50 protein-coding genes and 1 riboswitch (2 of these 51 cut by a window edge) are annotated in these 56,576 nt (G+C 72.5%); of the genes, 29 read left to right on the forward strand and 21 right to left on the reverse strand.

Annotated features, from left to right (window positions below):
• The 7 genes from ACGFRF_RS13335 to sucD form a co-directional block, all read left to right on the forward strand.
• On the forward strand, window positions 1-766 hold the 3' portion of the coding sequence (locus ACGFRF_RS13335; protein WP_393739219.1) for an AAA family ATPase. It extends 365 nt beyond the left edge of the window; 766 of the gene's 1,131 nt are visible here — the last part of the coding sequence; its start codon lies off the left edge, out of view; the stop codon is at window positions 764-766.
• Window positions 763-3,408, forward strand: coding sequence for a DUF5682 family protein (locus ACGFRF_RS13340; RefSeq protein ID WP_393739221.1), 2,646 nt, complete (start codon window positions 763-765; stop codon window positions 3,406-3,408). The genes ACGFRF_RS13335 and ACGFRF_RS13340 overlap by 4 nt, the downstream gene beginning before the upstream one ends.
• Window positions 3,405-4,583 (forward strand): VWA domain-containing protein, encoded by a 1,179-nt coding sequence (locus ACGFRF_RS13345; RefSeq protein ID WP_393739223.1) that lies wholly within the window; start codon window positions 3,405-3,407, stop codon window positions 4,581-4,583. Before ACGFRF_RS13340 ends, ACGFRF_RS13345 begins: the two co-directional genes overlap by 4 nt.
• 125 nt (window positions 4,584-4,708) lie before the next feature.
• A complete protein-coding gene (locus ACGFRF_RS13350) occupies window positions 4,709-5,575 on the forward strand; it encodes a hypothetical protein (protein WP_393739225.1) in 867 nt (288 codons plus the stop codon).
• 138 nt (window positions 5,576-5,713) lie between these two features.
• Window positions 5,714-7,369: a hypothetical protein gene (locus ACGFRF_RS13355; RefSeq protein WP_393739227.1), complete on the forward strand. Its 1,656-nt coding sequence runs from the start codon at window positions 5,714-5,716 to the stop codon at window positions 7,367-7,369.
• Window positions 7,370-7,805: 436 nt separating this feature from the next.
• Window positions 7,806-8,984, forward strand: a complete 1,179-nt coding sequence (gene sucC, locus ACGFRF_RS13360; protein ID WP_393739229.1) for an ADP-forming succinate--CoA ligase subunit beta — start codon at window positions 7,806-7,808, stop codon at window positions 8,982-8,984.
• A gap of 27 nt (window positions 8,985-9,011) precedes the next feature.
• Window positions 9,012-9,896, forward strand: a complete 885-nt coding sequence (gene sucD, locus ACGFRF_RS13365; protein ID WP_393739231.1) for a succinate--CoA ligase subunit alpha — start codon at window positions 9,012-9,014, stop codon at window positions 9,894-9,896.
• Between the two features lie 250 nt (window positions 9,897-10,146).
• Here sucD and ACGFRF_RS13370 read toward each other — a convergent pair whose 3' ends face one another.
• On the reverse strand, window positions 10,147-11,217 hold the full coding sequence (locus tag ACGFRF_RS13370) for a sigma factor-like helix-turn-helix DNA-binding protein (protein WP_393739233.1): 1,071 nt from the start codon (window positions 11,215-11,217) through the stop codon (window positions 10,147-10,149).
• A 117-nt stretch (window positions 11,218-11,334) separates the two neighbouring features.
• Between ACGFRF_RS13370 and ACGFRF_RS13375 the strand changes: the two genes are divergently transcribed.
• The gene (locus ACGFRF_RS13375) at window positions 11,335-13,389 is read left to right on the forward strand and encodes a DUF6350 family protein (protein ID WP_393739375.1); all 2,055 of its coding nucleotides are present in this window, start codon (window positions 11,335-11,337) and stop codon (window positions 13,387-13,389) included.
• 30 nt (window positions 13,390-13,419) lie between these two features.
• Here ACGFRF_RS13375 and ACGFRF_RS13380 read toward each other — a convergent pair whose 3' ends face one another.
• Window positions 13,420-14,280, reverse strand: coding sequence for a hypothetical protein (locus ACGFRF_RS13380; protein WP_393739235.1), 861 nt, complete (start codon window positions 14,278-14,280; stop codon window positions 13,420-13,422).
• Window positions 14,281-14,563: 283 nt separating this feature from the next.
• On the opposite strand from ACGFRF_RS13380, the gene purN reads away from it, so the two are divergent.
• The gene (purN, locus tag ACGFRF_RS13385) at window positions 14,564-15,202 is read left to right on the forward strand and encodes a phosphoribosylglycinamide formyltransferase (RefSeq protein WP_393739377.1); all 639 of its coding nucleotides are present in this window, start codon (window positions 14,564-14,566) and stop codon (window positions 15,200-15,202) included.
• Entirely contained in the window at window positions 15,199-16,761 is a 1,563-nt protein-coding gene (purH, locus tag ACGFRF_RS13390) for a bifunctional phosphoribosylaminoimidazolecarboxamide formyltransferase/IMP cyclohydrolase (RefSeq protein ID WP_393739237.1), read from the forward strand. The genes purN and purH overlap by 4 nt, the downstream gene beginning before the upstream one ends.
• A 294-nt stretch (window positions 16,762-17,055) precedes the next feature.
• Here the strand turns inward: purH and ACGFRF_RS13395 are convergent, their stop codons facing one another.
• Window positions 17,056-17,670: a hypothetical protein gene (locus ACGFRF_RS13395; protein WP_393739239.1), complete on the reverse strand. Its 615-nt coding sequence runs from the start codon at window positions 17,668-17,670 to the stop codon at window positions 17,056-17,058.
• 281 nt (window positions 17,671-17,951) lie between these two features.
• Here ACGFRF_RS13395 and ACGFRF_RS13400 point away from each other — a divergent pair, with 281 nt between their 5' ends.
• The 4 genes from ACGFRF_RS13400 (at window position 17,952) to ACGFRF_RS13415 (ending at window position 22,841) form a co-directional block, all read left to right on the forward strand.
• A complete protein-coding gene (locus tag ACGFRF_RS13400; protein WP_393739241.1) occupies window positions 17,952-18,806 on the forward strand; it encodes a bifunctional methylenetetrahydrofolate dehydrogenase/methenyltetrahydrofolate cyclohydrolase in 855 nt (284 codons plus the stop codon).
• Window positions 18,796-19,269 carry a DUF3017 domain-containing protein gene (locus ACGFRF_RS13405; RefSeq protein ID WP_393739243.1) on the forward strand — a complete coding sequence of 158 codons (474 nt, stop codon included), beginning with the start codon at window positions 18,796-18,798 and terminating at the stop codon, window positions 19,267-19,269. The genes ACGFRF_RS13400 and ACGFRF_RS13405 overlap by 11 nt, the downstream gene beginning before the upstream one ends.
• Window positions 19,270-19,941: 672 nt before the next feature.
• A complete protein-coding gene (locus ACGFRF_RS13410; protein WP_393739245.1) occupies window positions 19,942-21,303 on the forward strand; it encodes a DUF2690 domain-containing protein in 1,362 nt (453 codons plus the stop codon).
• Between the two features lie 548 nt (window positions 21,304-21,851).
• Window positions 21,852-22,841 (forward strand): malate dehydrogenase, encoded by a 990-nt coding sequence (locus tag ACGFRF_RS13415; protein ID WP_393739247.1) that lies wholly within the window; start codon window positions 21,852-21,854, stop codon window positions 22,839-22,841.
• A gap of 87 nt (window positions 22,842-22,928) precedes the next feature.
• Here the strand turns inward: ACGFRF_RS13415 and ACGFRF_RS13420 are convergent, their stop codons facing one another.
• The gene (locus ACGFRF_RS13420; RefSeq protein WP_393739249.1) at window positions 22,929-23,165 is read right to left on the reverse strand and encodes a hypothetical protein; all 237 of its coding nucleotides are present in this window, start codon (window positions 23,163-23,165) and stop codon (window positions 22,929-22,931) included.
• Window positions 23,166-23,193: 28 nt separating this feature from the next.
• Window positions 23,194-23,952, reverse strand: a complete 759-nt coding sequence (locus ACGFRF_RS13425) for a hypothetical protein (protein WP_393739251.1) — start codon at window positions 23,950-23,952, stop codon at window positions 23,194-23,196.
• Between the two features lie 189 nt (window positions 23,953-24,141).
• Here ACGFRF_RS13425 and ACGFRF_RS13430 point away from each other — a divergent pair, with 189 nt between their 5' ends.
• From ACGFRF_RS13430 to ACGFRF_RS13450, 5 genes are read left to right on the forward strand one after another with little or no spacing between them, the layout of a single operon-like run.
• Complete coding sequence (locus ACGFRF_RS13430) at window positions 24,142-25,662, forward strand: aldehyde dehydrogenase family protein (RefSeq protein WP_393739252.1); 1,521 nt, start codon at window positions 24,142-24,144, stop codon at window positions 25,660-25,662.
• A gap of 48 nt (window positions 25,663-25,710) precedes the next feature.
• Window positions 25,711-27,240 (forward strand): GMC family oxidoreductase, encoded by a 1,530-nt coding sequence (locus ACGFRF_RS13435; RefSeq protein WP_393739254.1) that lies wholly within the window; start codon window positions 25,711-25,713, stop codon window positions 27,238-27,240.
• Window positions 27,237-28,418, forward strand: coding sequence for a glycine betaine/L-proline ABC transporter ATP-binding protein (locus ACGFRF_RS13440; RefSeq protein ID WP_393739256.1), 1,182 nt, complete (start codon window positions 27,237-27,239; stop codon window positions 28,416-28,418). Before ACGFRF_RS13435 ends, ACGFRF_RS13440 begins: the two co-directional genes overlap by 4 nt.
• Window positions 28,418-30,364 (forward strand): ABC transporter permease, encoded by a 1,947-nt coding sequence (locus tag ACGFRF_RS13445; protein WP_393739258.1) that lies wholly within the window; start codon window positions 28,418-28,420, stop codon window positions 30,362-30,364. The genes ACGFRF_RS13440 and ACGFRF_RS13445 overlap by 1 nt, the downstream gene beginning before the upstream one ends.
• Window position 30,365: 1 nt before the next feature.
• Window positions 30,366-31,319, forward strand: a complete 954-nt coding sequence (locus tag ACGFRF_RS13450) for an ABC transporter substrate-binding protein (protein WP_393739260.1) — start codon at window positions 30,366-30,368, stop codon at window positions 31,317-31,319.
• A 13-nt stretch (window positions 31,320-31,332) separates the two neighbouring features.
• On the opposite strand, the gene ACGFRF_RS13455 is transcribed toward ACGFRF_RS13450, so the two are convergent.
• The 3 genes from ACGFRF_RS13455 to ACGFRF_RS13465 are packed head-to-tail and all read right to left on the reverse strand — an operon-like array spanning window position 31,333 to window position 32,995.
• Window positions 31,333-32,058: an isocitrate lyase/phosphoenolpyruvate mutase family protein gene (locus tag ACGFRF_RS13455; RefSeq protein ID WP_393739262.1), complete on the reverse strand. Its 726-nt coding sequence runs from the start codon at window positions 32,056-32,058 to the stop codon at window positions 31,333-31,335.
• On the reverse strand, window positions 32,055-32,498 hold the full coding sequence (locus ACGFRF_RS13460) for a carboxymuconolactone decarboxylase family protein (RefSeq protein ID WP_393739264.1): 444 nt from the start codon (window positions 32,496-32,498) through the stop codon (window positions 32,055-32,057). Before ACGFRF_RS13460 ends, ACGFRF_RS13455 begins: the two co-directional genes overlap by 4 nt.
• Entirely contained in the window at window positions 32,495-32,995 is a 501-nt protein-coding gene (locus tag ACGFRF_RS13465; RefSeq protein ID WP_393739266.1) for a carboxymuconolactone decarboxylase family protein, read from the reverse strand. The genes ACGFRF_RS13460 and ACGFRF_RS13465 overlap by 4 nt, the downstream gene beginning before the upstream one ends.
• Before the next feature lie 47 nt (window positions 32,996-33,042).
• Here ACGFRF_RS13465 and ACGFRF_RS13470 point away from each other — a divergent pair, with 47 nt between their 5' ends.
• On the forward strand, window positions 33,043-34,473 hold the full coding sequence (locus ACGFRF_RS13470) for a PLP-dependent aminotransferase family protein (protein WP_393739268.1): 1,431 nt from the start codon (window positions 33,043-33,045) through the stop codon (window positions 34,471-34,473).
• 245 nt (window positions 34,474-34,718) lie between these two features.
• Here the strand turns inward: ACGFRF_RS13470 and ACGFRF_RS13475 are convergent, their stop codons facing one another.
• On the reverse strand, window positions 34,719-35,585 hold the full coding sequence (locus ACGFRF_RS13475) for a hypothetical protein (RefSeq protein ID WP_393739379.1): 867 nt from the start codon (window positions 35,583-35,585) through the stop codon (window positions 34,719-34,721).
• Window positions 35,586-35,712: 127 nt separating this feature from the next.
• On the opposite strand from ACGFRF_RS13475, the gene ACGFRF_RS13480 reads away from it, so the two are divergent.
• Together ACGFRF_RS13480 and ACGFRF_RS13485 are read left to right on the forward strand one after the other, a co-directional pair.
• On the forward strand, window positions 35,713-36,078 hold the full coding sequence (locus ACGFRF_RS13480) for a hypothetical protein (protein WP_393739270.1): 366 nt from the start codon (window positions 35,713-35,715) through the stop codon (window positions 36,076-36,078).
• Window positions 36,079-36,092: 14 nt separating this feature from the next.
• Window positions 36,093-37,277: a glutathionylspermidine synthase family protein gene (locus tag ACGFRF_RS13485; RefSeq protein WP_393739272.1), complete on the forward strand. Its 1,185-nt coding sequence runs from the start codon at window positions 36,093-36,095 to the stop codon at window positions 37,275-37,277.
• Here ACGFRF_RS13485 and rocD read toward each other — a convergent pair.
• Window positions 37,274-38,479: an ornithine--oxo-acid transaminase gene (gene rocD, locus ACGFRF_RS13490; protein WP_393739274.1), complete on the reverse strand. Its 1,206-nt coding sequence runs from the start codon at window positions 38,477-38,479 to the stop codon at window positions 37,274-37,276. The two genes, ACGFRF_RS13485 and rocD, sit on opposite strands and share 4 nt — an antisense overlap.
• Before the next feature lie 92 nt (window positions 38,480-38,571).
• Window positions 38,572-38,662: riboswitch (ZMP/ZTP riboswitch) on the forward strand.
• Window positions 38,663-38,694: 32 nt separating this feature from the next.
• Between rocD and ACGFRF_RS13495 the strand changes: the two genes are divergently transcribed.
• Window positions 38,695-40,146: a glycine hydroxymethyltransferase gene (locus ACGFRF_RS13495; protein WP_393739276.1), complete on the forward strand. Its 1,452-nt coding sequence runs from the start codon at window positions 38,695-38,697 to the stop codon at window positions 40,144-40,146.
• 24 nt (window positions 40,147-40,170) lie between these two features.
• On the opposite strand, the gene ACGFRF_RS13500 is transcribed toward ACGFRF_RS13495, so the two are convergent.
• From ACGFRF_RS13500 to ACGFRF_RS13510, 3 genes are all read right to left on the reverse strand, one after another.
• Window positions 40,171-40,911 (reverse strand): hypothetical protein, encoded by a 741-nt coding sequence (locus tag ACGFRF_RS13500; RefSeq protein WP_393739278.1) that lies wholly within the window; start codon window positions 40,909-40,911, stop codon window positions 40,171-40,173.
• Window positions 40,912-41,022: 111 nt separating this feature from the next.
• On the reverse strand, window positions 41,023-42,072 hold the full coding sequence (locus ACGFRF_RS13505; RefSeq protein ID WP_393739280.1) for a hypothetical protein: 1,050 nt from the start codon (window positions 42,070-42,072) through the stop codon (window positions 41,023-41,025).
• Window positions 42,065-42,625: an RNA polymerase sigma factor gene (locus ACGFRF_RS13510; protein WP_393739282.1), complete on the reverse strand. Its 561-nt coding sequence runs from the start codon at window positions 42,623-42,625 to the stop codon at window positions 42,065-42,067. Before ACGFRF_RS13510 ends, ACGFRF_RS13505 begins: the two co-directional genes overlap by 8 nt.
• Window positions 42,626-42,756: 131 nt before the next feature.
• On the opposite strand from ACGFRF_RS13510, the gene trpS reads away from it, so the two are divergent.
• Window positions 42,757-43,770, forward strand: a complete 1,014-nt coding sequence (trpS, locus tag ACGFRF_RS13515; RefSeq protein ID WP_393739284.1) for a tryptophan--tRNA ligase — start codon at window positions 42,757-42,759, stop codon at window positions 43,768-43,770.
• A 136-nt stretch (window positions 43,771-43,906) separates the two neighbouring features.
• Window positions 43,907-44,491 carry a 2'-5' RNA ligase family protein gene (locus ACGFRF_RS13520; protein WP_393739286.1) on the forward strand — a complete coding sequence of 195 codons (585 nt, stop codon included), beginning with the start codon at window positions 43,907-43,909 and terminating at the stop codon, window positions 44,489-44,491.
• An 11-nt stretch (window positions 44,492-44,502) separates the two neighbouring features.
• On the opposite strand, the gene ACGFRF_RS13525 is transcribed toward ACGFRF_RS13520, so the two are convergent.
• A complete protein-coding gene (locus tag ACGFRF_RS13525) occupies window positions 44,503-45,258 on the reverse strand; it encodes a decaprenylphospho-beta-D-erythro-pentofuranosid-2-ulose 2-reductase (RefSeq protein WP_393739288.1) in 756 nt (251 codons plus the stop codon).
• A 16-nt stretch (window positions 45,259-45,274) separates the two neighbouring features.
• The gene (locus ACGFRF_RS13530) at window positions 45,275-46,630 is read right to left on the reverse strand and encodes an FAD-binding protein (RefSeq protein ID WP_393739290.1); all 1,356 of its coding nucleotides are present in this window, start codon (window positions 46,628-46,630) and stop codon (window positions 45,275-45,277) included.
• A gap of 143 nt (window positions 46,631-46,773) precedes the next feature.
• On the opposite strand from ACGFRF_RS13530, the gene ACGFRF_RS13535 reads away from it, so the two are divergent.
• Window positions 46,774-47,682: a YihY/virulence factor BrkB family protein gene (locus ACGFRF_RS13535; RefSeq protein WP_393739292.1), complete on the forward strand. Its 909-nt coding sequence runs from the start codon at window positions 46,774-46,776 to the stop codon at window positions 47,680-47,682.
• Here ACGFRF_RS13535 and ACGFRF_RS13540 read toward each other — a convergent pair.
• A complete protein-coding gene (locus tag ACGFRF_RS13540) occupies window positions 47,630-48,865 on the reverse strand; it encodes a D-alanyl-D-alanine carboxypeptidase family protein (RefSeq protein WP_393739294.1) in 1,236 nt (411 codons plus the stop codon). The two genes, ACGFRF_RS13535 and ACGFRF_RS13540, sit on opposite strands and share 53 nt — an antisense overlap.
• 91 nt (window positions 48,866-48,956) lie before the next feature.
• Between ACGFRF_RS13540 and ACGFRF_RS13545 the strand changes: the two genes are divergently transcribed.
• The 3 genes from ACGFRF_RS13545 (at window position 48,957) to ACGFRF_RS13555 (ending at window position 52,284) form a co-directional block, all read left to right on the forward strand.
• On the forward strand, window positions 48,957-49,196 hold the full coding sequence (locus ACGFRF_RS13545) for an SCO4848 family membrane protein (RefSeq protein WP_393739296.1): 240 nt from the start codon (window positions 48,957-48,959) through the stop codon (window positions 49,194-49,196).
• 16 nt (window positions 49,197-49,212) lie between these two features.
• The gene (locus ACGFRF_RS13550) at window positions 49,213-50,532 is read left to right on the forward strand and encodes a metallophosphoesterase (protein ID WP_393739298.1); all 1,320 of its coding nucleotides are present in this window, start codon (window positions 49,213-49,215) and stop codon (window positions 50,530-50,532) included.
• Window positions 50,533-50,742: 210 nt separating this feature from the next.
• Entirely contained in the window at window positions 50,743-52,284 is a 1,542-nt protein-coding gene (locus tag ACGFRF_RS13555) for an ABC transporter substrate-binding protein (RefSeq protein ID WP_393739300.1), read from the forward strand.
• Here the strand turns inward: ACGFRF_RS13555 and ACGFRF_RS13560 are convergent, their stop codons facing one another.
• The 5 genes from ACGFRF_RS13560 to sdhA all read right to left on the reverse strand — a co-directional run.
• Window positions 52,285-52,902, reverse strand: coding sequence for a Uma2 family endonuclease (locus ACGFRF_RS13560; RefSeq protein ID WP_393739302.1), 618 nt, complete (start codon window positions 52,900-52,902; stop codon window positions 52,285-52,287).
• A gap of 90 nt (window positions 52,903-52,992) precedes the next feature.
• Window positions 52,993-53,733 carry a TetR/AcrR family transcriptional regulator gene (locus ACGFRF_RS13565; protein WP_393739304.1) on the reverse strand — a complete coding sequence of 247 codons (741 nt, stop codon included), beginning with the start codon at window positions 53,731-53,733 and terminating at the stop codon, window positions 52,993-52,995.
• Window positions 53,734-53,906: 173 nt separating this feature from the next.
• Window positions 53,907-54,317 (reverse strand): VOC family protein, encoded by a 411-nt coding sequence (locus ACGFRF_RS13570; RefSeq protein WP_393739306.1) that lies wholly within the window; start codon window positions 54,315-54,317, stop codon window positions 53,907-53,909.
• A gap of 223 nt (window positions 54,318-54,540) precedes the next feature.
• A complete protein-coding gene (locus tag ACGFRF_RS13575; protein WP_393739308.1) occupies window positions 54,541-55,320 on the reverse strand; it encodes a succinate dehydrogenase iron-sulfur subunit in 780 nt (259 codons plus the stop codon).
• Window positions 55,320-56,576, reverse strand: partial view of a succinate dehydrogenase flavoprotein subunit gene (gene sdhA, locus ACGFRF_RS13580; protein ID WP_393739310.1) — the 3' portion only. The gene runs 498 nt beyond the window's last position; the window shows 1,257 of its 1,755 coding nt (coding positions 499-1,755); the start codon falls outside the window, past its right edge; its stop codon occupies window positions 55,320-55,322. The genes ACGFRF_RS13575 and sdhA overlap by 1 nt, the downstream gene beginning before the upstream one ends.

Consider the following 56,576-nt stretch of genomic DNA (forward strand, 5'->3'; position numbering starts at 1 on the left):
GGTGCAGGGCACCGCCGGCACCCCTGAGGAAGCGATCCGGTACGGCTGGAACTACGCCCAGCTGCTCGCGCACGGGCCCAGCCGAGACGCCCTCGTCCCCAGCCCCGTCATGCGCGCCATGGCCGAGGGCATGACGGCCCGCGTGGAGGAACTGACCCGCATCCCGGCCGATGTGCAGGACACGCTGATCACGATCCTGTCCGAGAAGACCCTGCCCATCCCGGAGCTGGGAGAGGAGGTGCAGGCGGTCCGCGGCTTCAACCTCATCGCCACGGCCAACGACCGCGACCGGGGTGTCAACGACCTCTCCAGCGCGCTGCGCCGCCGCTTCAACACCGTGGTGCTGCCGCTGCCGGAGAGCCCTGACGCCGAGGTCGACATCGTTACGCGCCGCGTCGAGCAGATCGGCCGCTCCCTCGACCTGCCGGCCGCGCCCGACGGCATCGAGGAGATCCGCCGGGTCGTGACCGTCTTCCGCGAGCTGCGGGACGGCATCACGGCCGACGGGCGTACGAAGGTGAAGTCGCCCAGCGGCACACTGTCCACGGCCGAGGCGATCTCCGTCGTGACCAACGGCCTCGCTCTCGCCGCGCACTTCGGGGACGGGGTGCTGCGGCCGGGCGATGTCGCCGCCGGCATCCTCGGCGCCGTCGTCCGTGACCCGGCGGCCGATCGGGTCGTCTGGCAGGAGTACCTGGAGACCGTCGTCCGCGAACGCGAGGGGTGGACGGACTTCTACCGTGCCTGCCGGGAGGTGAGCGTATGACCGACTCCGGCCGGAGCGCGGTCTACGACTCCGGGCCGCTGCTGCTCGGTGTGCGGCACCACGGGCCCGGTTCCGCGCGCGCGGTACGGGCCGCGCTGGACGCCGCCCGCCCCGCCGCCGTTCTGATCGAGGGTCCGCCCGAGGCCGACGCGCTGATCCCGCTGGCCGCCGACCCGGACCTGCGGCCCCCGGTCGCCCTGCTCGCTCATGCCGTGGACGAGCCGGGCCGCTCGGCTTTCTGGCCGTTCGCCGAGTTCAGCCCCGAATGGGTGGCCATCCGCTGGGCCCTCGAGCACGGCGTCCCGGCCCGCTTCATCGACCTGCCGGCCACGCACACACTGGCGTGGGCGGAGAAGGAACTCACGGGAGAGGAGACGGCAGAGGGCCCCGCCACCGGTGACCGAGCCGCTGCCGGGCCTGGTCCCGCCGCCGGGGAGCGGGTTGGTGTCGAGGCTGCTCCCGCTGCCGAGGACCGTGTTCGGGCCGAGCATGCTCCCGCCACCAAGGGCCGAGCCGTTGCCGGGCCTGGTCCCGCTGCCGGGGAGCGGGTCGGTGTCGAGGCTGCTCCCGCCACCGGTGACCGAGCCGCTGCCGAGCCTGGTCCCGCCGCCGGGGAGCGGGTTGGTGTCGAGGCTGCTCCCGCTGCCGGGGGCCGGGTTCGTGTCGATCCGCTCGGCGCGCTTGCGGAGGCCGCCGGATATGACGATCCCGAGCGGTGGTGGGAGGACGTCGTCGAGCACCGGGGGCCGGGTGAACGCGATCCGTTCGCTCCGTTCGCCGCGCTGGCGGAGGCCATGGGGGTGCTGCGCGAGCGGTTCGGCGGAGGCGGAGATGCCCGGGACACCGTGCGGGAGGCGCACATGCGGCTCCGGCTGCGCGACGCGCGCAAGGAGTTCGGGGACACGGTGGCCGTGGTGTGCGGGGCCTGGCACGTGCCGGCGCTGCGCGAGAGGACGACCGTCGCCGCCGACCGGGCGCTGCTCAAGGGGCTGCCCAAGGTCAAGGCGGACCTGACCTGGGTGCCGTGGACGCACCGCCGGCTGGCCCGGTCCAGCGGATACGGCGCGGGCATCGACTCGCCGGGCTGGTACGGGCACCTGTTCCGGGCCCCGGACCGGCCGGTCGAGCGCTGGTTGACCAAGGTGGCCGGGCTGCTCCGCGAGGAGGACCGCATCGTGTCCTCCGCGCACGTCATCGAGGCCGTACGGCTCGCCGAGACGCTGGCGGCGATGCGCGGACGCCCGCTGCCCGGCCTGGGTGAGACCACCGACGCGGTGCGCGCGGTGATGTGCGACGGCTCGGACGTGCCGCTGACGCTGGTGCACGACCGGCTGGTGGTCGGGGACGTGCTGGGCGAGGTCCCGGAGTCGGCCCCCGCGGTGCCGTTGCAGCGTGACCTGGCCCGGCAGCAGCGCTCGCTGCGGCTCAAGCCGGAGGCGCTGCAGCGGGACTTGGAGCTGGACCTGCGCGGTGACACGGACGCGGGCCGCAGCAGGCTGCTGCACCGGCTGCGGCTGCTCGGCGTCGACTGGGGGGAGCCCGCCGAGTCCCGGGGGAGTACGGGCACGTTCCGGGAAACCTGGCGGCTGCGTTGGGAGCCGGAGCTGTCGGTACGGGTCGCCGAGGCGGGGGTGTGGGGGACGACCGTGCTCGCCGCGGCGCAGGCCAAGGCCGAGGCGGACGCGACCGCCGCGCGCGCCCTGGCCGAGGTCACCGCGCTCGCCGAGCAGTGCCTGCTGGCCGGGCTGCCGGACGCCCTGCCCGTGGTCATGCGGGTGCTCGCCGACCGGGCGGCCCTGGACACGGACGTCGGCCACCTGGCGCAGGCCCTGCCGGCGCTGGTCCGCTCCCTGCGCTACGGCGACGTGCGCGGCACCGACACCGGCGCGCTGACCGGGGTCGCGGCGGGCCTCGCCGAGCGGATCTTCGTCGGCCTGCCTCCGGCCTGCGCCGGGCTGGACGCGGACGCGGCGGAGGAGATGCGCGGCCATGTGGACGCCGTGCACACAGCGGTGGGACTGCTGTCGGAAACCCTGACCAGCGCCTCCGCCGCAGAGCCCGGCGAGAGCGGGGTCCCCTCTGCGGGGCGTGGTGGGTTGCGTGGCCGTTGGCGGGGTGTGCTGCGGAGGTTGTCTCTGCGCGACACGGCGCCCGGTGTCATCCGGGGCCGGGCCGTGCGGTTGCTGCTGGACGACGGGGAGCTGGACGCCGAGGAAGCGGCGCGGCTGATGGGGCTCGCGTTGTCGCCGGGGACACCGCCGGCCGACGCGGCCGCCTGGATCGAGGGCTTCGTCGGCGGCGGGGGAGGCCTGCTGCTGGTGCACGACGAACGGCTTCTCGGCCTGGTCGACAGCTGGCTGACCGGCGTGCCGACGGAGGCGTTCACGGACGTCCTGCCGCTGCTGCGGCGCACGTTCGCGGCCTACGAGCCGGGGGTGCGCAGAACCCTCGGCGAACTGGTGCGGCGCGGACCGGGAGATCGTGCCGGACGAGACGGCCGGGAGGCCGTGACACCCGGCTTCGCCGCCGAACCGGAGACCGAGCGGGCCGACGCCGTGCTGCCGGTGCTGCGGCTGCTGCTCGGTCTCGCGGCCGAGCACGACACGACCGACGACCACAGCCTTGCGGGGGTGGGCACATGACGACCGAGTCACCGCTGACGGACGTGCACGATCCGGCCCGGGAGCGGCTGCGACGCTGGCGGCTGGTGCTCGGCGGCGACCAGGCCGACGGCACCGGATGCGCGCTGTCCGGCCGGGACGCGGCGATGGACGGCACGCTGACCGCGCTCTACGGCAAGGGGGACAAACCGCAGGCGGGGCGGGACCGTTCGGCCGGGCTCGGCGCCTCGGCGCCGTCCGTGGCGCGCTGGCTCGGGGACATCCGCACCTACTTCCCGTCCTCCGTCGTCCAGGTCATGCAGCGCGACGCCATCGACCGGCTCGGGCTCTCCTCCCTGCTGCTGGAGCCGGAGATGCTGGAGGCGGTCGAGGCCGACGTGCACCTGGTGGGCACCCTCCTCTCGCTCAACAAGGCGATGCCGGAGACGACGAAGGAGACGGCACGGGCGGTCGTGCGCAAGGTCGTCGAGGACCTGGAGAAGCGGCTGGCGACCCGCACCCGGGCCACCCTCACCGGCGCTCTCGACCGCAGCGCCCGCGTCAGCCGGCCCCGCCACCACGACATCGACTGGAACCGCACGATCGCGGCCAACCTCAAGCACTACCTGCCCGAGTACCGCACGGTCGTACCGGAACGGCTCATCGGATACGGGCGGGCCGCGCAGTCGGTGAAGAAGGAGGTCGTCCTCTGCATCGACCAGTCCGGGTCGATGGCCGCGTCCGTGGTCTACGCGTCCGTCTTCGGGGCGGTCCTCGCCTCCTTGCGGTCGATCAGCACCCGGCTGGTCGTCTTCGACACCGCGGTGGCCGACCTCACCGACCAACTGGACGACCCCGTCGACGTGCTCTTCGGCACCCAGCTCGGCGGTGGCACGGACATCAACCGGGCGCTCGCCTACTGCCAGTCGCAGATCACCCGGCCCGCCGAGACCGTGGTCGTGCTGATCAGCGATCTCTACGAGGGCGGTATCCGCGACGAGATGCTCAAGCGGGTGGCGGCGATGAAGGCGTCCGGGGTGCAGTTCGTGGCGCTGCTCGCCCTGTCGGACGAAGGAGCGCCCGCGTACGACCGGGAACACGCGGCGGCGCTCGCCGCGCTCGGCGCACCGGCCTTCGCCTGCACGCCCGATCTCTTCCCGGAGGTGATGGCGGCGGCACTCGAGAAGCGGCCCCTGCCGATACCGGACACCGCGTGACGTCGGGCAGGAAAGGAACAGGAACAGGGACATGACTACCCATCGGTAACAGGGGGCTTGCGCTACCTCCGGCCGACCGTGCGAGGATCGTCGCCGCCCGCGCCGACCTGAGGAAGCTCCGTCCCTTGACCTTGCCTGCCGCTCTGTTCGGTACCGCTGTGCGCGTACTGCGTACGGCGGCCGGGCGGCGTGCGCTGCACCTCGCCCTGCTGGTCGGCGGGTTGTTCATGGCCGGGTTCCTGTGCGGGGAAAAGGCGCACGCGGCTGAGGGGACGCCGGTGGCACCGGCGCGTCCGGTGAGTTCCGTGGCCGGGCACGCGGACCCGGTGAGGACTGCGGGAACCGCGGGAACCGTGCGAACGGTCACCGAACGGGTCGTCACCCCCGTGCGGGAGGTCGTGCAGAGGGCATCCGGCAGCCTCGAGGAAGCGCGGGCCGAGGTGCCGGCGCTGCCCGCCGTGCCTTCCGCGCCCGCCCCGCCCTCGATGCCCTCGGTGCCCGCCCCGCCCTCCGTGCCCTCCGTTCCTCTGCCGGAACTCCCCGGAGTCTCCGAGCAACTGCCCGTGCCTCCGCCGCCCGCACCGTCCACGCCGGAACCCCGGCCGCGCCGGCAGGACGGCACGGCACCGGCGGCGGGCGGCACGGACGACCGGGCCCGCACCGAGGCGCGTACCGCAGTATCCGCACCGCCGTCGGCCACCGCGTACGGACCGGGCCGCGCGATCCCGGTCGCGTCGCGGGCGCCGGTGCACCCGAACGCCCACCACACCACCGCACCCTTCGACGCCCCCGAACAGCCCGCGCCCACCGGAGACCCTGACAGCGTCCTCGGCAAGCAGGCGGCCGACGGCACCGCGTCCCGTCACGGTGACGCGCATGCCGTCACGACCGACGGCCGGGCGCCCCTGCGGCTCCTGCCCGGCACCGCCGCGCGCGTCGACGCGCCAGGGACCCGGGAACGGCACCGGGACATCCCCGTCTTCCCCGGCTAGGCCACAGGGCCGACCTCCCCGCCACAGACCTGTCGCGCGGGGGCGGAACAGGTCTGCCCGCTCCGCCGGACCCGCCGGCCTCTCCGGCGCTTCCCGGACGGAACCCCCTAGCCGTTCTCCGAAGGACTTGACGCACGCATGAACAAGAACATCCGCCGCTCGATCGTGATAGCCGCCGGTGTCACCGGCGCCTGGGCGCTCGGCTCGGCCGCGGCCGGCGCCGAAGAGCTGTCCACCCCGGCGCTCTCCGTACCGGACGCCGACAGTGGCGCCGGCCTCGGCATCCTCACCGACACCGTCTCCGGCCTGACCGACACCGTGGACGGCACCCTCACCGACGTCCACGACACCGTCTCCGGCCTGACCGGCACGGCCGCGTCGGCCCCCTCGAACGTCACCTCCACCGTCGCGGACCCGGCGGCCGAGGCACAGCAGCAGGGCAGGACCGTCACCGGCACGGCCGACCAGGTCAGCCGCCACGCCGGTGCGAAGACCCCGGCCGCCGCGAAGATGCGGGGTGGCCAGGCCATCCAGGGTGCCCGCGCCGCCCGTGCCGCCCAGCCCGGGACCGAGGTGCCCACGCGGCACGCGCGGGCAGCGGGCGACGGCCTCCCCGGCGGGACCACGGCCAGGGCCGGCCGGGCCGTCGGGGCGACCCACACGGCAGCTCACCTTTCCGCTTCCGCCGCCCAGGACCAGATCGACTACCTCTTCGGCCCCCTCTCCTCCTTCGCCCCCGAGGTGGAGGAGGCCCTGGCCGCAGCCCAGAGCAAGCTGCAGGCCACCCAGTCGGCCACGCGCCGGCGGGCCGCGGGCGTCCAGGGCGCCGCGCGCACGACGGCACAGCAGACCGTGGCCGGGGTGCAGGACCGGACCGCCGGTGCGGCCGCCCTCGCCCACGGTGCGGCGGCCCAGGCGACCGGCGCCGCCGAGGCCACCGTCGCCGATGTGCCCGCGCACGTCACCGGCACGGCCGCCGGTGTCGAGCAGCGGCTCGTCGGTACGGTGCGCACCGTGCCGGGCACGGTCACGCCGGTCGTCGGCGAGACGGCCGAAGCGGTCGCCCCGCCGGTGGTGTCCGCCGCCGTGGACGGTGCCCTGCCGGTGGCCGGGCATGCGGTGGCGGGCGTGCAGGGGGTCGCCACCGGTGCCCTCGCCGATGTGCAGGCCTACGCCACCGGCCTGGCCGGGCAGGTGGCCCCCGACGCCGTGCACGCCGTGCTGCCGCCCGTCGCCGGTACGGCCGTGCACGGGGTGGTGCCGGTCGCCGGGCAGGCCGTGGCGGACGCGGGGACGCTCGCGTACGGCGTCGTCGGCGACGTGCGGCCCTTCGCGGGCGGTGCCGTGGGCGCCGTACCGCCGCTCGCCCACGGGGTGACCGGGCAGACCGACGCCTTCGCGGAAGGGGTGACCGGGCAGGTGCCGCCGTTCGCGGCCGGAGTCACCGGTACGGTGCCGCCGGTCGTGGACGCGGTCACCGGCACCGTGCGGCCGGTCGTGGACGCGGTCACCGGGGCCGTGCGGCCGGTCGTGGACGGTGTCGGCGCCAGCGCGAGCGGGCTGGCCTACGGCGTGGCCGGCGATGCGCAGCACTACGCGGGCGGGGCCGTCGGCGAGACCGGGCCCCTCACACGGCAGACCGGGACGTTCGCGCAGGACCTCGGCGGGACCGCGCGGGCCACCGGCGGCCCGCTGGCCGGGCACGCGGTCGCCGGAGCGCAGGGAGCCGCCCGGTCCCTCGTCCCGGGCCACGTCCAGGACCTGGCGTACACCCACGGCGTGCGGCAGGTCTGAGGGCCCGCGACCGGCTCCGCGGGGGAGACCGGATCCGGACGGCCGAATACCGTCGGCGCGTCCGGCCGGACCCCCGCGGGAAGGGGCGGGTGGTCCCCATTGGGGTGGGGATCAACCGCCTCGGGTCCTTCGGGGCCCCGTTCAGAGGCCTCACCGGGTCGACCCCAGCCCGGTGAGGCCTCGCACTTCGCCCCTACGCCACCCATATGTCGGCACTCCGTGCCAGAGAACCCGGCATCATGTGACAGGTATCACCGCTCAGGTGTGACCCTCGATTTAGGGCGCTCCGGGAAGCGGCGATAACCTGCGAGACGGACATGCCGCGCGCTCGGACACCGTGTGCGCTTCCCTTGTGACACAGCGGACGTCACGTTGCCCTTCGCGGCACGCCCACGCATCCAACGAACCGCGAGATCACTGATAGGGACGGAAGCGCGTGGACCTGTTCGAGTACCAGGCGAGGGACCTCTTCGCCAAGCACGATGTACCGGTGCTGGCCGGTGAAGTCATCGACACGCCTGAGGCGGCGCGCGAGATCACCGAGCGGCTGGGCGGCAAGTCCGTCGTCAAGGCGCAGGTGAAGGTCGGTGGTCGCGGCAAGGCCGGTGGCGTCAAGCTGGCCGCCTCCGCGGACGAGGCCGTCGCCCGCGCGACGGACATCCTCGGCATGGACATCAAGGGCCACACGGTCCACAAGGTCATGATCGCCGAGACCGCTCCGGAGATCCTCGAGGAGTACTACGTCTCCTTCCTCCTCGACCGTGCGAACCGCACCTTCCTGTCCATCGCCTCCGTCGAGGGCGGCATGGAGATCGAGGAGGTGGCGGCCACCCGTCCGGAGGCCGTCGCCAAGACGCCGATCGACCCGATCGACGGTGTGGACGAGGCCAAGGCCCGCGAGATCGTCGCCGCCGCCAAGTTCCCGGCGGAGGTCGCGGACAAGGTCGCGAACGTCCTCGTCAAGCTGTGGGACACCTTCATCAAGTCGGACGCCCTCCTCGTCGAGGTCAATCCGCTCGCGAAGGTCGCCTCCGGCGAGGTCATCGCCCTCGACGGCAAGGTGTCGCTCGACGACAACGCCGAGTTCCGCCACCCCGAGTACGAGGAGCTCCACGACAAGGCCGCGGCCAACCCGCTCGAGGCCGCCGCCAAGGAGAAGAACCTCAACTACGTCAAGCTCGAGGGCGAGGTCGGCATCATCGGCAACGGCGCGGGTCTCGTCATGAGCACCCTGGACGTCGTCGCGTACGCCGGTGAGAAGCACGGTGGCGTCAAGCCCGCCAACTTCCTGGACATCGGCGGTGGCGCCTCCGCCCAGGTGATGGCGAACGGCCTGGAGATCATCCTGGGCGACCCGGACGTCAAGTCCGTCTTCGTGAACGTCTTCGGTGGCATCACCGCCTGCGACGAGGTCGCCAACGGCATCGTGCAGGCCCTGAAGCTCCTTGAGGACCGCGGCGAGAAGGTCGAGAAGCCGCTCGTCGTCCGTCTCGACGGCAACAACGCCGAGCTGGGCCGGAAGATCCTCACCGACGCCAACCACCCGCTGGTGCAGCGCGTCGACACCATGGACGGCGCGGCCGACAAGGCCGCCGAGCTGGCCGCCGCCAAGTAAGCACGAGGACGAGGACACCAAGACACCATGGCTATCTGGCTCAACAAGGACAGCAAGGTCATCGTCCAGGGCATGACCGGCGCCACCGGCATGAAGCACACCAAGCTGATGCTCGGTGACGGCACCAACGTCGTGGGCGGCGTGAACCCGCGCAAGGCGGGTCAGACCGTGGACTTCGACGGCACCGAGGTACCCGTCTTCGGCACCGTCAAGGAGGCCATCGAGAAGACCGGCGCCAACGTCTCCGTCATCTTCGTGCCGGAGAAGTTCACCAAGGACGCGGTCGTCGAGGCCATCGACGCCGAGATCCCGCTGGCCGTCGTGATCACCGAGGGCATCGCCGTGCACGACACGGCCGCCTTCTGGGCGTACGCCGGCAAGAAGGGCAACAAGACCCGGATCATCGGCCCGAACTGCCCCGGCATCATCACCCCGGGTCAGTCGAACGTCGGCATCATCCCGGGCGACATCACCAAGCCGGGCCGCATCGGCCTGGTGTCGAAGTCCGGCACGCTGACGTACCAGATGATGTACGAGCTGCGTGACATCGGCTTCTCCACCGCCGTCGGCATCGGTGGTGACCCGATCATCGGCACCACGCACATCGACGCCCTGGCCGCCTTCCAGGCCGACCCCGACACCGACCTGATCGTGATGATCGGTGAGATCGGCGGCGACGCCGAGGAGCGGGCCGCGGCGTTCATCAAGGAGAACGTGACCAAGCCGGTCGTCGGCTACGTCGCGGGCTTCACCGCGCCCGAGGGCAAGACGATGGGCCACGCGGGTGCCATCGTCTCCGGCTCCTCCGGCACCGCCCAGGCCAAGAAGGAGGCCCTCGAGGCCGCGGGCGTCAAGGTCGGCAAGACCCCGACCGAGACCGCCAAGCTGGCCCGGGAGATCCTGAGCGCCTGAGCCTCTCGGCTGGTCGGTGGGCCCGTTCCCTGCGCAGGGGCCGGGCCCACCGGCGTTTGCGACCACCCGCGCCGACGAGGTGCCGCTCTCCTCGGGACGGGCGCGCGCCCGCGGCACGACTGCCTTGGGCCGGGTAGCCGTACGACTGCCCGCGGCCGAGCGCTCAGAGGGTTGCGCGGGGAACGGCGCGACCAGCCCGAGCGGACCGGCAGTCGGGGAACGGCCGTTGCCCGACGGCGTGCCCTGGGCGTCACCGCGGTTCCGGCACCACCCGTTCGGGACCGTTCGACGCCTCTTTGTGCAGCTTCGCCCGCAGCGACAGTTCCTCCTTCGACAGCGGTCCCATGGCTGCCGGCGGTGGAACCCCCTGTACCGCCTGTGCCGGAGCGATCGGCGGCTCGTAGTGCGTGGGCGCCGTCTGCAGCGTCAGTGCCGTCGAGCCGATGATCGCGACGGTGAAGGCGATGGCCGCGCGGGTCCAGAACACGTTCCGGCGTTCGCCACAGGTACGCACCGCTGTCGGCTTGGCGGCGAGCAGCCGTTCGGAGGAGGCCAGTTCCGTCAGCCGCCGGTGCAGTACGGCGGGGTCGGCCAGCGCCGGGATCTGCGCGGCCACGGCCTGACGGGCGTGGGTCAGCCGATTGGCGGCCGCCGGAGTGCTGGCCTCCGTCTCCGCCGCCGTCTCCGGCAGGTCGAGGCCCACACCGTCGTAGAGGACGAGCGTGCGCCGGTATGTCGGCGGCAGCTCGAGCAGGGCATGCAACAGGGCACGGTCGGCCGGGTCGGCCGGCGGGGGCTCCGGGTGCCGGTACCGGGGGCGGAAGCGGTGCCAGGGGGAGAGCGCGCAGTCGTACGCCACCGCACGCACCCATCCGGCCGGGTCCCGGTCGCGGGCCACCTCGGGCCAGCGTTGCCAGGCCAGTTGGAAAGCCTGCTCCACGACCTCGCGGGCCAGCTCACGGCGCCCGGTGAGCAGATAGGTCTGCCGCACGAGGGCCGGGGCGCAGAAGGCGTACAGCGCGTCGAAGGCCTGATCCGGTGTCAGTGGATCGGGCGGGACCGGAGCGGGCCCGGGTCCGGGGCCCTGCGCCTTCCCCGCCGGTTGCTGACCGGCCGTCGGCTGGGCGAGCGTGGTCAGCAGCCGGGCGTACGCCTCGCCACCGCTTCCGTCGGGGACGCGGCGGCCGGACTCCCATGCGCGCACCGTGGCCCGGCTGACGCCGAGCCGTGCGGCGAGCTGAGCCTGCGTCAGCGAGCGGGACACGCGCAGGCGTCGGCGTTCCTTCGGCGGTGGCAGCGGGGTGGCAGGACTCTGCGTCATCACCATGCACCCTTTCGTACGAAAAAGAACATAAACGTATATTGGGCGACACTTCGGAGGTTCGCCTGTTACGACGGGAAAGCGCGTGTCGTTGGGAGCATGGCGTCCGTGACCCAGATGACCGCTCATCGACCGCCGTCGCCGCCCCTGCTGGCCCGGATGCGCGACCGATCGCCCGGACTGGCCGCAAGCCTCCTCGGTGGTGCGGTCGCGGCCGGGCTCGGTCTCGGTTCGCTCGCCGTGCTCGTCCTGGCGATGTGGGTCAGCTCGCCGTACCCCGACAGCGGGCCCGGCGGTGCGCTGCACGTCGCCGCCGCGTTGTGGCTGCTGGGGCACGGGGTGCAGCTGGTCCGCACCGAGACCCTCTCCGGTGCGCCCCTGCCGGTCGGCGTGACCCCGCTGCTGCTGCTCGCACTGCCGATGTGGCTGCTCTACCGGGCGGCGCGGGACGCGTCGGACGTCTCCGCCGACCCCGAAGGACCGCCACCGGTGCCGGCGCTCACGGTGTGGACGGGCGTCGTCCTCGGCTACCTCGGCGTCGGCGGCGCGGCCGCGCTGTACTGCTCCAGTGGTGAACTGCGCCCTGTCTGGGCCTGGGTGACGGTGTGTGTGCCGCTCGTCGCGGCGTTCGCGGCGGGCGTCGGGACGTGGTCGGCGCACCGACGCCCGGAAGAGGGACAGCCACCCGCTCCGACGGAGCCGAGCGCCCCGGGAACGGCGCCGAGCGCGCTGGGGGTGCTGCCGGGGCCGGTGCGCCGGCTGGTGGCGTCGGCGGGGGCGCGTGCGCTGCTGGGTGCGGCCGTACGGGCCGCCGGTGCCGCGACGGTGGTGTTCTTCGGTGGCGGGGCGCTGCTGCTCGGGGTGTCACTGGTGTGGCACGGCGACGCGGCACGGGCGTCCTTCCTCCAGTTGACGGAGGGCTGGACGGGACGGTTCGCCGTGCTGCTGCTCGGCATCGCGCTCATCCCCAACGGGGCGGTGTGGGCCGCGTCCTACGCCCTCGGCCCCGGGTTCGTCCTCGGCGCCGGGCACCTGGTGCACCCGCTCGCCGCCGATCCGGCCCCGCTGCTGCCGCCGTTCCCGCTGCTGGCGGCGGTGCCGGACGCGGGCGCCGGGACGCCGCCGAACTGGGCGGCGGGGCTGGTGCCGGTGGCGGCCGGGGTGACAGCGGGGTGGTTCGTGGCACGGGCGGCGGTGCGGCGCAAACCCGGGGAAGCGGCGCGGGCCCGCTGGTCGGCCGGCCGTACCGCTGGGCTGGTGCTGCTGACTGCGGTGGTCGGCGCGGCGATCCTCGGCCTGCTCGCCGGACTGGCGGGCGGCCCGCTGGGCGTGGCCGCACTGGCTCGCTTCGGCCCGGTGTGGTGGCAGACCGGGGGTGCGGCCGGGGCCTGGACGGCGGTGTTCGGAATGCCGGTGGCGCTGGGCGCACGGGCCTGGCGGCTGCGGAGCCGGCGGACCCGGCCCGACACGATCGCGGCGCAGGGCACGGGGCCGGGGAACCGGCCGGCGGCGGGGGCGGGCACGGCCCGGACGAAGGAAGCGCCGCAGGAACCGGCCCAGGCGCCCGGACAAGGCAAGGCATCGGCCCAGGCACCCGGGCAGGCGAAGACACCGGCCCAGGCACCCGGGCGGGAGGCGGGAGCCGGGACGGACTCCGGGGACGGGGAGGTGCGGGAGACGGGTCCCGGTGGGCCGAAGAAGCTTGGGGTGGCGTCCGGGAAGGCGAAGGTCGAGGAGACGGACCCCGGGAAGGCCGAGGAGCCGGCGGCGAAGCCCAAGGACACGTCAAAGCCCAAGGACGGCGCCAAGGACACCGAGGGAAACAAGTCCGAGGACGGCGGCAAGGACGCCAAGTCGGACAAGGGAAACAAGTCCAAGGACGGCGCCAAGGGAAAGGCGTCAGCCCGACCCCACGTCGTACCCTGCACGGCCGGCTCTGCCGGGGAGGAGCTGTACCACATCCTCCCCGCCGACGACCCGTTCAGCCCCGACTGGCACGACGAGCTCGCGCGCGCCTCCCGCTGGGCGGCCCTGAGGGAGGCCGCCGCTTCCCGTGACGTCTCGGAGGGGCCTGGCCTCCAGCCGCCGGACCAGGACGGCCCGCCTCACGCCCCCGGCACACCATCGCCCGCACCCGGCACCGGCCCCGCGGACCCGGAGCCGAGCCCCTGACCCGTCCCGGCCGGCCGGGACGGCGCGAGGTCAGCCGTTCCCCGCGCCCAGCACCCCCCGCAGCTCCTTCGGCAGGAGGGTCTCGCAGGACTGCTTGGCCTCGTGGGTGAGGGCGTCGCCGACACAGGTGTAGTAGTCGCGGTAGACCAGTTGGACGGTGAAGGTGGAGGCGACCAGGACCAGGGCCAGGGACGCCGTGACCAGGCCGCCTATGGCCGCCGTCGTCCGGGGCCGGCCGCCGGGGGGCACCGGGGCGGCCGGGGTGGTCGGGTCCGGGGTGCGCGGCTTGGCGCGCAGCGCGCTGATGCCCCAGTACAGGGCCAGCGCGCCCAGCAGCAGGGCCACGTACGGCCAGCTGAACAGCGCGAAGAAGACCGCCCACATGCCCGACAGCAAGGCGTACCGTGCGCGCCGCTGGGCGGGGTCGGTCGGGTCCCAGCGCATGTCGGGGCCGGCCGGTCCGCCCGGTTGCTGGGGGCCGCCGCCGGGCCGCTCGCCGAAGCCGCCGGGGGAGCGGCCGGGCTGGCGGTCGCTCCACTGGCTGCCCCAGGGGGAGTCGCCCCCGGAGCCGGAGCCGTTGCCGTGGCCGGATCCGTTGCCGTGGCCGGATCCGTGGCCGTTGCCGGATCCGTGGCCGTTGCCGGATCCGTGTCCGTGTCCGGAGGAGTCTCCGGGGCGGCGGGGCTGCCAGGGGCGGTCAGGGGCGCCTTCCGGCGGCGGCGCGAACGGATTGTCGTCCTGCTGCTCGCCGCCCCGCCCGTCGCCGTCCCGTCCGCCCTGGGGTGCCTCGGGCGACGAGGCCGGCCGCTCCCGCAGCAGCACGGCGCCACGCTCGCCCCCCTGCTCCGGGCGCGGCGGGAACGTGAGGAGTCGCAGGCTGCGATCGGGCATCAAAAGAGCGTCTTCCCCTAGGTGACTACGGCTGTCCGGCGTGAGCTTCCACCCCGTGAACGCACCGCACGACGACCGCGTTCCCGAGGCTGCCCCTTCTCGATTCCCTGCGAACGCTACCTTCCGGCCACGCACCCGTCCCGTGGGGGCTGTCCGCAGTGCCGGTATCGTTGCTGACGGTCGGCCGCTTCGTAGACTTCCCCGTATCGGGGGAGACGAAGCATTCGTGCGAAGGTACAAGACGTCGGCCGGACACATCGCCACCCCGAGAAAGGGCCCCATCGTGGCCGCCACCCCCGCCGGCCCAGCGGTCAAGCGCCTCGTCGTGCTGGTCTCCGGATCCGGCACGAACCTGCAGGCGCTCCTGGACGAGATCGAGCGCACCGGAGCCGAGTCGTACGGTGCCCGGATCGTCGCCGTCGGGGCCGACCGCGACGGCATCGAGGGGCTCGCCCGCGCCGAGCGGGCCGGGCTGCCGGTCTTCGTGCGGAAGGTCAAGGACTACGGCACCCGCGAGGAGTGGGACGCCGCCCTCGCCGAGGCCGTGGCCGCGTACGAGCCGGACCTCGTGGTCTCCGCCGGGTTCATGAAGATCGTCGGCAAGGAGTTCCTCGCCCGCTTCGGCGGACGGTTCGTGAACACCCACCCGGCGCTGCTGCCCAGTTTTCCGGGGGCCCACGGCGTGCGTGACGCGCTCGCGTACGGCGCCAGGGTCACCGGCTGCACCGTCCACTTCGTCGACGACGGCGTCGACACCGGGCCGATCATCGCCCAGGGCGTGGTCGAGATCCGGGACGAGGACGACGAGAGCGCGCTGCACGAGCGCATCAAGGAAGTCGAGCGAAGGCTGCTCGTCGAGGTCGTGGGGCGGCTCGCCCGCAACGGCTATCGCATCGAGGGACGAAAGGTAGTTATCCAGTGACCGCCGAGAGCAACAAGCGGGCCATCCGTCGCGCGCTCGTCAGCGTCTACGACAAGACCGGTCTCGAGGACCTCGCGCGCGGGCTGCACGAGGCCGGTGTGGAGCTGGTCTCCACCGGGTCCACGGCCGGCCGGATCGCCGCCGCCGGCGTCCCCGTCACCAAGGTCGAGGAGCTGACCGGCTTCCCCGAGTGCCTGGACGGCCGGGTGAAGACCCTGCACCCGAAGGTGCACGCGGGCATCCTCGCCGACCTGCGTCTCGACAGCCACCGCGAGCAGCTCGCCGAGCTGGGCGTGGAGCCGTTCGACCTGGTCGTCGTCAACCTCTACCCGTTCCGGGAGACCGTCGCCTCCGGCGCCTCGCCCGACGAGTGCGTGGAGCAGATCGACATCGGCGGCCCGTCGATGGTCCGCGCGGCCGCCAAGAACCACCCGTCGGTGGCCGTGGTGACCAGCCCGCGGCGGTACGCCGACGTCCTCGCCGCGGTGAAGGACGGCGGGTTCGACCTCGCCGCCCGCAAGCGCCTGGCCGCCGAGGCCTTCCGGCACACCGCCGAGTACGACATCGCCGTCGCGTCCTGGTTCGCCTCCGCCTACGCGCCGGCCGACGAGTCGGCGTTCCCCGACTTCCTCGGCGCCACCCTGGAGCGCGTCCACACCCTGCGCTACGGCGAGAACCCGCACCAGCCCGCCGCCCTCTACACCTCCGGCGAGGGCGGTCTGGCGGCGGCTGAGCAGCTGCACGGCAAGGAGATGTCGTACAACAACTACACGGACACGGACGCCGCCCGCCGTGCCGCGTACGACCACGACGAGCCCTGCGTCGCGATCATCAAGCACGCCAACCCCTGCGGCATCGCGATCGGCGCGGACGTCGCCGAGGCGCACCGCAAGGCGCACGCCTGCGACCCGGTGTCCGCGTACGGCGGTGTGATCGCCGTGAACCGGCCGGTCAGCAAGGAGATGGCGGAGCAGGTCGCCGAGATCTTCACCGAGGTCATCGTGGCGCCCGGCTACGAGGAGGGCGCGCTGGAGGCCCTCACCAAGAAGAAGAACATCCGCGTGCTGCGCTGCGCCGACGCCCCGGCCCACCCGGTCGAGGTCAAGCCGATCGACGGCGGTGCGCTGCTCCAGGTCGCCGACCGGCTCCAGGCCGAGGGCGACGACCCCGCCAACTGGACGCTGGCCAGCGGCGAGGCGCTCTCCCCCGAGGAGCTGCGGGAACTCGCCTTCGCCTGGAAGGCGTGCCGTGCGGTGAAGTCCAACGCGATCCTGCTCGCGAAGGACGGCGCCTCGGTCGGTGTCGGCATGGGCCAGGTCAACCGCGTCGACTCCTGCAAGCTGGCCGTCGAGCGGGCCGGTGAGGAGCGCGCCCGGGGCTCCTACGCGGCCTCCGACGCCTTCTTCCCCTTCCCCGACGGCCCGGAGATCCTCATCGGCGCCGGTGTGCGGGCGATCGTCCAGCCGGGCGGTTCGATCCGTGACGAGCAGGTCGTCGAGGCCGCGAAGAAGGCGGGCGTGACCATGTACTTCACGGGTACGCGCCACTTCTTCCACTGAGCCGGGGTGCTGTCGGTCCGGTCGCTGCTCGCAGGCGGCCGGACCGTCGGCGTTCGGGCCTGGGAACGGGCAGTACCGGGGCACCGTACGCACACGGGCCGCGACGGGGGACCGGCCGGCCGCGCGTCCTTCCGCCGGGGCTCCGACCCGGACGGGCCACGTGCGTCGACCCGCCTTCGACAGCTGCCGCGTGACACCGACGACCCGTGCCGGCGCCCGCAAGAAGGCGACTGGGCTGTGCCTCCTGCCGAAAGGGGGAACAGCCCGGTCGGATGCGTCGCCTGCCGTCGGCGCTCAGTAGCGCGGGCGGTTGAACCAGGCCGCGCCGGACGGGACGATCATCGCCGCCGCCATGATGCCGCCGAAGCCGATCCACAGCAGGGCCCACACCAGCGCGGCGCTGGAGCCCGCGTCGGCCGCGCCGATCAGGATCAGGAAGCCGAAGATGGCGCCCAGGATGCCGTAGACCATCGTGGTGATGCGGATGCCCTGACCGCCGCGGGAGAACTTCACGCCGAGCGTGATCGAGAGCCCGGCGAGCGCGAGGAAGAGCAGTGCCACGACGAGGACGACGCCGGCCCCGGCGTGCCCTATGTCGGAGAAGTCGTTGTCGCCGAAGGCGTCCTCGCCCGCGTTGGACGCGTCGTTGAGCGTCGCGGCGCCGAAGATGGCGAAGATGCCGATGAGGATCTGCACGGCCGCCACGATGTAGAGCAGGACCCGCGCGGTGGTCATCAGACCGGGCATGGTCTGCGGCATCATGTTCGCGACCGGGTACCCCGGGTACGCCGGCTGCTGGGGGTAGCCCTGCGGCGGAATACCGGGCTGCTGCGGGTAGCCGTAGCCGGGAGCGGTCGGCGGCTGGGGCGGCGGCGGGCCGTACGGGTTGTTCGGGTCGCCAAAGCTCATGGCGGTCTTCCTCCGTTGTTCAAGTGCGGGGACGACGCGCGGCACGGTGCGGAGGAGAGTTCTACAGATGCGGTCCGTCCCCCCGGTACTGCCCGCGGCACTGTGTGCTCATCGTTCTTTAGGGGGCTCTTACTTGTCCAGCCGGAAGCACGAGGTGTTGTGCAAGTGCAACATCGCTGATCATGATGTGGCACATCCGCGATCACCCGGTGACACAGGCGCGTGAGGCTTCCGGCCACCCGGATTGGAACCGGGGGCGGGTCATCCGCGAGGATGGGGGCATGACCGCCCAGATTCTCGATGGCAAGGCCACCGCAGCCGCGATCAAGTCCGATCTGACCGCCCGCGTGGCGGCGCTGAAGGAGAAGGGCGTCACGCCCGGCCTCGGCACGATCCTGGTCGGGGACGACCCCGGCAGCCAGAAGTACGTCGCAGGCAAGCACCGCGACTGCGCGCAGGTCGGCATCGCCTCCATCCAGCGTGAGTTGCCCGCCACGGCCACGCAGGAGGAGATCGAGGCGGTCGTCCGCGAGCTGAACGAGGACCCGGCCTGCACCGGCTACATCGTCCAGCTGCCGCTGCCCAAGGGCATCGACGAGAACCGCATCCTGGAACTGATGGACCCGGCCAAGGACGCGGACGGCCTGCACCCGATGAACCTCGGCCGTCTCGTCCTGAACGAGCCCGCCCCGCTGCCCTGCACACCCAACGGCATCCTCTCCCTGCTGCGGGCCCACGGCGTGGAGATCAAGGGCGCCGAGGTCGTGGTCGTGGGCCGGGGCGTGACCATCGGCCGCCCGATGCCGCTGCTGCTCACCCGGCGCAGCGAGAACGCCACCGTCACCCAGTGCCACACCGGCACCCGCGATCTGTCCGCGCATCTGAAGCGGGCCGACATCATCATCGCGGCGGCCGGTTTCCCGCACCTGATCCGCGCCGAGGACGTCAAGCCGGGCGCGGCCGTCCTGGACGTCGGCGTCTCCCGCAACGCCGAGGGTAAGATCGTCGGCGACGTCCACCCGGACGTGCGCGAGGTGGCCGGCTGGATCTCCCCGAACCCCGGCGGTGTCGGCCCGATGACCCGGGCGCAGCTGCTGGTCAACGTGGTCGAGGCGGCGGAGCGCAGTGCCGGCTGAGGACACCCGCGGGCAGGCGGAACCGACGGTCCGCGACGCGATCAGCGCCCCTGACGCCGAGGGGCGCCCGCGGCGGGTCACACGTCGTTTCCCGCTGTTCACCAGGGACACCGCGCGCCCCGAGGGCGGCGGCCGGGCCGCGCCCGGCGACGCCCCGGCGCCCGCCCGGCAGTGGCCCATGCTGCTCGTGCTGTCGGCGGTGGCGCTCGGCCTGCTGCTGACCGCGCTCGACGTGTTCCGCTACGGCACCCTGCTGATCGGGGCCGGCCTGCTGGCCGGCGCGGTGCTGCGCTGGACGCTGCCCCGCGTCGGCATGCTCGCCGTCCGCTCCCGCTTCACGGACATCGTCACCTACGGCATCCTCGGCCTGGCGATCGTGCTGCTGTCACTGATGGCCCAGCCCCACCCGCTGCTGGAGATACCGTTCCTGAAGGACACCCTGCACTTCACGATCGACCAGTAGCGCTGTCCGCGGCGTCGTGGCCCGCGCCTCCCCCCGGGGACGCGGGCCACCGGCACCTCCCCGTCACCGACGCTACGGCCGCCGGCCCGCGCCCCGCCTCCGGGTCGAACTGCCGTACCACCGGGGGAGGCAGGCGCCCGACTCCCGCAACTTCCGTGGTACCGCGTCCGGTTGACTCCCGAGTCCGGGCCCAGGCGGTGGTGCCGGCGTACGCGACGGGACGGGTGACCCGGGCGGCTGAGGCCCCCGGTGCGGGCGGGAGCGGCGTGCGGGCCGAACGGCGGTGTGCGGCCGGCACGGTGGCCCGTCCCCTCCCCCGAGCAAGGACGGGCCACCGCCCGGACTCAGCCTTCCGTCCGTGAACCCCCCGTTCAACGCCTGTCCCTGCGCTGTGGCACGGAAGTGACCGTTCCGCTACGGTGTCCGCGCGCACCGCCACATGTGTCGTTCCGGTGTCGATGTATTGACAGTTCGGGATACGTTACGAAGACCCCGTAGCACCTGGTGCATCGCCCCCGCGACCCATGCTCCCGTGCGCCCCCGTTCCGGGAACTGGGATCCTTGAGCAGCGCATCCCTGTGGGTAGGCCGGCACGGGTACCGGAAGGCGGGGGACGGCCGGGGGGCCGTGCGCGAGACCAAGAGCACCGACCGGGGGGAAGAGGGGGAGACGATGCCTCGTTGGAAAGGCTTGCCGGAGGATCTGGACCCGCAGATCAAGGAGTTCACGAGCCAGCTCCGTCGGCTCGTGGACCACAGCGGCCTGGGCATCGCGGCGCTGGCCGACCGCACGGGCTACAGCAAGACGTCCTGGGAGCGTTACCTGGGCGGCCGGCTGCTCGCGCCCAAGGGGGCGGTCGTCGCCCTCGCCGAGGTCACCGGCACCAGCCCCGTCCACCTCACCACCATGTGGGAGCTGGCCGAACGCGCCTGGAGCCGTGCGGAGATGCGCCACGACCGCACGATGGAGGCGATCCGGATCTCCCAGGCGCGGGCCGCGCTCGGGGAGTTCGGGGCGGCCGAGGCGACCGGCGGGCCGTCCGCCCGCAAGAGCGGCAGCACCACCGTGACCCCGGGCGTCGCCGGTCCCGCTGGTGTCTCCCCGACGATCCCCGCCCAGCCCACGGCCCCCGACGCCGACGCGCGGGAGAACGCGGCGCGCGGCACCGGCACGGATCACCGGGGCCCGGCCGGGCCGGGGACAGCGGACGAGGGTGCCGGCGGTTCCGTTCCGGGCGGCAGGAACTCCTGGGGCGTGGCCGGATGGGAGGCGGCCGGCGGCGGACTGCGCGAGGACGCGGGACGCGGTCCGGCCGCCGGTGACGACGTCCGGGACGCGACCGGAGAGGCGAACGCGTCGTCCGGCGGCAACTCCTGGGGCGTCGCCGGGTATCGGGGCCCCTCGCAGGCGAGCGCCCGCCCCGGTACACGGCCCCCGGCCCGGCCGGACGCCCCCGCGGGGACCCCGGACACCCCGAGCCCCTACGCCGGGCAACCCGCGGCCCCGCAGCCGGAACCGGGGCCGGCGGCCAAGGGGACCGCGGGCCGGCAGCGGATCACGATGTTCCTCGCGGGCCTCGTCGGCGTACTCGTCGTCATCGCCGCCGTCTTCTTCTTCACCAACGGGGGTGGCGGCGACAAGAACGAGGGCGCCGCCAAGTCGCCCTCCCCGACCGCCGGCACCCGCACGAGCCTGCCCCCCGGGGTGAAGTGCTCCGGCTCCGCCTGCAACGGCAAGGACGCCGAGGCCATGGGCTGCAGCGGCGATTCGGTGACCACCGCCAAGTCCGCCACCGTCGGCACCACCACCCTGGAGGTCCGCTACAGCAAGATCTGCGGCACCGCCTGGGGCCGTATCACCGGCGGCACGCAGGGCGACACGGTGCAGGTGTCCGCGGGCAAGGTCCGGCAGACGGGGGACATCACCGCCGTCGGGGACGCCATCGCCTACACCCCGATGGTCGCCGTGAAGGACGCGGCGGAGGCCAAGGCCTGCGCGACCCTGGCGTCCGGACGCACGGGCTGCACGCCCTGACGGCGGAGCGACGGCGGACCGGCCGCAGGCGGCGGTAGGACAACGGAACGACGGCGGACCGGCGACAGGCAATGACGGCGGAGCGACGGCGACCGGCCGCCGACAGTGGTACGACAGCGGACCGGCCGCACGCCCTGACGGCGTAACGACGACGGACCGGGCGGCAGTCAATGACGGCCGGCGGCTGTCGCCGGGGCGCGCGCGTGGCTGACAGGAAACGGGAAATTCCGCGGCCGCGCGCATGGCCGTCCCGATCCTGGGCAGGCGAACGGTACCCCCACGGGAGTCCGGCACGCCGGCACCCCCACCGGCGGCCGCCTCCGTCCCTCCTCTCCCGGACCGGCGGCCGCCTTTTCCACCCCTTCCGGCCCCACCCCTTCCGGCGATACGTCCCTGGTGATCCCCTTGTGGGGTGAGCCACACGGCCCCGGACGTCTCGCCTGCCGGATGCGCGATAGCCTGACCGCTGGATCTCTCTTGACGCCAAGAGATCGATCATCCGCCCGGGGCAGGGACGCCCCACCGCCAGCTGTCATACGGAGAACGCCATGACCCGCACTCCCGTGAACGTCACCGTCACCGGCGCGGCCGGCCAGATCGGTTACGCCCTGCTCTTCCGCATCGCCTCCGGCCAGCTGCTCGGCGCGGACGTGCCGGTCAAGCTGCGCCTCCTGGAGATCACCCCGGCGCTCAAGGCCGCCGAGGGCACGGCCATGGAGCTGGACGACTGCGCCTTCCCGCTGCTCCAGGGCATCGAGATCACCGACGACCCGAACGTCGCCTTCGACGGCGCCAACGTAGCCCTGCTGGTGGGCGCCCGTCCGCGCACCAAGGGCATGGAGCGCGGTGACCTGCTGGAGGCCAACGGCGGCATCTTCAAGCCGCAGGGCAAGGCCATCAACGACCACGCCGCGGACGACATCAAGGTCCTCGTCGTCGGCAACCCGGCCAACACCAACGCGCTCATCGCGCAGGCCGCCGCCCCGGACGTCCCGGCCGAGCGCTTCACCGCGATGACCCGCCTGGACCACAACCGCGCGCTGACCCAGCTCGCGAAGAAGACGGGCTCCACGGTCGCCGACATCAAGCGCCTGACGATCTGGGGCAACCACTCCGCCACCCAGTACCCGGACATCTTCCACGCCACCGTCGCCGGCAAGAACGCCGCCGAGGTCGTCAACGACGAGAAGTGGCTGGCCGAGGACTTCATCCCGACCGTCGCCAAGCGCGGTGCCGCGATCATCGAGGCCCGCGGTGCCTCGTCGGCCGCCTCCGCCGCCAACGCCGCCATCGACCACGTGTACACCTGGGTCAACGGCACCGCCGAGGGCGACTGGACCTCCATGGGCATCCCGTCGGACGGCTCCTACGGCGTCCCGGAGGGCCTGATCTCCTCCTTCCCGGTCACCACCAAGAACGGCACGTACGAGATCGTCCAGGGCCTGGACATCAACGAGTTCTCCCGCGCCCGCATCGACGCCTCCGTCAAGGAGCTCGAGGAGGAGCGCGAGGCGGTCCGCTCCCTCGGCCTCATCTGAGAGTGCCTCCGGCGGTGACGCCGTGACGCCCGCACGGGCCCCGCTCCGGTTCTCCGGAAAGCGGGGCCCGTGCGCGTTCCGGCGGCTCTACGGGGCCGACGGTCCCGGTCCCGGCCGTCGGCCGGCCGCTTCTCGAACCAGTGACTGGCGTGGACGTTGTCGTCGTGGCACGGGATCTGGAGTGAGCACGGCGTGCGTGTCCAGGCGTACGACGTCCAGTCCGCGCGCCCGTGCCTGGTGTTCCAGACCCTCCGGCAGCCGCAGCGCCCCGCAGCCGACGGCCCGCTCCTCCTCGTACGCCACCAGGAAGGCGCGGGTGTCCATGGCCGCCGCCCCCGCAGGGCCTGGCGGGTCAGGCGTTCCGCAGCTCCTGCAGCAGCTTGCGGACGTCCACGGAGTCGCGCGCGGGCGGAGTCGCGGAGGGGACCGGCTTGTCGTAGTCGGTGAAGGTCAGGGACTGGTCGGTGCCGCCGCCCTTCCGGGTGGCCTCCACCAGGCGGTGCGGGGCGGCCGAAGTGACGTACAGGACCGCCTTCTTGCCGTCCTTCGTGCCGTTCAGCGGGATCACCTCCGTGCCCTCACGGGTCGTCTCCTTGCCCTTGGTCAGCTTGGCGTCGTGGGACGAGCCGTCGGCGGCCTGCCGCTGGAAGGCGCTCAGGTCGCAGGTGTGGGCCATGCCCCGCAGCACCGTGTCGTGCGTGGAGCCGTGGATGTAGCGGTCCTTGACGATCCCGGCGACGGCCTCGCCCTGACGGCCGGGCAGCTGCGCCTTCCAGAACGCGGTGTCCGGCTTCATCCACACCTGATCGCCCCGCTTGATCAGTTCGACGCTGCCGCCGCCCGCGTTCATCACCAGCTCGCCCACGCAGTCGCCGGCCCGGTCCAGGACGACGTCCACCGAGGCCGGGACGGTCCGGCCGGTGTTCCTCGCGCGGTCCGCGAACGTGAGGTGTACCGAGCGGGCCGCGAGGAGGTGGTCGCGGGCCTCGTCCGCGAGGGCGCGGGCGCTCGGGTCGTCGTCGCCTGCGTGGGCCGCGGTCGGCAGGGCGGGGGAGAGCAGAAGCGCCACGGTGATGCTTGCCGCCGCACAGAGCATGGATCTTCCGGCCATCTCACCACCTCCGAACACCCCCGCCCACCCTACTTTTGTACGTTTTCGACCGCATTTTCAGTGACGCGGCGCACTTTCGGCCACCGATTGCGCATGCGATTCGCGGCCCTGGGCAGGCGGCCACGGTCCCCGAGCGTGACACCCATGTGACACAGGGGTACGGACCAGGAACGGAAGGCAACACCGATCATGGCGGACAGAACGGAACGACAGGCCCAGGCGACCATCCGCGCGGGAGACGAGTGGCTGGAAGCGATCTCCGGCGCGACGCGCGAGATCCTCGACCCCGCGGACGCCCGGCCGTTCGCCGTGGTCGCCGAGGGCGACGAGAAGGACGCGGAGCGGGCGGTCACCGCCGCCCGGCAGGCGTTCGACCACGGCCCCTGGCCCGGCACCCCGGTCGCCGAACGCGCCGCCCTGCTGCGCCGCGTCGCCGACCTGCTGATGCGGGACCGCGAGGAACTCGGCCTGCTGGAGAGCCGGGACGCGGGCAAGACCGTCGAGGAGGGCCGCGTCGACATCGACTGTGTCGCCGACGCCTTCCGCTACTTCGCCGACCTGGTGGCCGCCGAGGCCCCGGGCCGGGTGGTCGACGCCGGCTCACCCGACGTCCACAGCGTCGTCGTGCACGAGCCGGTCGGTGTCTGCGCGTTGATCACCCCCTGGAACTACCCCCTTCTCCAGGCCAGTTGGAAGATCGCCCCGGCGCTCGCGGCCGGCAACACCTTCGTCGTCAAGCCCAGCGAGATCACCCCGATGACCACCATCGCGCTGATCGAGCTGCTCGCGGAGGCCGGGCTGCCCGCCGGAGTGGCCAACATCGTCACCGGCCCCGGCCACACCGTCGGAGCCCGGCTCGCCGAGCACCCCGACGTCGACCTGGTCTCCTTCACCGGAGGCCTGGTCAGCGGCACCAAGGTGGCCCGGGCCGCCGCCCCGACCGTGAAGAAGGTCGCCCTCGAACTCGGCGGCAAGAACCCCAACGTGGTCTTCGCCGACGCCTGCGCCACCGAGGAGGGCTTCGACACCACCGTCGACCAGGCCCTCAACGCCGCCTTCATCCACAGCGGCCAGGTCTGCTCGGCCGGCGCCCGCCTCATCGTCGAGGAGCCGGTCCGGGACCGCTTCGTCGCCGAACTCGCCCGCCGCGCCCGGCGGATCAGGCTCGGCCGCGGCACCGAGGACGGCGTCGAGTGCGGCCCGCTCGTCTCCGAGCAGCAGCGCGCCAAGGTCGAGGCGTACGTCGCCTCCGCCCTGGCCGAGGGCGCGGTGCTGCGCTGCGGCGGCAAGCGTCCCGAGCCGTCACCGCAGCGGCCCGTGTCCGGCTACTTCTACGAGCCGACGATCCTCGACGCCTGCCACCGCGAGATGAAGGTCGTCCGCGAGGAGGTCTTCGGACCCGTCCTCACCGTCGAGACCTTCCGCACCGAGGAGGAGGCCGTCCTCCTCGCCAACGACACCGAGTACGGCCTCGCCGGCGCCGTCTGGACCACCGACCCCGGCAAGGCCCGCCGCGTTGCCGGGCGGCTGCGCCACGGCACCGTCTGGATCAACGACTTCCACCCCTACCTGCCGCAGGCGGAGTGGGGCGGCTTCGGCAAGAGCGGCACCGGCCGCGAGCTGGGGCCCGCCGGGCTCGCCGAGTACCGCGAGACCAAGCACATCTACCAGAACCTCGCGCCGAAGCCGGTGCGCTGGTTCGCCGGCTGAGCCCCCACCCTCCGCAAGCCGCAAGCCCCACCTGGAGTACGCACCCCCATGTCCCACACCCACGTCTACGACTACGTCGTCATCGGCGGCGGCACCGCGGGCTCCGTCATCGCCTCCCGCCTCACCGAGAACCCGGACGTCACCGTCGCCGTCATCGAGGGCGGCCCGAGCGACGTCGGCCGCGACGACGTCCTGACGCTGCGCCGCTGGATGGGCCTGCTCGGCGGCGAACTCGACTACGACTACCCGACCACCGAACAGCCCCGCGGCAACTCCCACATCCGGCACAGCCGCGCCCGCGTCCTCGGCGGCTGCTCCTCCCACAACACCCTCATCTCCTTCAAGCCGCTCCCGTCCGACTGGGACGAGTGGGAGGAGGCCGGCGCCAAGGGCTGGGGCGCCGTCCCCATGGAGGCCTACTTCGCCCGCCTGAAGAACAACATCGTCTCCGTCGACGAGAAGGACCGGAACGCCATCGCCCGCGACTTCGTCGACGCCGCCCGATCGGCACTCGGAGTACCCCGGGTCGAGGGCTTCAACCGCAAGCCGTTCACGGAAGGCGTCGGCTTCTTCGACCTCGCCTACCACCCGGAGAACAACAAGCGCTCCTCCGCCTCCGTCGCCTACCTGCACCCGGTGCTGGACGAGCGCCCCAACCTGCGCCTGTACCTGGAGACCTGGGCGTACCGGCTGGAGCTGAACGGCACCCGCGCCGAGGGCGTCCACGTCCGCACCGAGGACGGCGAGGAACTACTGGTACGCGCACGCGACGAGGTCGTCCTGTGCGCGGGCGCCGTCGACACCCCGCGCCTGCTGCTGCACTCCGGCATCGGGCCCCGCAAGGACCTCGAGGCACTCGGCATCCCGGTCGTGCACGACCTGCCGGGCGTCGGCGAGAACCTGCTCGACCACCCCGAGTCGGTGATCGTCTGGGAGACCCACGGCCCGATCCCCGAGAACTCCGCGATGGACTCCGACGCGGGCCTGTTCGTGCGCCGCGACCCCGAACACGCGGGCCCGGACCTGATGTTCCACTTCTACCAGATCCCGTTCACGGACAACCCGGAGCGACTGGGTTACGAGCGGCCGGAGTTCGGCGTCTCGATGACCCCGAACATCCCCAAGCCCAAGAGCCGCGGCCGCCTCTACCTGACCAGCGCCGACCCGTCCGTGAAGCCCGCCCTGGACTTCCGGTACTTCACCGACGAGGACGACTACGACGCCCGTACCCTCGTCGACGGCATCCGCATCGCCCGCGAGATCGCCAAGACCGAGCCGCTGGCCGGCTGGCTCAAGCGCGAGGTGTGCCCCGGCCCCGAGATCCTCGGCGACGCCGAACTGAGCGAGTACGCCCGCAAGGTCGCGCACACCGTCTACCACCCGGCCGGCACCTGCAAGATGGGCGCCGCCGACGACGAACTGGCCGTGGTCGACCCGGAGCTGCGCATCCGCGGCCTGGCCGGTGTTCGCATCGCCGACGCGTCCGTCTTCCCGACCATGACCGCCGTGAACCCGATGATCGGGGTGCTCATGGTCGGGGAGAAGGCCGTCGACCTGATCGGAGGTGAGACCCGATGACACTCACGGTCCCCACACGCAAGCCCCCCACCGACGACGCGCCCGTCTTCTCCGTGGACGGTCTGTGGAAGGTCTTCGGCCCGAAGGCCGACCGCGTTCCCGCCGACCCGGGACTCAGCGGCCTGAGCCCCGCCGAACTCCGCTCCCGCACCGGCTGCACCGCCGCCGTCCGGGACGTCTCCTTCGACGTCCGCAAGGGCGAGGTCTTCGTCGTGATGGGCCTGTCGGGCTCCGGCAAGTCCACCCTCGTCCGCTGTCTGACCCGGCTGATCGAGCCGACGGCCGGCACCATCGCCATCGACGGCGAGGACGTCCGCGCCATGGACAAGGCCCGCCTGCGCGAACTGCGCCGGCACCGGGCCGCGATGGTCTTCCAGCACTTCGGCCTGCTCCCGCACCGCACGGTCCTCGACAACGTCGCCTACGGCCTGGAGATCCACGGCGTGGGCAGGTCCGAGCGGCGCGAACGGGCCGCCGAGGTCGTCGCCAAGGTCGGCCTCGAAGGCATGGAGAAGCGCCGCCCCGGCCAGCTCTCCGGCGGCCAGCGCCAGCGTGTCGGCCTCGCCCGCGCCCTCGCCGTCGACCCCGAGGTGCTGCTCTTCGACGAACCCTTCAGCGCCCTCGACCCGCTCATCCGGCGCGACATGCAGGAAGAGGTGACCCGTCTGCACCGCGAGGAAGGCCGCACGATGGTCTTCATCACCCACGACCTGAGCGAGGCGCTGAAGCTCGGCGACCGCATCGCCCTGATGCGCGACGGCCGGATCGTCCAACTCGGCACCCCCGAGGAGATCGTCGGCGCCCCGGCCGACGACTACGTCCGCGAGTTCGTCCGGGACGTACCGCGCGAACAGGTCATGACGGTGCGTACGGCCATGCGCCCGGCGTTCGCCGAGGAGACGGCCGACGGCCCCGCGATCCGCCCGGACGCCACCGTGGCGGAGGCCATCGAGGCGGTGGCCCGGGCCGGGGCCCCCGCCCGGGTGATGGACCACGGCAGGTGCCTCGGCGTGGTCGACCATCAGCAACTGATCGGCGCTGTGGCAGGCATACCCGCAGCAGCCCCCGCCGCGTCCCCCGCCGCCCCCACCGGCACGGCCCCTGCCGCGGGCCCGGACACCGCCGTGGCTGCGGGCACCAGCTCGGAGGGTTTCCGCACCAGCCCGGAGGTCGTCTGATGGCAACCCTCACCGTCCCGACCTCCGGTGCCGGCACACCCCGCGTCCTCAAGAGCCGGGCCGCGGGCAAACTCCTCCTGCTCGCCCTCTTCGCCGCGGTCCTCGCCCCCTGGGCGGCCACCCACTGGCCCGGCCCCACCTGGCCCCACGCCCTCACCGTCGACTTCTCCCACCCCCTCGCCACCGCCAGCGACTGGGTCATCGACAACCGGGACAGCCACCCCCTCTTCCTGTACTTCTTCGGCCACGTCAGCAACGCCGTCGTCCTCTCCGTCCGCGCCGTCTACCTCACCCTCCTCGCCGCGGGCTGGACCGGCGTCACGGCGTTCGGCGCGCTCGCGGCCTGGCGCCTCGGCGGCCCCCGCCTCGCCGTCGGCACCGCGGCCGCCTTCCTCACCTGCGGAGCCCTCGGCATGTGGGTCCCGACCATGCAGACCCTCGCGCTCATGGTCGTAGCCGTCCTCGCCTCCGCGGCGGTGGGCGTCCTCCTCGGCCTCGCCGCCGGCCTGTCCGACCGCCTCGACCGCGCCCTGCGCCCGGTCCTGGACACCATGCAGGTCCTCCCGGCCTTCGCCTACCTCCTCCCCGTCGTCCTGGTCTTCGGCATCGGCGTCCCCGCCGCCGTCCTCGCCACCGTCGTGTACGCCGCCCCGCCGATGGCCCGCCTCACCGCGCTCGGCCTCCGCGGCGCCGACCCCGAGGTCCTGGAGGCCGTGGAGTCACTCGGCGCCACCCGTCGCCAGCGGCTGCTGACCGCCCGTGTCCCGCTGGCCCGCAAGGAACTCCTCCTCGGCCTCAACCAGACGATCATGATGGCGCTGTCCATGGCCGTCATCGCCTCGGTCATCGGCGCCGGCGGCCTCGGTGACCGCGTCTACCAGGCCCTCGCCTCGGTCGACGTCGGCGCGGCCCTCGCGGCCGGCATCCCGATCGTGCTGCTCGCGGTCGTCCTGGACCGCGTGACCGGAGCCGCCGGAGCCGCCGGAGACGGCACCGCCCGGCCCCGTGCCATCGGCTGGCCGTACGCCTTCGCGGCCACCGCGGCCGTCGCCCTGGCCACCCGCCTCCTCGGCCGCCTCGACTGGCCCGCCGGCCGGACCCTGGGCATCGCCGAACCGGTCAACCGCGCCGTCGACTGGATGACCGCCCACCTCTACTCCGGCGTCCCGGTCGTCGGCGGCACCGCGGACTGGGCGGGCCACTTCACCACCTGGATCCTGGACCCCGTCCGCGACGGCCTGCTGTGGCTGCCCTGGTGGTCGGTGCTGCTCGTCGTCGCCGCACTGGCCTGGCTGATCGGCACCTGGCGCACGGCGCTGACCGCCGTCCTCGCCATGGCGGCGATCGGTGTGCTCGGCGTGTGGGAGCCGTCCCTCGACACCCTCTCCCAGGTGCTGGCCGCCGTCGCCGTCACCCTCGTCCTGGGCTTCGCGACCGGCATCGCCGCGGCCCGCAGCGACCGGGTCGAACGCGCCCTGCGCCCGGTCCTCGACGTCTGCCAGACCATGCCGCAGTTCGTGTACCTGATCCCGGTCGTCGCCCTGTTCGGCGTCGGCCGCGCCCCCGCCGTCGCCGCGGCCGTCGTCTACGCCCTCCCGGCCGTCGTCCGGATCACCACGCAGGGCCTGCGCCAGGTCGACCAGGCCGCGCTGGAGTCCGCGCGCTCGCTGGGCGCGACCGGCCGCCAGCAGCTGTGGCAGGTACAACTCCCGCTCGCCCGGCGTTCGTTGTTGCTCGCCCTCAACCAGGGCGTGGTCCTGGTCCTGGCCGTCGTCATCATCGGCGGCCTGGTCGGCGGCGGTGCCCTCGGCTACGACGTCGCCTTCGGCCTGGCCCAGGGCGACCTGGCGACCGGCCTGGTGGCGGGCGCCGCCATCGTCTGCCTGGGCCTGATGCTCGACCGGGTGACCCAGCCGACCGGACGCCGCCCGAAGAAGGGAGCCTGACATGCGCGTGCGTACGACCGTCCCGGTCGCCGTCGCGGTCCTGGGGCTGACCGCAGGCTGCGGCGCCGCCGACATGACCAAGCAGGCCAGCCCGTTCGCGAACGCCCAGGGCTCGAAGACGGTCACCCTGTCCGTGCAGTCCTGGGTGGGCGCCCAGGCCAACGTGGCCGTCGCCCAGTACATCCTCGAGCACAAGCTGGGCTACCGCGTCGACACCGTCCAGGTCGACGAGGTGCCGGCCTGGGACGCGCTCAGCCAGGGCCGGGTCGACGCCCTCCTGGAGGACTGGGGGCACCCGGACCAGGAGAAGCGGTACGTCACCGACAAGAAGACGATCCGGCCCGCCGGCGACCTCGGGGTGACCGGCCACATCGGCTGGTACGTCCCCACCTATCTCGTCAAGCAGCACCCGGACATCACGGACTGGCGGAACCTCGACAAGTACGCCTCGCTGTTCCGCACCGCGGAGAGCGGTGGCAAGGGCCAGCTGATGGACGGCTCCCCGTCGTACGTCACCAACGACAAGGCGCTGGTGAAGAACCTGAAGCTGAACTACCAGGTCGTCTTCGCCGGTTCCGAGGCGGCGCAGATCACCCAGATCAAGCAGTTCGCCAAGGAGAAGAAGCCCTTCCTGACGTACTGGTACGCCCCCCAGTGGCTGTTCAAGAGGGTCCCCATGACGGAGGTGAAGCTGCCGCCGTACAAGGAGGGCTGCGACGCCGACGCGGCCGAGGTCGCCTGCGCCTACCCGCACACCCCGCTGCAGAAGTACCTCAACGCCGACTTCACCAGGTCCGGCGGCAGGGCGGCGGCCTTCCTGAAGAAGTTCTCGTGGACGACGGAGGACCAGAACGAGGTGGCGCTGATGATCGCCGAGCAGAAGCTCAGCCCCCAGGAGGCGGCGAAGAAGTGGGTGGACAGCCACCCCTCCGTATGGAAGAAGTGGCTGTCCTGAGTCCCCCTGCCCCCTACCGGCCGAGGCCGTCGGCGATCTCCCGCAGCGCCGCGGCCGCCCGCCGCTGGAGTCCCGGCCCGAACGTGATCCGGGTGGCCCCGAGTTCGCCGAGCGCGGCGGACGAGGGGCCCTCCCCGTCCAGCCGGGCCAGGGCGTTCAACGGGCCCTGGATCCCGGCCCGCAGCAGCGGCAGCACGGCGGGCGGGGCGAGGATCGGATAGACGCAGTCCGCGCCCGCCGCCACGTACAACGCGGCCCGCTCGACGGCCTGTCCGGGATCCCCGTCGCCGTGCACGAAGGTGTCGACGCGGGCGTTGACGAAGAGCCGGTCGGCGGCGGCCGAGCGGACCTCGGCGAGGTACTCGGCGTGCTCGTGCGGGTCCTTCAGGACACCCCCCGGTCCCGAGTCCTCGAGGTTGCAGCCCACGGCACCCGCCTCCAGCAGCCGCTCGACCAGCTCCTTCGGGGCGAGCCCGTAACCGCCCTCGACGTCCGCCGACACCGGCACGTCCACCGACCGGGTGATCCGCGCGATCGCCGCGAACATCTCGTCGGCCGGGGTTTCGCCGTCCTCGTACCCGAGCGAGGCGGCCACCCCGTCGCTCGGCGTGGCCAGCGCCGGGTATCCGGCCGCGACGAACACGCGTGCGCTCGCGGCGTCCCAGGGCCCGGGCAGGATCAGCGGGTCGCCCTGGGCGCGCCCCCGGTGCAGCGCGCGGAACTCGTCCACCTTGCTCACGGCTGGTAGCCCCCCGGCGGGATGCGGCGGCTGACCATCAGGCGGTTCCAGCCGTTGATGACGGTGATCAGACCGATGAGATGCGCGAGTTCGGTCTCCGTGAAGTGCTTCGCGGCCCGTTCGTACACCTCGTCAGGGACGAAGCCGTCCGTGAGGACGGTGACCGCCTCGGTCAGCGCCAGCGCGGCCCGCTCCCGCTCGCTGTAGAGGTCCTCGGCCTCCTCCCAGGCGTTGAGCAGCTGGACACGGTCCTCCGACTCCCCGTTCTTCCGGGCCACTCGCAGGTGCATGTCCAGGCAGAACGCGCAGTGGTTGATCTGCGAGGCGCGGATCATCACCAGCTCGGCGAGGGCCGGATCGCCGAGCCCCCGCTTCGCCGCCGCGCTGAGCGCGGACATCGCCTGGCCGACCTCCCGGTCCAGCACCTGCGTACGGCTCACGTGTGCTGCCCCGGCTGGTAGTGGCCCGGGGTCATGCGGGTGGTCACCCCGAACCGGTTCCAGGCGTTGATCGTCGCGATCGCGGCGATCAGCTGGGCCAGCTCCGCCTCCTCGAAGTGCTTGGCGGCGCGCTCGTACACCTCGTCCGGCACGAACCCGTCCGTCAGGACGGTGATCGCCTCGGTCAGCTCGATCGCGGCCAGCTCCTTCGCGGTGTAGAAGTGCCGCGACTCCTCCCACGCGCTGAGCTGCACGACCCGCTCGACGCTCTCACCGGCCGCGAGCGCGTCCTTGGTGTGCATGTCGAGGCAGAACGCACAGTGGTTGATCTGCGAGGCCCGGATCTTCACCAGCTCGTACAGCTTCGGGTCCAGCCCCTGCTTGGCGGCGGTGTCCAGGCGGATCATCGCCTTGTAGACCTCGGGGGCGTGCTGGGTCCAGCGCAGCCGCGGGGCCTGCTCGGGTGCGTACTCGACGGTTTCCTGTGCAGTGCTCATGCCCTCGACCCTAGGTGCCAGGCAGCCCAGGAGTATGGTCCATTTACATGGCGAGATCCTGGGCCACTCTGGGCGTTGACCTGCACCTCGAACCGACCGGCTCGGGCGGCCTGCGCCGGGGGCTGACCGACGCCCTGCGGGACGCCGTCCGCACCGGGCGCCTGGCCCCGGGCACCCGGCTGCCCTCCTCCCGCTCCCTCGCCACCGACCTCGGCATCGCCCGCAACACCGTCGCCGAGGCCTACGCCGACCTGGTCGCCGAGGGCTGGCTCACCGCCCGGCAGGGCTCGGGCACCCGGGTGGCGACGGGGGTATCCTCCACGCCTTCCGGGCAGCGGGGGAGGACCGCGTCCTCGCCGTCCGGCCCAGTCCCGGCGGCCCCCCGCCGCCGGGAAGCAGGCCGCCCGGCCTACAGCCTCGTCCCCGGCTTCCCCGACCTCGCCGCGTTCCCGCGCACCGAGTGGCTCAAGGCCGCCCGCCGCGCCCTGACCACCGCGCCCTTCCACGCCCTCGGCTACGGCGACCCGCGCGGCTCCGCCGAACTGCGCACCGCCCTCGCCGCCTACCTCGCCCGCGCCCGGGGTGTCCGCGCCACCCCGGAGACCGTGCTGATCACCGCGGGCTTCTCGCACGCCCTGGGCATCCTCGGCGGGGTGCTGCGGGCACGCGGCGTACGGACGGTGGCGGTCGAGTCGTACGGCCTCGACGTCTACTGGCAGCTGCTGCGGGACGCCGGCTTCACGACACCCGCGCTGCCGTACGACGAACTCGGCACGGACACCAGGGACCCGGGCGACGCGGGTGCGGTCCTGCTGACCCCCGCCCACCAGTTCCCCATGGGCGTGCCCCTGCACCCGGACCGGCGGGCCGCCGTCGTCGACTGGGCGCGGCGCACCGGCGGCCTGGTCCTGGAGGACGACTACGACGGCGAGTTCCGCTACGACCGCCAGCCCGTCGGCGCCCTCCAGGGCCTCGACCCCGATCACGTCGTCTACCTCGGCACCGCCAGCAAGTCCCTGGCGCCCGGACTGCGGCTGGGCTGGATGGTGCTGCCGCCGTCCCTGGCGGAGGAGGCCGCCTCGGCGAAGGGGGCCACCGACACGGTGGGCGTGATGGAACAGCTCACCCTCGCCGAGTTCCTCACCTCCGGCGCGTACGACCGGCACGTCCGCTCGGCCCGGCTGCGCTACCGGCGCCGCCGCGACGCCCTCGCCACGGCCGTGGCCGATCACGCGCCCGAGGTGCGGGTGACGGGGATCGCGGCCGGGCTGCACGCGGTGCTGCGCTTGCCGCCGGGCACGGAACAGTCGGTGGTCCAGGCCGCCGTCTGGCAGGGACTGGCGCTGCACGGCCTGTCCTACCACCGGCACCCGCAGGCCGACACGGAGCGGCTGGACGCGTTGGTCGTGGGATACGGGACCCCACCGGACAGCGCGTGGGCGGGGACGCTGGAGGCACTGTGCCGGGTACTGCCGTAGAGGCCCCGACGGCCACCGACGACGAGTGGGCGACCGCCGGTCCGCGTCGTCGTGGTGGGCCGCCGTTGCGGCGGTTCTTGAGCGGGCGGTGTGATGGGGGCCCGTGGTCAATGGGGCCCTGGTGGGCCGCCGTTGCGGCGGTTCTTGAGTGGGCGGTGTGATGGGGAGCCGGCGGTCACGGGTTGCAGTGAGTCGGTGAGCGCCCGTGCGTGGGGCCGTCGTGTGTTGTCGAGCGAGCCGTGTGATCAGGGGGCCCGCGTCGCCGTCAGTGGGCTCGCTTCCGCCTCGGGCACCGCCGGTGCCTCCCCGAATCTCGCCAGCAGCAGCGCCCCGGCCACCGCCACCACGAAGCCCAGCACTGCCGGCCAGGCCAGGCCCTCCCTCGTGCGGTCGCCGAGCCACACCACGCCGACCGCCGCCGGACCGATCGTCTCGCCGATGACCATCCCGGCCGTCGCCGTCGTCACGGAACCGCGCTGCAGGGCCGAGGTGAGCAGCAGGAACGCGGCACCGCCGCCGAGCAGCAGCGCGTACGTCGCCGGGTTGGCCAGCAGGCCGGCCGGCCGCAGCGAGTCGATGAGCCGTACCGCCACCTCCACCACCCCGAACCCGAGCCCGGCGCCGAGACCGAGGAGCAAGGCGCGGGTGCGCCCGGACAGGCGCCCGCCGACCGCGCCGAGCAGCAGCACACCCACCGCCACCGCCACCATCACGTACCTCAGCCAGTCCGGTCCGCTACGGTCCCCCTCGCTGCCCGAGGCCAGCCCGAGCATCGCCAGACCCGCGCACACCACCGCCACCGCGGCCCACTCCAGCCCGCTCAGCCGTACCCGCAGCAGCCGCGCCGACCCCACGGCCGTCACCGCGAGGCTCGCCGCCAGCGCCGCGCCCACCGCATAGATCGGCACCGAGCGCAGCGCCGCGATCTGCAGCAGGAACCCCAGCCCGTCCAACGCCAGCCCGGCGAGGTACCGCCACTGCCGCAGCGCCCGCAGCAACAGCGCCGCGTCCCCGCCGCCCCCGCCCCCCTCCGCGCCCGCCGCCCGCGCGGCCACCGCCTGCAACACCGTCGCGGTGCCGAAGCAGACCGCCGCGCCGAGGGCGCACACCATTCCGAACAACACAAAGTGACTCTAGGGGAGCGGGAAAGCCAAGGGCCCCCTGTACGGCCGTTCTCACCGATCTCTAGGCTGACCCGGCAACGACCAGAATCGCCATACCCGGGGGAGACACGAAGACATGACCACCGCACAGCCACAGGCCCGCAAGCGGCTCCGCTCCGGCACGGTCGTCCTCGGCGGCATGGGCCTGCTGGCCGCCGCCCTGACCGCATGCTCGTCCGACCCGGACAAGCGCTGCGTGGACCGCGACAGCTACACCTACGGCAAGGGCTACAAGGTCGTCTCCGACAAGAACTGCAAGTCCACCAAGACCTCCTCGCACGGCGCCTGGTACTACGGCGGCAAGAAGAAGGGCTCCTGGGCGAGCGGCGGCTCCTTCACCAAGCCCGGCAAGGGCTCCGGCGGTTCCTCCGGCGGCAGCCACGGCGACGACGGAGTCCACCGCGGCGGCTTCGGCGGCGGCAAGGGCGGCTCCGGCGGCTGACCGGACACCGACGCATGGAACGCCGAACGATCACCCCCCGCCCCGGCTGGCAGCAGACCGTCGAGGAACAGGGGCTCATCTACCCGCTCACCCGTCACCCCGACGGCTCCCTGCGCCCCTACTGGGACGAGAGCGCCTACTACGTCTTCACCCTCGAGGAGGTCGAGGCGCTGGAGGAGACCGTCGAGGAACTGCACCGCATGTGCCTCGCGGCCGCCGAGCACATCGTGACGCAGGACCGCCTCGCCGACCTCGGCATCACCGACCCGCGCCTGGCCGCCGCGGTCACCGAGGCCTGGCACCGGCGCGCCGAACTCCCCTCCCTCTACGGCCGCTTCGACCTCCGCTACGACGGCACCGGCCCGGCCAAGCTGCTGGAGTACAACGCCGACACCCCGACCTCGCTGGTCGAGGCCGCCTCGCCCCAGTGGTTCTGGATGGAGGACCGCTTCCCCGGCGCCGACCAGTGGAACTCTCTCCACGAACGCCTGGTCGACGCCTGGCGCGCGCAGTCCGCCCTGCTGCCTCCCGGCAGCCCGCTGCACTTCGCGCACTCCTCGGCCGACGAACTCGGCGAGGACCTGATGACGGTCGCCTACCTGAAGGAGACCGCCGAACAGGCCGGCCTCGACACCGACTGGCTCTCCATGGAGGAGATCGGCTGGGACACCCTCTCCGGCCGCTTCGTCGACAACCAGCTCCGCTTCATCCGCGCCCTCTTCAAGCTCTATCCCTGGGAGTGGCTCACCACCGACGCCTTCGGCGGGCACGTCCTGGACACCCTCGACAACGGCGGCGGCACCGGCAGCACCCTGTGGATCGAACCCGCCTGGAAGATGCTGCTCAGCAACAAGGCCCTGCTGGCGATCCTCTGGGAGCTGTACCCCGGCCACCCCAACCTCCTTCCCGCCCACCTCGACGGCCCCCGCGAGCTGGCACAGTCACCCGGCTATGTTGCCAAGCCCCTGCTCGGCCGCGAGGGCGAGGGCGTCACCGTCCACCCACCCGGCGAACCCGCGGTGATCCGCGACGAACCCTGCTGCTACCAGCAGCTCGCCCCGCTGCCCGCCTTCGACGGCAATCACGTCGTCCTCGGCGCCTGGGTCGTCCGCGACGAGTCCGCCGGCCTCGGCATCCGCGAGTCCTCGGGCCTGATCACCGACGAGTACGCCCGTTTCCTGCCGCACGTCATCCTCTAACCGCCCAGCGCGGCCGAGAGCTGGGCGAGCCCCCGGTCGAGGTCCTCCTCCCTGATCACCAGCGGCGGCGCGATGCGGATCGTGGAGCCGTGGGTCTCCTTCACCAGGACACCCCGGTCCATCAGCCGCTGCGCCACCTGCCGCCCGGTGCCGTGCGAGGGATGAACGTCCACCCCCGCCCACAGTCCCCGCCCCCGCACGGCCGTCACCGCACCCGTGGCGAGCAGCGTTCCCAGCTCCCGGTGCATCCGTTCGCCCAGCTCGGCCGCCTGCGCCTGGTACTCGCCCGTGCGCAGCATCGCGATCACCTCCAGCGCCACCGCACAGGCCAGCGGGTTCCCGCCGAACGTCGACCCGTGCTCACCCGGCCGGAACACCCCGAGGACCTGTGCGCTCGACACCACCGCCGACACCGGCACGATCCCACCGCCCAGCGCCTTGCCCAGCACATACATGTCCGGCACCACCCCCTCGTGCTCGCAGGCGAAGGTCCGCCCCGTCCGGCCGAGACCCGACTGGATCTCGTCGGCGACGAACAGCACGTTCCGCTCGCGGGTCAGCTCCCGCACCCCCGCCAGATAGCCCGCCGGCGGCACGATCACCCCGGACTCGCCCTGGATCGGCTCCAGCAGCACCGCCACGGTGTTCTCCGTGAGCGCCGACCGCATCGCCTCCAGGTCCCCGTACGGCACGATCTGGAAACCCGGCGTGTACGGCCCGAAGTCCGCCCGCGCCTCCGGGTCGGTCGAGAAGCTGATCACGGTCGTCGTCCGCCCGTGGAAGTTCCCGCCCGCTACCACGATCCTCGCCTTCTCCGCGGGCACCCCCTTCACCCGGTACCCCCACTTCCGCGCCGTCTTCACCGCGCTCTCCACCGCCTCCACGCCGGTGTTCACCGGCAGCACCATCTCCATCCCGCACAGCTCCGCAAGCTCGGTGCAGAACGCCGCGAACCGGTCGTGATGGACGGCCCGGGACGTCAGCGTCACCCGCTCCAGCTGCGCCTTCGCCGCCTCGACCAGCCGCCGGTTGCCGTGCCCGAAGTTCAGCGCCGAATACCCGGCCAGCAGATCCAGATACCGGCGCCCCCCCACATCCGTCAGCCAGGCCCCCTCGGCCGTGGCCACCACGACCGGCAGCGGATCGTAGGTGGGCGCACAGTGCGCGTCGGCGGCGGCGATCAGGTCTTCAGCAGTGGTCACGGCCCCTCCCGGAAGCGACGGTCACCTCGTTCTTACGCTCGCTCGCATGGTGGACGCGGGACCTGCCCCGACCGGCGCGCCCGGTAGGCTGACGAGCGGGCCGTGACTGGCGCGCTGGGATGGGACGGACCATCGGGGAGCGGCCCGAGCGGGAAAACAGTGCCGTGCGCCTGGGCCGAACGTGAACGCTGCCCGTACACCGTCCGGAGGTCCCCATGCCAGAGCAGCAGCCCCTCTCCACCGAGTCCACCGCCTTCCGTGCCGCCCTCGACGTCGTCCGCGCCGTCGAGCCGCGCGTCGCCGACGCCATCGGCCAGGAGGTCACCGACCAGCGGGCGATGCTCAAGCTGATCGCCTCCGAGAACTACGCCTCTCCTGCCACCCTCCTGGCGATGGGCAACTGGTTCAGCGACAAGTACGCCGAGGGCACCGTCGGCCGCCGCTTCTACGCCGGCTGTCGCAACGTCGACACCGTGGAGTCCCTGGCCGCCGAACACGCCCGCGAACTCTTCGGCGCCCGCCACGCCTACGTCCAGCCGCACTCCGGCATCGACGCCAACCTCGTCGCCTTCTGGGCCGTCCTCGCCGACCGTGTCGAGGCCCCCTTCCTGGAGAAGACCGGCGTCCGCCAGGTCAACGACCTGACCGACTCCGACTGGGCCGAACTGCGCCAGGCCTTCGGCAACCAGCGCATGCTCGGCATGTCCCTGGACGCCGGCGGTCACCTCACCCACGGCTTCCGCCCGAACATCTCCGGCAAGATGTTCGACCAGCGTTCCTACGGCACCGACCCGGCCACCGGCCTCATCGACTACGAGGCCCTGCGCGCCCAGGCCCGCGAGTTCAAGCCGCTGATCATCGTCGCCGGCTACTCGGCCTACCCCCGTCTCGTGAACTTCCGGATCATGCGCGAGATCGCCGACGAGGTCGGGGCGACCCTGATGGTCGACATGGCCCACTTCGCGGGTCTCGTCGCCGGCAAGGTCCTCACCGGCGACTTCGACCCGGTCCCGCACGCCCAGATCGTCACCACCACCACCCACAAGTCGCTGCGGGGCCCGCGCGGCGGCATGGTCCTGTGCGACGACTCCCTCAAGGACCAGGTCGACCGCGGCTGCCCGATGGTCCTCGGTGGCCCGCTCCCGCACGTCATGGCCGCCAAGGCCGTCGCCCTCGCCGAGGCCCGGCAGCCCGCCTTCCAGGACTACGCCCAGCGCATCGTCGACAACTCCCGCGCCCTCGCCGAGGGCCTGATGCGCCGGGGCGCCACCCTGGTCACCGGCGGCACGGACAACCACCTCAACCTGATCGATGTCGCCACCTCCTACGGTCTCACCGGCCGCCAGGCCGAGGCCGCCCTGCTGGACTCCGGCATCGTCACCAACCGCAACGCCATCCCCGCCGACCCCAACGGAGCCTGGTACACCTCCGGCATCCGCATCGGCACCCCCGCCCTGACCACGCGTGGCCTCGGCACCGCCGAGATGGACGAGGTCGCCGGCCTCATCGACCGCGTCCTCACCACCACCGAACCGGGCACCACCAGCAAGGGGCTCCCCTCCAAGGCCCAGCACGTCCTCGACCCCAAGATCGCGGACGAGATCTCCCGCCGGGCGACCGACCTCGTGGCCGGCTTCCCGCTCTACCCGGAGATCGACCTCGGCTGACGCGTCCCGGGGCTCACCGGCCGCTCACAGATCGGTCAGCTCCTGACGAGGCTCCTCCCGCGGCGGCCCGGCACTGCGCCGGGCCGCCGCGCGGCGTATGAGCACACCGCCCGGCCCAAGGGCGAGCGTCAGCACCGCCCCGACCGCCGCGCCCGGCACCGCCCACCACCAGCCAGTGCCCACGCCCGAGTCCTCTGCCCCGGAACCGTCGGCCCGGGCCCGGCCGGCGGCCGGTGCCTCAGCGGCCGCGCTCGGTGTGCCCGACTGCCAGGGCGCCGGGAAGATGCCCGTATAGCCGGTGCCGGACGAGGGAACACGGCCCATCACCCCCAACCTCCCGAGCAGCGAGCGCAGTTCACCGGGATGCTCGGCGCGGTGCCAGTAGCCGTTCAAGGAAGCCGGCACCTGGGTGGCCGTGTGGATCCAGACGTCCCGCGGCCGCGAGTCCGCCGTGAAGACCCGGTCCACCCGCCACGGCGATATGTCGTGCACCAGCCACGTGACGTTGATCTGCCGGGCGTCGGCCAGGTCCGCCTCCGGCGGAGTGCTCCGCGAGCCCGTGTTTTCCGGGCCGAGCAGCCCCCGCAGCCGGTCGTAGTCCTTGTCGGAGAAATACAGCGCACGTGCCTGCCCGCTCTCCGGCGAGGCCACCAGCACGCTCGTCGGGCCGCCCGCCGTCGCGGCTGGCGCGCCCCACAGCACAAGCGCGAAGAGGGCCGCCAACAATCCCGCACAGACGCCCAGTTCACCGCCCTTGCCCCTCACCGACCTCACCATGTGCCACCCCCGGATCACCGAACCCGTGCGGCCCGTCCGCGAGCCGCGTGTCACTTCTGGTACACCGCCCGGGCCGCCGGGGTTCCCACCCCGCGCGCACTATTCCGAGGAACTTCTCGACCCCGCCGAACCCTCACCCGCCCCCGAATCCGCCCCTGAGGTCGCCCCGCCCAGGGATCGTGCGATCCGTACCGCCTCCGCCTGCGACGCCACGCCCTCCAGGCGCAGCGTCACCTGCACCGTGCCGGTCCAGCGCATCCACAGCAGCGTCGGCCCCGCCGTCCGCTGCTCTCGCGTGAACCGGTGCCCGTCGGCGTCCACCAGCCGCACGCCCAGCCGGTGCGGCCGGGGGAACCACAGCGCGTACTCCGTCGCCCCGTCGGCCGACGGCTCCCCGCTCAGCGGGACCCACTGCGGCTGCTCGCGCACCGTCTTCATGAACACCGGGTCCAGCGCCGCGCGGAACTCGTCCAGCCGGACCGTGCGGCCCCGCTCGCGCCAGCACAGCCCGACCACGGACCGCTCCCGCCGCTCCCCGGACACCGTCACCGCGTCCGGCACCCCCAGCGCAGCCGGCATCAGCGGCGCGAACCCGGCCCGGTGCGCGGCGTCCCCGAGCGACAGCGAACGCCCGCAGTCCGGCACCCGCGCGCCGGGCGAGGGCGCCGCCGAGGGGTCGTAGCGCACCTCGACCCCGCCGAAGCCGAACCAGTCGGAGACCGCCGCCCGCACCGGAGGCGTGAGCACGAGCACCGCCAGCAGGCCGCACAGGCCCGCCGTCAGCGACCGCCGGCGCAACCGGGTCCAGCGCCGGACGGCGCGCAGCCGCTCGACCACGCCCGGCGGCTCCGGCACCGGCACCGGCACCCGCTCGGCCAGTATCCGCCCCAGCACACGCTCGGCCATCGTCTCCGCGCCCAGCTCGTCCCCGCCGCCCGCCGAGGCGTCCAGCGACCGGCCGAGCGCCCGCAGCTCCTCCGGCAGCCGGGCACCGGCGCTCCGGCCGCCGCGCCCGCTGCTTGCGCCCCGCAGGCCCCGGCCGTCGCCCCGATGGTCGTCACGACCCCGCGGCCGCCGGCCACCGGAGCCCGCACTGTCGCGGCCGCCCTCACCCTCGTACCGCTCGTCCCGGGAACCCGGCTCACCCATGCTCCCCACCTTCTTCCCGGGGCCGGAAGTCCGGCAGCAGCCGGCCCAGCTTGCGCAGGGCACGGTTCAGCCGGGACTTGACCGTGCCACGCGGCCAGCCGAGGGCCTGGGCGGTCTCGGACTCATCCATCTCCAGGAGATAGCGGTAGGTGACGACCAGGCGATGCTCCTCGCCCAGCTGCTCCAGCGCGGACAGCAGGGCCGTGCGCCGCTCGGTCTCGAGCGTCGCGACCGCGGGGTCTGCCGATTCGGGTATCAGCGGCTCCGCCCCGGCGAAGGCCGCCTCCCGGCCGGCGAGCGTCCGCTGCCGGGCCGCCGTACGCACCGTGTTCCTCGTCTCGTTGGCCACGATCGCCAGCAGCCACGGCCTGAACGCCGCGCCGTCCCGGAACCGGCCCAGCGAGCAGTACGCCTTGACGAAGGCCTGCTGCACCACGTCCTCCGCGTCCGCCCCCGCGCCGAGCGCGGCGGCCGCCCTGAGCGCGATGCCCGTATGGGCACGCACCAGCTCCGCGTACGCCTCCGGGTCGCCGGAGCGCACGCGAGCGATCACCGCGGCCTCATCGACGATGCGGCCCCCCTCCCGCGTCCTCACACCCTTGTTACACCGCGCGGTCCGATTCGGTTCCCACCTGTTCCCGACCAGTTCCGGAGCGCCCCGCAACACCTGAGAGAATGGTGGACATGGCTTCTGACCGACCCCGCGTGCTCTCCGGAATCCAGCCCACCGCAGGCTCGTTCCATCTCGGCAACTACCTCGGCGCCGTCCGCCAGTGGGTGGCGCTGCAGGAGTCCCACGACGCGTTCTACATGGTCGTCGACCTGCACGCGATCACGATCCCGCAGGACCCGGCGGAGCTGCGGGCCAACACCCGGCTCGCCGCCGCCCAGCTGCTGGCCGCGGGTCTCGACCCGGACCGCTGCACCCTCTTCGTGCAGAGCCATGTCCCGGAGCACGCCCAGCTCGCCTGGGTCATGAACTGCCTCACCGGCTTCGGCGAGGCCTCCCGCATGACCCAGTTCAAGGACAAGTCCGCCAAGCAGGGCGCCGACCGGGCCTCCGTCGGCCTGTTCACCTACCCGATCCTGCAGGTCGCCGACATCCTGCTGTACCAGGCCAACGAGGTGCCGGTCGGCGAGGACCAGCGCCAGCACATCGAGCTCACCCGCGACCTCGCCGAGCGGTTCAACGGCCGGTTCGGCCAGACCTTCACGGTCCCGAAGCCGTACATCCTCAAGGAGACGGCGAAGATCTACGACCTGCAGGACCCGTCGATCAAGATGAGCAAGTCGGCGTCCACGCCGAAGGGCCTCATCAACCTCCTCGACGAGCCGAGGACGACGGCGAAGAAGGTCAAGAGCGCGGTCACGGACACGGACACCGTGATCCGCTTCGACGCCGAGAACAAGCCGGGCGTGAGCAACCTGCTCACGATCTACTCGACGCTCACCGGGGAGGGCATCGCCGACCTGGAGGCGAAGTACGAGGGCAAGGGCTACGGCGCGCTCAAGACCGACCTCGCCGAGGTCATGGTCGAGTTCGTGACGCCGTTCCGCGAGCGCACCCAGCAGTACCTGGACGACGCCGAGACCCTCGACTCGATCCTGGCCAAGGGCGCGGAGAAGGCCCGTGCGGTCGCCGCGGAGACGCTGGCGCAGGCGTACGAGCGGGTGGGCTTCCTGCCCGCGAAGCACTGAGGCGTACGACCGCACACATGTCCACGGGCAGAGCGCTGCACATCACTTCCGCTGCGCCTGCCCACAGGACAGCCGTGGCCGTACAGTCGATAGCCGGACGACTGAGAACACAACAGACGCGACGACAGGAGACGACGTGGGGACCGTAACGATCGGCGTGTCGATCGCGGTCCCGGAGCCTCACGGCAGCCTGCTCCAGGAGCGGCGCGCGGGCTTCGGCGACGCCGCGGCTCACGGCATCCCCACACACGTCACGCTGCTCCCGCCGACCGAGGTCGACGAGGCCGATCTGCCGGCCGTCGACGCGCACCTCACCGCGGTCGCCGCCGCCGGCCGGCCGTTCCCGATGCGGCTGTCCGGCACCGGTACCTTCCGGCCCCTGTCCCCGGTGGTCTACGTCCGGGTCGTCCAGGGTGCCGAGGACTGCGCCTGGCTGCAGCAGCGGGTGCGCGACGCCTCCGGGCCGGTGGCGCGCGAGCTGCAGTTCCCGTACCACCCGCACGTCACCGTCGCGCACGGCATCGACGACGCGGCGATGGACCGCGCCTTCGAGGAGCTGGCGGGCTTCGACGCCGAGTGGCCGTGCACCGGGTTCGCGCTGTACGAGCAGGGCGCCGACGGGGTGTGGCGCAAGCTGCGGGAGTACACGTTCGGGGGATCCGTGGTGCCACCGCAGGCCGGCCACGCCGACGTCGAGCGCGGGACGATCGCCAGCCGGTAAGCCCGTACCCGTCAGATCGGCAGGCCGCGGAACACCGACCGCGGTGCGTGCCGCAGTGCCGACATCACCAGGCGGAGCGTCCCGGGTACCCACACCGTCTCCGAGCGGCGGCGCAGGCCGAGTTCGATCGCCGTGGCGACCGCCTCCGGGGTGGTGGCGAGCGGGGTCTGCCGCCGGCCGGCCGTCGTGCCCGTGCGGACGGATCCGGGGCGTACGACCATGACGTGCACGCCGGTGCCGTGCAGGGCGTCGCCGAGGCCCTGCGCGAAGGTGTCGAGGCCGGCCTTGCTGGAGCCGTAGATGAAGTCGGCGCGGCGGGCCCGTTCACCGGCGACGGAGGAGAGGACCACCAGGGAGCCGTGGCCCTGGGTCTGCAGGGCGCGGGCGCCGACCAGGCCGGCGGAGACGGCTCCGGTGTAGTTGGTCTGCGCGACGCGTACGGCGCGTACCGGGTCGCGTTCGTCGTGGGCCTGGTCGCCGAAGACGCCGAAGGCGAGCAGCACCAGGTCGATGTCGCCCTCGGCGAAGACCTTGCCGAGGACCGTCTCGTGGGACTCGGGGTCGAGGGCGTCGAAGGCGACGGTACGGACGTCCGCGCCGAGCCCGCGCAGGCTCTCGGCGGCCTGTTCCAGGGCGGGGGAGGGGCGGCCCGCCAGCCACACCGTGCGGGTGCGTCGGGCGATCAGCCGGCGCGCGGTGGCCAGCGCGATCCCGGACGTGCCGCCGAGGACGAGCAGGGACTGGGGGAGGCCGAAGGCGTCCTTCACGTCAGCTCCTAGGGGTTCAGAGGTGGAGTCGGCGGGCGAGGTCGGACACGAACACTCCGCGGGGGTCGAGCCGCGCGCGCAGGGCCCGGAAGTCGGCCACGCGGGGATACATGGCGGCGAGCAGGTCGGGCCGCAGCCGGGAGTCCTTGGCGAGGCAGACCCGTCCGCCGGCCGCGGCCACCTCCTCGTCGAGTTCGTCGAGGAACGCGGCGAGTCCGGGCAGCGCGGCCGGGATGTCCAGGGCGAGGGTCCAGCCGGGCACGGGGAAGGAGAGCCAGCCGGGATCGGCGTCCCCGAAGCGCTGGAGGACGGCAGGGAAGGACGGGAACCGGCGCTCGGCGATGCGCCGCACGATGCGGTGCAGCGCGTCCTCCCGGCCGTGGCCGACGACGAACTGGTACTGCACGAACCCGCCGCGGCCGTAGAGGCGGTTCCAGTGGGGTACGCCGTCCAGGGGGTGGAAGAAGGCGGACAGGCGCTGGATCTCGCCGGTACGCGCGCGTGGCGCCTTGCGGTACCAGAGTTCGTTGACGAGCCCGACGGTGGTCCGGCCCAGCAGGCCGTCGGGGACGAGGGCGGGGGCGGGCGGGAGCCGGCGCGGGCGGAAGGCCAACGGGTACCGCCGCGCGCGCGTGCGCTTGCCGAGGGCGTCGAGCGGGGTGTGGTCACCGCGGGTGAGGACGGCGCGGCCGGTCGCCGCGCCCCGCGCCAGCAGGTCGATCCGGGCGACCGAATAGCGGTAGCGGTGGTCGTCGGCGGTGAGGCGGGCCAGCAGGTCGTCGAGGTCGGCGGCGCGTTCGGTGTCGACCGTCAGGTACGCCGTCTCCACCGGCAGCAGCCGGAACGTGGCCGTCAGGACGATGCCGGTCAGGCCCATGCCGCCGGTGGTCGCGTCGAACAACTCGGTGCCGGGGCTGACCGTGCGGACCTCGCCGTCGGCGGTGAGCAGTTCCAGGGACAGCACATGGCGGGAGAAGGAGCCGGAGACGTGGTGGTTCCTGCCGTGGATGTCGGCGCCGATCGCCCCGCCGACGGTCACCTGGCGGGTGCCGGGGGCCACCGGCACGAACCAGCCGAGCGGGAGCAGTACGTCCATCAGCCGCTGCAGGGTGACACCGGCGTCGCACAGCACGATGCCCTCTCCGGCGTCGACCACGTGGATGCGGTCCAGGCCCGTCATGTCGAGGACGGCGCCGCCGGCGTTCTGCGCGGCGTCCCCGTACGCCCGCCCGAGGCCTCGGGGGACGGCGCCGCGTGCTCCGCAGTCGCGGACGGCCGCCGCGGTCTCCTCGTAGCTGCGTGGCCGGATCAGGCGGGCGACGCTGGGGGCGGTGCGCCCCCAGCCGGTGACGGGAACGGTGTCTCCAGACATGCCGGTGACCGTATCGTCCATATACAGGCGATTAGTTACAAAACATTCGGTCACCTCCTGGAAACGGGTGATTAGTGGGATGTCCCCTGATATTGACGTCATTTCAGCGGTGTGGAGAGGGACCGCGAGGGCAGGAACGGATCATGGACTGGCTGAAGAGACTGCCCGGCATCGGGCCGATCGTCACGCGGCTCATGACCACGCACGCGTGGCGGTGCTACGAGCGGCTGGACCGGGTGAAGTGGACCCGGCTGGCCGCCGCCATGACCTTCGTCAGCTTCATCGCGCTGTTCCCGCTGCTGACCGTGGCCGCCGCGATCACCGCCGCCACGCTGAGCCCCTCCCGCCAGAAGACCGTCGAGCACAGGATCGCCGACCAGTTCCCGGGCCTCTCCCAGCAGTTGGACATCAGCACCCTGGCGCACAACGCCGGCACCGTCGGCATCATCGCGGGCGCCGCGCTGCTGTTCACGGGCATCGGCTGGGTCGGCCAGGTACGGGACTGCCTGCGCGCGGTGTGGGAGTTGCCCGACCGCGAGGAGAACCCGGTCCTCACCAAGGTCAAGGACGCCGGCATCCTCCTCGGCCTCGGCGGCGCCCTGCTGGTCACGCTCGCCGCGTCCACGCTCGCCTCCGCGGCGGTCGGCCGGCTGTCCCGGCAGATCGGGCTGCAGGAGCACAGCTGGGGCAGCCTGCTGCTGCAGGTCGCCGCGTTCGCCGTCGCCGTGCTCGCCGACTTCCTCGTCCTGCTCTACGTCCTGACCCTGCTGCCCGGGGTCGAGCCGCCGCGCCGCCGCCTGCTGGTGGCCGCGCTGCTCGGCGCGATCGGCTTCGAACTGCTGAAGCTGCTCCTCAGCGGCTACATCCAGGGGGTCGCCACGAAGAGCATGTACGGCGCGTTCGGCGTCCCCGTGGCGCTGCTGCTGTGGATCAACTTCACCGCGAAGATCGTGCTGTTCTGCGCCTCCTGGACGGCGACGCAGAGCAAGGAGGTCGACGTCAGGGACGCGTCCGACGGCGCATCAGGTCCGGCAGCGGCCACCGGCGGTTGATGAGGAACACCCCGCCCGAGAGCAGCACCAGCACGCCGCCCGCGATGGCCAGGGCGGTACCGACACCGGTACCGGCCTCGGTGGTGGCGCTCGCCACCGGCTTGGAGCCGGAACCGCCGGTCCCCGAGGTCGCCTGCCCGGCGGAGGGGCTGGGCCCCGGCTGCGCGGTGTTCGTCGCGGCGCTCTTCGGTGGCACCAGCTCGCCCACCGGGGTGACCTTGCCGGCCGCCTGGAAGCCCCAGTCGAACAGCTTCGCGGTCTCCTTGTAGACCTCGTTGTGCTCGTGCTTCTCGGGGTTCATCACCGTGACGAGCAGCACCTTGCCGCCCCGCTCGGCGACCCCGGTGAAGGTGGCCCCCGCGTGCGTGGTGTTGCCGTTCTTCACGCCGGCGATGCCCGGATAGACGGGTACGTCGGTGTCGCCGCTCAGCAGCCGGTTGGTGTTCCGGATCTCGCCGGACCCGAATCTCGCCCGCACCGTCGCGCAGTAGTCGCGGAAGTCCTTCTTCTGCAGCCCGGACCGGGCGAACAGCGTCAGGTCGTACGCCGACGACACCTGACGCGGCTCGTCGTAGCCGTCCGGGGAGACCACGTTGGTGTCCAGGGCCTGCAGCTCCTCGGCGTGCGCCTGCATGTCCTCGACGGTCCGCTCGATGCCGCCGTTCATCTGGGCCAGCACGTGCACGGCGTCGTTGCCCGAGCGCAGGAAGACCCCGAGCCACAGGTCGTGGACGGTGTAGGTGGCGCCCTCCTTTATCCCGACCACGCTGGAGCCGACGCCCAGGCCCGCGAGGTCCGAGGGCACCACCTTGTGCCGGGTGTCCTTGGGGAACCGCGGCAGCACGGTGTCCGCGAACAGCATCTTCAGCGTGCTCGCCGGGGGCAGCCGCCAGTGCGCGTTGTGCGCGGCCAGCACCTCGCCGGACTCGGCGTCGGAGACGATCCACGAACGGGCGGTGAGGTCCTTGGGCAGCACCGGCCCGCCGGGGGCGAGGTCGACCTGGGTGCCGGGCAGGCCCAGCCGGGCACCGCCCACGGTGGACATCTGCGCCGGGGGTGTGGCGGTCGGACTCGCCGAGGGGGTCGGGGCGGCGAGGGCGGCGGGCGCGGTGACGGACAGGGACAGCAGTGTGGCGGAGGTGACCAGCAACGATCGCCGGCCGGTCTTCTTGGGTGCAGGCACGATCGAGAACGTACCTGGAGCCAACCGTGAAGTCCCGCCTCCCGCCCCACCCCCGACACGGAACCGGACAGCCGACGGCGATACTGGGGGCATGATGCTCAGCCGCCGGATCTCCTGGTTCCTGCTCGCCTTCGGGGTGTGGAGCTGGGTCATCTGGATCACTTTCGTCAAGAACCTGGTCAAGGACAGCAGCGGGCTCGCCTTCGACGACGGTCACCCGACCGCGTACTTCTGGGTGCACCTGCTGCTGGCGGTCGTTTCCTTCGTATTGGGGACGGTCATCGGGGTCATCGGGTTGCGCGGACTGCGCGCACTGCGCCGGACGTCATAACGGGGGATCGGTCGGGGTGGTCATCGTCTTCGCGCTCGTCGTCCTGGCCGTCCTGGCCGTCGCGGCGGCCCTGCACTGGTACGTGTGGCGGCGCCTGGTCCGCGACACCACACGCGGCCGGGGACCGGCCCGCCGCGCCGGCACCGCGGTGTTCGTCGCCGGCCCGGTCCTGATGGTCGCCGCCCTGGTCGCGGAACGCTCCGGCGCACCCTTCTGGCTCCAGCGCACCCTGGCCTGGCCCGGCTTCCTGTGGATGGCCCTCGCCCTGTACCTGCTGCTGGCGGTGGTGGCGGGAGAGGCGGTACGACCGCTGCTGCGCCGCGCGCTGGACCGCCGCGGCCGACCCGGCCGGGACCCCGTGGTGGCACCTCTCGGCCGGCCGAGTCAGCTGGTGACCGGGCAGGGGCCGGAAGTCCGGCGGGTGGAGCCCTCCGGTACGTCCACCGTGGCGCCGGAACCCCGGCCCACCGCCGCCGCCGAGCCGGCCCGCGCCCCCGACCCGTACCTCGCACCCACCCGTCGTCTCTTCGTCTCCCGGGTCGTCGCCGGGGCCGCCGCCACGGCCGCCGTCGCGACCGTCGGCCACGGCACCTACGGCGTGCTGCGCGGCCCGCGGGTGAAGCGCGTCACCGTTCCCCTGGCGAAACTCCCGCGGGCCGCGCACGGGTTCCGGATCGCGGTCGTCAGCGACATCCATCTCGGCCCGGTCCTCGGCCGGGACTTCGCGCAGCGGGTCGTCGACACCGTGAACGCGACCCGGCCCGACCTGATCGCGGTCGTCGGCGACCTGGTGGACGGCAGCGTCAAGGACCTCGGCCCGGCAGCCGCGCCCCTCGCACGGCTCACCGCGCGCAACGGCGCCTACTTCGTCACCGGCAACCACGAGTACTTCTCCGGTGCCGAGCAGTGGGTCGAGGAGGTGCGCACCCTCGGCCTGCACCCGCTGGAGAACGCCCGCACGGAGCTGCCGTACTTCGACCTGGCCGGGGTGAACGACCTCCAGGGCGAGAGCGAGGGGCGGGGCCCGGACTTCGACAAGGCCCTCGCCGACCGTGACCCGGCACGCGCGTGCGTGCTGCTCGCCCACCAGCCGGTGCAGATCCACGAGGCCGTCCGGCACGGCGTCGACCTCCAGCTCTCCGGTCACACCCACGGCGGTCAGCTCTGGCCCGGCAGCCTCCTCGCGGCCGCCGCCAACCCGACCGTCGCCGGTCTCGATCGCTACGGCGACACCCAGCTGTACGTCAGCCGGGGCGCGGGCGCCTGGGGCCCGCCCACGCGCGTGGGAGCGCCGTCGGACGTGACGGTGATCGAACTGGCCGCCACGCGCGCCTGACCGGAACCGCTCCCACGCCTGTGAAGGCGCTGTGAAACCCGGTGGAAACAACGCCTCGGTAAGTTCTTTCTCATCTGGTCAGAAAGCCCTTCCCCGGGTGAAACAGGTGTGATTAGGTGAGCCGCGTCACTTAGGGGAGTGGCGAAATCGCGCTGGCCAGGGGTAGGGCCTCAGGGGCCTGGGGAGGGCACCACCATGCGATCTGTTCGCATGCGGATTCTCGTGACGTTGCTCGTGCTCGCCGTCGTGGGGATCGGCGGCTGGCAACTGCTGCCGTCGCAGGACTACAAGAACAAGACCATCACCGTCGGGACGACGGACGCCGTCACCGCGCTCGATCCGGCCGGCGCCTACGACGCCGGTTCCTGGGCGCTGTTCAGCAATGTCTTCCAGTCGCTGCTGACGTTCGAGCCGGGCGGCGCCGAGCCGGTCCCGGACGCGGCGAAGAGCTGCACCTTCGAGGGCGGCGGACTGAAGACGTACCGGTGCACGCTGCGCGACGGGATCACCTTCCCGAGCGGGCGCGCGATGACCGCGGAGGACGTGAAGTTCTCCTTCGACCGGGTGAAGAAGATCAACTCCGATGTCGGCCCGGCGTCCCTGTTCGGCACGCTCGGCTCGGTGACCGCCGACGACGCGAGGACGGTCACCTTCCACCTGTCGTCCCCGGACGCCACCTTCCCGCTGAAGGTCGCCACCGGCGCCGGTGCGATCGTGGACAAGGACAAGTACCCGGCGGACGACCTGCGCGCCGACTCCGGGGTCGACGGCACGGGCCCGTACACGCTCGCGTCGTACACCAAGCAGAAGGCCGCGCTCGCGCCGAACACGCATTACAAGGGCTACCTCAGCGGTCCCGGCCGCCCGATCTCGCTGCGCTACTACGCCGACTCGCGCAAGCTCGACGACGCCTGGAAGGCCCGGCAGGTCGACGTCGCCACCCGGACCCTGCCGCCCGGCGTGCTCTCGCAGCTGAACCCGAGCGACCCCAAGCAGCGCGTCACCGAGTCCGACAGCGCCGAGACCCGCAACCTGTACCTCAACACCCGCGCCGGTTCCCCGCTGCACGACGTGAAGGTGCGCCGCGCGATGGCCTGGCTGATCAACCGTGAGGAGCTGGCCGCGACGGTCTACGAGGGCACGGTCGACCCGCTGTACTCGCTGCTCCCGACCGGCATCGTCGGCCACACCACGTCCTTCTTCGACGCCTACCCGACGCAGAGCACCGAGAAGGCGCGCGAACTGCTCACCGAGGCCGGGGTGACCCTGCCGGTGCGCTTCACCTTCGGCTACGGCATCGGCCGGGGCGCGGGCGCGGAGGAGGCGGCGGCGCTGAAGAAGCAGCTGGAGGCGGGCGGCCTGTTCAAGGTGGACGTCAAGGGCTACGAGTGGACCGACTTCCAGAAGCGCTGGGCCGCCGGGAAGATGGACGCGTGGGCGGTCGGCTGGGTGGCCGACTACCCCGACCCGGACACCTTCGGCGCCGCGCTCGTCGGCACCGGCTCCACGATGAACACCGGGTACAGCAACAAGCTGGTCGACCACCTCATCCTGGACAGCCAGCAGTTCGCCGACCGCAGCCGGGCCGCGAACGACTTCCGCGACATCCAGGCCGACGTGGCCGAGGACGTGCCGCTGATCCCGCTGTGGCAGCAGGTGGAGTACGTGGTCAGCACCGAGGACGTGGGCGGCGGCCAGTACCTGAGCGACGGCACGGGCGTGTTCCGGCTGTGGCGGCTGGAGTGGATCTGATCAGTCGGCCTTCTTCTGCCCGGCCTTGATGATCTGCTCCACGTCGAGCGTCACCCCGGCGCCGATCGAGTCGGGCAGCGTGACGGTCTCCCCGGGAGCGTGGACACGGTGGTTCGTGTACTCGCTCCCGTCGGGCTCCGTCAGCACGTGGAGGCGCTGGTGCTTGCGGTCGACGACGAGGTAGACGGGCACCTTGGCCTCGGCGTACGCGCCGACCTTGGTCTTCAGATCGTCCCGCCAGTTGCTGGACGTGACCTCCAGTACCAGGCGGAAGCAGACCGGGTCGTAGGCGTTGTTCTCGATGAAGTGGTCGTCGATGTCGGCGTCCACCACCGCCAGATCGGGGATGCAGTAGTCCTCGGCGCCGGTCGGGAGCTTGATCGCGACGCTCTGCACGACCTTGCTCTCGTCGCCGTGCAGTCCAGCGGCGAGGAAGGGGACCATGAGATCCGTCAGAACGACGGCGTGGGGGGCATCCGGTGAAGGGGTCACGAGGAGATGGCCTCCGATGATCTCGACGCGGTAGCCCGGATGGCGCTCCATGATCTCGTCGGCGATGGCCGTGAGGGAGAACGGCTCGTCGGCGTCGAAGGGCTGCTCGACGGATGCAGCGGACATCGCGTGCCTCCTAGGGGCTGGTGTCGAGAGCATCATCGTAGGCAGCCGCGACACCGGGTGTCCTGTTCCCGCGCCTTCACCCGGAAGTGATCACTCGCCCCGCTTGCGCCCCGGATCCGGCAGTGCCTTCGTCATCCCCGGCAGGAAGTCCGTGAACAGTTCGTGTATCTCCAGGACGAGCGGGCGCAGGACCCGGAACCGGGCGAGCGAGACCCCGCGCGCGGTCAGCCGGGCCCCCCGCCGGGCCAGCCGGTAGCTGCGCTCCCGCCCCTCCGTGCGGTCGAAGACCCAGTACAGGACCAGTCCCATCTGCGAGAGCCACATCAACTCGGGGAGGACGTCCCGGAGTTCGGGTGCCACCTTGGACTTCGAGCCGGCCAGGACCTCGCGGTGCACGCTGATGGCCTGTTCGCGCGCGTGCTCGCTCTCCGGGGAGAAGGGACTGAGCGGGCTGTCGGGGTCGGCGGCGTTCTTGAAGAACTGCACCGCGAACTCGTGGTACGGCCTGGCGACGTCCAGCCAGGCGGTCAGCACGCCGGCGAGCCGCGCCTCCAGATCGGTCTCCCGGTCCAGCACCTCCCGGACCGCCGCCTGGTGCTCGGCGGCGATCCGGTCGTAGAAACCCTGGATCAGGTGTTCCTTGCCCTCGAAGTAGTAGTAGGCGTTGCCTACGGAGACCCCGGCCTCCTTGGCGATGGCCCGCATGGTCGTCTTGTCGTACCCGCGCTCCTGGAACAACCGCATCGCGGTCTCCAGGATGAGCGCGCGGGTCTGCTCGGACTTGCTGCTCTGGGGGCCGGCCGCCTCGGGGCCGTCGTTCTTCGCGGGCACGGGAGGAGCCTAACGAGTCGTGCGGACGCCGTCGGAGCAGGACGGTCCGGCCGGCCTCGTACAGGACGGCCGGCCCGCGCTGCTCCCGCTCCGTGGCCCCGCGCCGGCGGCTCCTGGCCGGCACGTACCCCGTTCGCCCGAAGAACCGGCCGGTGCGGCCGGGTGAAGGGTGGTCAGGCCCTTCGGCCCAGCGCCGGGCGCTTGGTGTAGTCCGTGAGGCCGAGGACGTTCCCCCAGGGGTCGGCGATCTCCACGGTCCATCCGGTGGCCACCTGGAACACCTCGTCCAGGGGCTCGATGCCCGCGGCGGCCAGCTCCCGCGCCGCCGCCCGGGCGTCGGGCACCTCCAGCCAGAGGCGCGGCGAGGGCCACGGCGGCGGCCGGTGCCCCAGCGCCTCCTCCTCGCGCAGCAGGATGCCGGGCGTCTCCCCGCCGACCTTCAGCAGCGCGATCCCGGCCTCGTCGAACCGGAACCCCACGGTGAACCCGGCCCGCTCGTAGAACCCGACGGCCTCGGCGAGGTCACCGACGGCAAGCAGCACGTTGTCGAATCCGAGCAGTTCGTACGACTGGTCATCTGACATGCCGTCAGGGTAGAGGGAGCTGTGGCGGGATCCCGTGATTGCCGGTGTGGCACACCGCGCCGAGGGCCCGACCTGCCGAGCCGGCCGAGCCGGAAGGTGCCGGACCGAGCCGTGCGGCGATCCTCGGACCAGCGGTCCGTCCGTACCGCCGGGACGGCCGCCGCGCGCACGAGAGCCCCGCTCCCTCACGGAGCGGGGCCCTCGTCGCCGGGCGTGTCCGGGATCAGTACCGGCGCGTGATCAGCGCGCGCTTCACTTCCTGGATCGCCTTCGTGACCTCGATACCGCGCGGGCAGGCGTCCGTGCAGTTGAAGGTCGTGCGGCAGCGCCACACGCCGTCGCGGTCGTTGAGGATCTCCAGGCGCTGCTCGCCCGCCTCGTCACGGCTGTCGAAGATGAAGCGGTGGGCGTTCACGATCGCGGCCGGACCGAAGTACTGGCCGTCGTTCCAGAACACCGGGCAGGAGGACGTGCAGGCCGCGCAGAGGATGCACTTCGTCGTGTCGTCGAAGCGCTCGCGGTCCTCGGCGGACTGCAGCCGCTCACGGGTCGGCTCGTTCGTGTCCTTGGTGACCAGGAACGGCATGACGTCCCGGTACGCCTGGAAGAACGGCTCCATGTCCACGACCAGGTCCTTCAGGACCGTCAGGCCCTTTATGGGCTCGATCGTGATCGGCTTCTCGGGGTTGATGTCCTTGATCAGGGTCTTGCAGGCAAGACGGTTCCTGCCGTTGATCCGCATCGCGTCCGAGCCGCAGATGCCGTGCGCGCAGGAGCGGCGGAAGGTGAGGGTGCCGTCGATGTCCCACTTGATCTTGTGGAGGCCGTCGAGGACACGTTCCTTCGGGTCGATCTCCAGCTGGAAGTCTTCCCAGACCGCCTCGGCCGCGACCTCCGGGTTGAACCGGCGGACCCGGAAGGTGACCGTGATGTAGGGGGAGTCGGCGAAACCGGGCTCGGGCCGGCCGGCCGCGTCCGCCTTGTCCAGAACAGGGGTAGCCATCAGTACTTACGCTCCATCGGCTGGTAGCGGGTCTGGACGACCGGCTTGTAGTCGAGACGGACGGTTTCCGAGCCGTCGGCGCCGACCTCCCGGTACGCCATGGTGTGGCGCATGAAGTTGACGTCGTCGCGGTTCGGGTAGTCCTCGCGGTAGTGACCGCCGCGGGACTCCTTGCGGGCCAGCGCCGAGACGGCCATCACCTCGGCCAGGTCGAGCAGGTTGCCCAGCTCGATCGCCTCGAGGAGGTCCGTGTTGAACCGCTTGCCCTTGTCCTGGATCGCCACGTTCTTGTAGCGCTCACGCAGCTCGGCGATCTTCTCGACCGCCGTCTTGATCGTCTGCTCGGTGCGGAACACCATGACGTTGGCGTCCATGGTCTCCTGCAGCTCGCGGCGCAGGGTCGCCACCCGCTCGTTGCCGGTGGAGTTGCGCAGCCGCTCGATCTGCTCGATCACGAAGGACTCCGGGGCCTCCGGCAGCTCCACGAAGTCCGCCTTGTGGGCGTACTCGGCGGCGGCGATGCCCGCGCGGCGGCCGAAGACGTTGATGTCCAGCAGGGAGTTCGTGCCGAGACGGTTGGCGCCGTGGACCGAGACGCAGGCGACCTCGCCGGCGGCGTACAGGCCGGGGACGACCGTCGTGTTGTCCGCCAGGACCTCACCCTCGACGTTGGTCGGGATGCCGCCCATCGCGTAGTGGGCCGTGGGCTGGATCGGGATCGGGTCCGTGTAGGGCTCGATGCCGAGGTAGGTGCGCGCGAACTCGGTGATGTCGGGCAGCTTGGCGTCGAGCTGCTCCGGCGGGAGGTGGGTGAGGTCCAGGTAGACGTGGTCGCCCTCGGGACCGCAGCCGCGACCCTCGCGGATCTCCGTGTAGATCGACCTCGACACCACGTCACGGGACGCGAGGTCCTTCATCACCGGCGCGTACTTCTCCATGAAGCGCTCGCCGTCCTTGTTGCGGAGGATGCCGCCCTCACCGCGGGCGCCCTCCGTCAGCAGGATGCCCATGCGCCAGATGCCGGTCGGGTGGAACTGGAAGAACTCCATGTCCTCCAGCGGCAGACCCCGGCGGTAGACCGCGGCCTGGCCGTCACCGGTCAGGGTGTGCGCGTTCGACGTCACCTTGAAGAACTTGCCGCAGCCGCCGGAGGCGTAGATCACGGCCTTCGCCTGGAAGACGTGGATCTCACCGGTGGCCAGCTCGTACGCGACGACACCGGCCGACTTCTTGACGCCGTCGACCTCGGTGATCAG

Source organism: Streptomyces sp. NPDC048521 (assembly GCF_043199855.1).
In the GTDB taxonomy this organism is placed as follows: Bacteria; Actinomycetota; Actinomycetes; order Streptomycetales; family Streptomycetaceae; genus Streptomyces.

Bases quoted from the DNA above. Each gene is read 5' to 3' on its own strand.
- ACGFRF_RS13340 (WP_393739221.1), top strand. From the start codon at position 763: ATGACCGACTCCGGCCGGAGCGCGGTCTACGACTCCGGGCCGCTGCTG.
- ACGFRF_RS13345 (WP_393739223.1), top strand. From the start codon at position 3,405: ATGACGACCGAGTCACCGCTGACGGACGTGCACGATCCGGCCCGGGAG.
- ACGFRF_RS13355 (WP_393739227.1), top strand. From the start codon at position 5,714: ATGAACAAGAACATCCGCCGCTCGATCGTGATAGCCGCCGGTGTCACC.
- sucD (WP_393739231.1), top strand. From the start codon at position 9,012: ATGGCTATCTGGCTCAACAAGGACAGCAAGGTCATCGTCCAGGGCATG.
- ACGFRF_RS13370 (WP_393739233.1), bottom strand. From the start codon at position 11,217: ATGACGCAGAGTCCTGCCACCCCGCTGCCACCGCCGAAGGAACGCCGA.
- ACGFRF_RS13375 (WP_393739375.1), top strand. From the start codon at position 11,335: ATGACCGCTCATCGACCGCCGTCGCCGCCCCTGCTGGCCCGGATGCGC.
- ACGFRF_RS13380 (WP_393739235.1), bottom strand. From the start codon at position 14,280: ATGCCCGATCGCAGCCTGCGACTCCTCACGTTCCCGCCGCGCCCGGAG.
- ACGFRF_RS13395 (WP_393739239.1), bottom strand. From the start codon at position 17,670: ATGAGCTTTGGCGACCCGAACAACCCGTACGGCCCGCCGCCGCCCCAG.
- ACGFRF_RS13400 (WP_393739241.1), top strand. From the start codon at position 17,952: ATGACCGCCCAGATTCTCGATGGCAAGGCCACCGCAGCCGCGATCAAG.
- ACGFRF_RS13410 (WP_393739245.1), top strand. From the start codon at position 19,942: ATGCCTCGTTGGAAAGGCTTGCCGGAGGATCTGGACCCGCAGATCAAG.
- ACGFRF_RS13415 (WP_393739247.1), top strand. From the start codon at position 21,852: ATGACCCGCACTCCCGTGAACGTCACCGTCACCGGCGCGGCCGGCCAG.
- ACGFRF_RS13420 (WP_393739249.1), bottom strand. From the start codon at position 23,165: ATGGACACCCGCGCCTTCCTGGTGGCGTACGAGGAGGAGCGGGCCGTC.
- ACGFRF_RS13425 (WP_393739251.1), bottom strand. From the start codon at position 23,952: ATGGCCGGAAGATCCATGCTCTGTGCGGCGGCAAGCATCACCGTGGCG.
- ACGFRF_RS13430 (WP_393739252.1), top strand. From the start codon at position 24,142: ATGGCGGACAGAACGGAACGACAGGCCCAGGCGACCATCCGCGCGGGA.
- ACGFRF_RS13435 (WP_393739254.1), top strand. From the start codon at position 25,711: ATGTCCCACACCCACGTCTACGACTACGTCGTCATCGGCGGCGGCACC.
- ACGFRF_RS13440 (WP_393739256.1), top strand. From the start codon at position 27,237: ATGACACTCACGGTCCCCACACGCAAGCCCCCCACCGACGACGCGCCC.
- ACGFRF_RS13445 (WP_393739258.1), top strand. From the start codon at position 28,418: ATGGCAACCCTCACCGTCCCGACCTCCGGTGCCGGCACACCCCGCGTC.
- ACGFRF_RS13450 (WP_393739260.1), top strand. From the start codon at position 30,366: ATGCGCGTGCGTACGACCGTCCCGGTCGCCGTCGCGGTCCTGGGGCTG.
- ACGFRF_RS13465 (WP_393739266.1), bottom strand. From the start codon at position 32,995: ATGAGCACTGCACAGGAAACCGTCGAGTACGCACCCGAGCAGGCCCCG.
- ACGFRF_RS13470 (WP_393739268.1), top strand. From the start codon at position 33,043: ATGGCGAGATCCTGGGCCACTCTGGGCGTTGACCTGCACCTCGAACCG.
- ACGFRF_RS13475 (WP_393739379.1), bottom strand. From the start codon at position 35,585: ATGGTGTGCGCCCTCGGCGCGGCGGTCTGCTTCGGCACCGCGACGGTG.
- ACGFRF_RS13480 (WP_393739270.1), top strand. From the start codon at position 35,713: ATGACCACCGCACAGCCACAGGCCCGCAAGCGGCTCCGCTCCGGCACG.
- ACGFRF_RS13485 (WP_393739272.1), top strand. From the start codon at position 36,093: ATGGAACGCCGAACGATCACCCCCCGCCCCGGCTGGCAGCAGACCGTC.
- ACGFRF_RS13495 (WP_393739276.1), top strand. From the start codon at position 38,695: ATGCCAGAGCAGCAGCCCCTCTCCACCGAGTCCACCGCCTTCCGTGCC.
- ACGFRF_RS13505 (WP_393739280.1), bottom strand. From the start codon at position 42,072: ATGGGTGAGCCGGGTTCCCGGGACGAGCGGTACGAGGGTGAGGGCGGC.
- trpS (WP_393739284.1), top strand. From the start codon at position 42,757: ATGGCTTCTGACCGACCCCGCGTGCTCTCCGGAATCCAGCCCACCGCA.
- ACGFRF_RS13530 (WP_393739290.1), bottom strand. From the start codon at position 46,630: ATGTCTGGAGACACCGTTCCCGTCACCGGCTGGGGGCGCACCGCCCCC.
- ACGFRF_RS13535 (WP_393739292.1), top strand. From the start codon at position 46,774: ATGGACTGGCTGAAGAGACTGCCCGGCATCGGGCCGATCGTCACGCGG.
- ACGFRF_RS13545 (WP_393739296.1), top strand. From the start codon at position 48,957: ATGATGCTCAGCCGCCGGATCTCCTGGTTCCTGCTCGCCTTCGGGGTG.
- ACGFRF_RS13555 (WP_393739300.1), top strand. From the start codon at position 50,743: ATGCGGATTCTCGTGACGTTGCTCGTGCTCGCCGTCGTGGGGATCGGC.
- ACGFRF_RS13560 (WP_393739302.1), bottom strand. From the start codon at position 52,902: ATGTCCGCTGCATCCGTCGAGCAGCCCTTCGACGCCGACGAGCCGTTC.
- ACGFRF_RS13570 (WP_393739306.1), bottom strand. From the start codon at position 54,317: ATGTCAGATGACCAGTCGTACGAACTGCTCGGATTCGACAACGTGCTG.
- ACGFRF_RS13575 (WP_393739308.1), bottom strand. From the start codon at position 55,320: ATGGCTACCCCTGTTCTGGACAAGGCGGACGCGGCCGGCCGGCCCGAG.